The organism is Massilia sp. DD77, assembly GCF_036961685.1.
In the GTDB taxonomy this organism is placed as follows: Bacteria; Pseudomonadota; Gammaproteobacteria; order Burkholderiales; family Burkholderiaceae_D; genus Telluria.
The window spans coordinates 1-56789 of record NZ_JBAMDH010000037.1 but is presented as its reverse complement, the minus strand read 5'-3'; the positions used below and the strand labels follow the sequence as shown (position 1 = coordinate 56789).

Below are 56789 nucleotides of genomic sequence, written 5' to 3'. Positions count from 1 at the left end.
CCGTGCGATGTACGGCTTCCTGCCGGCGCCGCAGCTGTGGGATGTGAAGTCGGCGTACAACACGCTGGGGGCGGTCTGCCTGTGCGCGGCGGTGCTGTCGGGATTGGGGCGTGGACTGCTGGAGTCGGCAGCGGTCCAATTCCTGGGACGGGTCTCGTTCTCGCTCTACCTGCTGCACTTCATGATCCTGTGCGCCTTCTCGGCCGCGATCTACGTGCGCTTCCCGCGCGAGCCGCTCTACGTCGGCGCGGGCTTCGTGGCCTACCTGGCGGTCTGCCTGGGCGCCGCGGCGCTGTTCGAGCGTTGGGTCGACCGGCCGGCGATCAGGCTGTCGCGCCGCTTCGGCGCCCTGGTGTGCCCGGGCGCCGCGGCGCGCGCCGAGACGCTTACACGGCGACAGGCGCCTTGATGCCGGGGTGGGGATCGTAGCCGCTCACCTCGAAGTCCTCGAAGCGGTAGTCGAACAGCGAGTCCGGCTTGCGCTTGATCTCCAGGCGCGGCAGGGCGCGGGTGTCGCGCGAGAGCTGCAGGTCGACCTGTTCCAGGTGGTTGGCGTACAGGTGGCAGTCGCCGCCGGTCCAGACGAAGTCGCCCACTTCCAGGCCGGCCTGCTGGGCCATCATGTGGGTCAGGATCGCGTACGAGGCGATGTTGAAGGGCACGCCCAGGAAGATGTCGGCGCTGCGCTGGTAGAGCTGGCATGACAGCTTGCCGTCGGCCACGTAGAACTGGAACAGGGCGTGGCAAGGCGGCAGCTTCATGTGCGGCACGTCGGCCACGTTCCAGGCCGAGACGATCATGCGGCGCGAATCGGGATTGTTGCGGATCTGGTCCATCACCTGCGCGATCTGGTCGATGTGCTCGCCGTTCGGCGCGGGCCAGCTGCGCCACTGGTAGCCGTAGACCGGGCCCAGGTTGCCCTCGGCGTCGGCCCACTCGTCCCAGATCGACACGCCGTTTTCCTTCAGGTAGGCGATGTTGGTCGAGCCCTGCAGGAACCACAGCAGCTCGTGGATGATCGACTTGAGGTGGACCTTCTTGGTGGTCAGGAGGGGGAAGCCTTCCTGCAGGTTGAAACGCATCTGGTAGCCGAACACCGACAGGGTGCCGGTGCCGGTGCGGTCGGTCTTGACCGCGCCATGCTCTTTCACATGGCGCATGAATTCGAGGTATTGGCGCATTGGCGTCGTGCTGTTCCGTTGTCCTGGTGAGCCGGCTATTGTAACTCAGGTAACTCAGGCAGCATGCGGGAGCTTGGCCGCGAAGCGGTCCAGGGCGGCGACCAGGGTGGCGTCGTCCATGGACACCAGGTTGTCGCCCACGTAGATTTCGACCAGGCTCGTGTCCGGCAGCGCGTTGTGGGCGACCCGGTTGTACATCCAGACGCCGTGCTCGGCCGCCAATTCGTTGCGGATGGCCGTTGCGCGCTCGCGGCTCACCGGCAGATGTAGATGCAGCATGTTGGCCTGCGGCGCGGCCGGGTTCAGCCTGATGGCCGGATGCGCCTTCAGCGCGTCGTAGAGGAAGACGGTGCGCCGGAAATAGTCCGGCATGGCGGCCAGGCGTTCATCGAACTGCATCGCGGCGGCCACCACGTAGGGCGAGCGGTGGACCACATTCCCGCCTTCGCGCCGGAACCATTCGGCCGCACGCGCGACGAAGTCGCGGCTGCCGGCCAGCATGGCGCCGCCCAGGCCCCCGATCCCCTTGTACAGCGACACATACACCGAGTCGAAGCCGGCTGCGATCTCCGCTGCGCTGCGGCCGTAGCCGGCCTGGGCTTCCCACAGGCGCGCGCCGTCCATGTGCAGGTGGACGCCGCGCGTGCGGCAATGGGCCTTGATCGCTTCGAGCTCGTCCCAGCTGGCGAGCTGGCCGCCGATTTCGCGCATTGGAATCTCCAGGCCGACGGCGCCCAGGCGGTCCGGGATCGGCTCCAGGTCGGCCACGCCCCAGGGCCGGTGGCGCTCGCCCGCCTGCAGGGCGTCGAAATGCCCGAGCAGCTGGTAGTTCGAGCGCTCGTGCACGACGATGTGGGAGGTGGGATGCAGGGCGACCAGGCGGCTGCCGCGGTCCACCGCGCCCAGGCGCAGGGCGGTGACCTGGGCCATGGTGCCGGTCACGCAGAACACCGCCGCCTCGCAGCCCAGCAGGCGCGCGACCTTGTCCTCGAAGGCCTGGATCAGGGCGCCGCTGCCGTAGACGTCATGGTCCACGTCGTGCTCCTCGCACCAGGCCGCCATCGCCGCGTACATCTCGGCGGGACGGCGCGGGCGATGACCCGGGAAGATCGTATGGCAGCTGCGCAGCAGTTCGGCTTCGGTCACGGCAGGCTCCTGAATGTGAGCCCGCTACTCTACACGTAAGCGTCCTATGCGGCCAGGGCAGGGCGGCGCGCCTGTGCCGGCGCCGTGGCGGGCGCTTCCGCACGGTCCTCGGCCAGGCGGAACTGGCGCACCGAGCGGGCCAGGGCGTCGGCCTGCTGGTGCATCGCCTGGGCGGCGGCGCTGGCCTGCTCGACCAGGGCGGCGTTCTGCTGGGTGGCGGCGTCCATCTCGCCGACCGAGCGGTTGACGTCCTCGATGCCGCGGGTCTGTTCCTGGCCGGCGGCGCTGATGTCGGCCATGATGTCGGTCACGCGGGCGACGCTGGCCAGCACGTCCTGCATGGTCACGCCGGCTTCCGCCACCAGGCGGCTGCCCGCATCGACCTCGCCGTTGGAGGCGTCGATCAAGCCCTTGATTTCCTTGGCCGCGGCCGCGCAGCGCTGGGCCAGGTTGCGCACCTCGTTGGCGACGACCGCGAAGCCGCGCCCCTGTTCGCCGGCGCGCGCCGCTTCGACCGCGGCGTTCAAGGCCAGGATATTGGTCTGGAAGGCGATGCCGTCGATGACGCCGGTGATGTCCGAGATCTTGCGCGAAGCGTGGGTGATCGATTCCATGCGCTCGACCACCTGGGCCACGGTGGCGCCGCCCTTCTGGGCGATGCTTGATGCCTTGCGCGCCAGTTCGTTGGCCTGGTGGGCGTGCTCGGCGTTCTGGCGCACGGTGCCGGTCAGGTCGTCCATCGACGAGGCGGTGGTGGCCAGGCTGGCGGCCTGCTGCTCGGTGCGGCTGCACAGGTCGAGGTTGCCAGCCGAGATCTCCTGCGAGGCGTTGGCGATCTGCTCCGCGCCTTCGCGTACCCCGCCGACCACGCTCGACAGGCGGCCGCCAATGGCGTTGATGGCGCCTGTCAGGCTGCCGATCTCGTCGCGCCGGGTGACCACGGCCTGGGCGGTCAGGTCGCCCTCGGCGATGCGCCTGGCCACGTCCTGCACCTGGGTCAAGGGGCGCGAGACGGTGCGGCGAATCACGTAGTGCAGCACGCCGCTCAGGATCGCCAGGGACACCAGGCCGAGGACGATGAAGCGGTTGCGCAGGTCGCCGGCGGCGGCCGTGATCTCGTCGCGGTAGGTGCCGCCCCCGATCACCCAGTTCCAGTCGGGGACATGGGCGTAGGCGACGAATTTCTGGCGCGCGCTGGTCTCGCCGGGGTTCTGCCAGTCGTACACGATGTTGCCGTTCTTCTTTTCCAGCATCTCCTTGATGAAGGCGCGGCCGTCGGCGGCGCGGCTCTCGAGGATGTTCTGGCCTTCCTTGGCGGGGTGGACGACCAGTTCGCCGTAATGCTTGCCCGGCGCGGCATTCAGGACGTAGAAATAGCCGGTGTCGCCGACCTTGATCGAGCGGATGCGGGCCTTCAGCATGTCGAGGTCCCTGGAGATGTCGATGCCCACGTACAGGGCGCCGACCACCTTGCCGGAGGCGTCGCGGGCGGGGGCGTATTCGGTGATGGTGGGCTTGCCGAACAGCGTCACCAGGCCCACGTAGTTGCGTCCCGCGCGCAGGGCGGCATAGGCGGGGCTGGCGCGGTCGAGATTGGTGCCGACCGCGCGCGCACCGTTTTCCTTCTTGACCGAGGTGCTGACGCGGACGAAATCCTCTCCGTTCAGCGCGAAGATGGTGGCGTTGCCGCCGGTCTGCTCGGTAAAGGCGTCGGGCGCGCTGAAATCGAGGTTGAGTGGATTGCCGTCCAGCTTCAGGCGGGGCACGGTCTGCTCGCCGATGTTCATGGTGCTCTCGGTGTCCAGTTCCAGTGTCCCGGGCAGCGAGGCGCGGAAGATCTGGCCCAGGGCGACGGCCTGGCCGCTGAGGGTCTTGTTGAAGAGCTCGACCGTGCTGGTGACGCCTTTCAGTTCGTTGGCAACGCTTTGCGAAGCGCGCTGCTCCAGCATGGTCGAGGTCGAGATCGTGATCGACGCGACCAGGACGGCGATGATCACGCTCGCCAGCGCGAAGTTGATGGCGCTGATGCGCGTACCGACGCTCCAGTTTGCAGGATGGAATTTATTCGTGGCCATGGGACGCCCGCTAGGTAAGTTGGACTGCCCATCTTACCTGCGGGTGTTTTCTTGAGGCAACGCAAAACGCCCAGAAAATGGGCGTTTTGGGTTTCGGCGCAACACAAGTGCCGAAGCGATAACATATTGATTCGACAAGAAAAAAGGCATGTCGGGGCCGTGCCGCGGCGAAAACGGCTCAGGCCGCCACCGGCGCGTGGTGCTGGAACTGCAGCGCCGCCAGGTTGGCGTAGACGCCGCCCATGGCCACCAGTTCGCCATGGCTGCCCGCTTCCACGATGCGGCCCTCGTCCAGCACCACGATGCGGTCGGCGCGCTGCACGGTGGCCAGGCGGTGGGCGATGATGATGGTGGTACGGCCGACCATGGCCGCTTCCAGCGCGCGCTGCACCAGGCGTTCCGATTCCGCGTCGAGCGCGCTGGTGGCTTCGTCGAGCAGCAGCAGCGGAGGATTCTTGAGCAGGGCGCGCGCGATGGCGATGCGCTGGCGCTGGCCGCCCGACAGGCGCACGCCGCGCTCGCCCAGGAAGGACTGGTAGCCTTCCGGGAGGCGCTCGATGAACTCGTGGGCCGCGGCCATCTTCGCCGCGGCGACCACCTCGGCGTCGCTCGCGTCCGGCCGGCCGTAGCGGATGTTCTCGAGCGCGTCGGCCGAGAAGATCACCGTATCCTGGGGCACGATGCCGATCGCGCCGCGCAGGGTGTGCAGGGCCAGGTCGCGGATGTCGACGCCGTCGAGGCGGATGCTGCCGGCCTGCGGGTCGTAGAAGCGCAGCAGCAGCTGGAACAGGGTGGTCTTGCCGGCGCCCGAAGGGCCGACCACGGCCACCGTCTCGCCCGGGCGGATGTCCAGCGCCAGGTGCGACAGCGCGGCGCTCTCGGGACGCGAAGGATAGGAGAAGCTGACATCCGATAGGGTCAGGCGCGCGCCGTTGGCGGTACGCGCGGGCAGGGCCGCAGGATGCACCGGATTCTGGATGTCGGACCGGGCCGCCAGCAGTTCCAGCAGGCGCTCGGTGGCGCCGGCCGCGCGCTGGGCGTCGCCCATCACTTCCGAAAGGGCGCCGACCGAACCGGCGACCATCGCCGCGTACAGGATGAACTGGCCCAGGTCGCCGCTCGTCATGCTGCCCTGCAGGACCGCGTGCGCGCCCAGCCAGAGCACGAACACGATGGCGCCGAACACCAGCAGGATCGCCAGCATGGTGAGCGTGGCGCGGGCGCGGATGCGGCGGATCGCGGTGACGAAGGCCTCCTCGACCGAGGCGCCGAAGCGCTGCGCTTCCTGGGCCTCGTGGGTGAAGGCCTGCACGGTCGGCATGGCGTTGAGGATCTCCCCGGCCAGGGCCGAGGCGTCGGCGATGCGGTCCTGCGAATCGCGCGAGAGCTTGCGCACGCGGCGCCCGAACATCACGATCGGCAGCACCACCAGCACCATCAGGCCCAGGATGATGCTGGTCAGCTTGGGACTGGTCACGAACAGCATCACCAGGCCGCCCGTGAACAGCAGGGTATTGCGCAGGGCGAGCGAGATGCTGGTGCCGACCACGGTCTGGATCAAGGTGGTGTCGGTGGTCAGGCGCGACAGCACTTCACCGGTGCGCGTGGTCTCGAAAAATTCCGGGCTTTGCTGCACCACGTGGCGGTAGACCGCGCTGCGGATGTCGGCGGTGACGCGCTCGCCCAGCCAGGACACGGTGAAGAAGCGCGCGGCGGTGGCCACGGCGAGCACGGCGGCCAGGCCGAACAGGGCCAGGAAGGTGGCGTCCACATGCTCGATGTTGCGCGCGGCCGCGCTGCCGGCAATGGCGGGCGCGAAGCCGAGGTCGATCATCTGCTTGAAGGCGGCGGGAATCGCGAGGGTGGCGCCGGCCGCGAACAGCAGGGCCACGCCGGCCAGCACGAACTGGCGCCGGTAGGGACGCAGGAAGGGCAGCAGGCCCTTGAGCGTGGCCAGGCTGCCTTTGCGGGAGACATCGGAATCGGAACTGCTGGTGGAACGTTTGCTCATCGTGTCGCTTGTTCTTGTCGTCGGTTACATCTTCATCGGCTGCACATAGCCGGTCATCTCCAGGTAGCCGCGGCCCAGGCGCTTGCCGTCGCGCTGGATCGTGACCGCGCCTTCCCAGTAGACCGCGCCGGTGGACCGGCGCGAGTCGAGTTCCTGGTCGGGCTGCAGGGGAACGATCTGCCAGCGGTGCGGCCCGGTGGTCACCAGGGTGCCGACCGGGTATTCCGCCTGGGTGCGCGGCGACTTCCAGCGGGTCTGCGGGGTAAAGCTGACCTGCTCCGGCGCGAAGCGGGTCACCTTGCCCGATGCGTCGCGCAGGCTTGCGTGCGCCCATAGTTTACCACCTCCCTTGGCACGGATCTGGAAAGCCATCAGGGCGCCGCCGCCGTCGAGGTTGGCGCCGATCCAGTCCCAGCCCAGAGCGTCCGGCATCAGGGCTTCGCTCGACCATTCGTGGTCGAGCCAGGCGCTGCCTTTCACCGCGACCGGCGCCATGCCGGCGCGGCCCGCGCTGCCCGTCACGGCCAGCTGCGGTTCGCTGTAGTAGTAGCTCGCATGCCGGGGGCTCGGCCCCTTGCGCGAATAACCGCCTTCGCCCTGCACCAGCACCGGCTGCGTGGGACGCAGGCGCAGTTCCAGGTTCAGTTCCCCCGAGCGGATGGTGACCCGGTAGACGCCGTCGGGGCCGCGCACCATGCGCCAGTCGTCGAGCTTGAGGTCGGTGTTGCCGGTGCGCGCCCAGGCCAGGCCGAAGCCTTCGCGCGCGCTGCGCTGGTCGTGCACCAGGCGGCCGACCGAAGGATCGGACAGGGCCGCGTGGCCGATCACCAACTGGCGCGGCGCGAAGGCGCTGGGATTGTCCGGATTGTGCTCGGTGCGGCTGCGAAAGAAGGTGACCTGGAAGCCGAGCGGCTTGCCCTCGGGCGTCTCGACCCAGCCGGTGGCGTACCACCATTCGGTGCGGAACTCCGGGTGGGCGCCGTAGTCGCGCGGGAAGGACAGTGTGGTCCCCGGCGTGACGGCGGCGAAGTCCGGCGGCGCGGCGCGCGCACTCATCCCGGCCAACAGCACGAGGATCAACATGATGAAGCGCATTTACCAGTCCTCCCTGACTGCGCGCACCGGACCGCCCGACAACGCGTAACGGCCCGAGACCAGGGCCGTGGCGACCGAGGCCGCGACCAGGACCGCGGCCACGCTGCCCAGCAGGGGCCAGGGCAGGTGCAGCTGCATGGTCCAATGGAATGATTGCGGATTGACGACATACACGAGAATCAGGCTGATCACCAGCCCGAGGGCGAAGCCGCCGGCCACGCCCAGGCTGGCCAGCAGCCCCCCTTCGAAGGCGAGCAGCCGGTAGACCTGGCCGCGCGTGACGCCGACGTGGCGCAGCATGCCGAACTCGCGCGCCCGCGCCAGGGTCTGGGCCGAGAAGCTGGCGGCCACGCCCGACAAGCCGATGGCGATCGCGATCGCCTCCAGCAGGTAGGTGACGGCGAAGCTGCGGTCGAAGATCTTCAGGCTCATCGCGCGGATGTCGCCGGGACGCATGGTGCGCAGGCCGGCGCCGAAGGGCAAGGCGCGCAGGCCTTGTTCCAGCGCGTCCAGCGAGGCGCCGCGCGCGGCCCACAGCGCCGCGTCGCTCACCTCGCCTTCGCCGGTGAGGGCGCGGTAGTCGGCGAGCCGCATGACGACGGACCCGGACTGGTTGGCGTAGTCGCGCCAGACCCCGGCGACGAAGAAGTCGGCCGGGGCGCCGCCCAGCGGCAGGCGCAGCACCTCGCCCACCCGCGCCCCGTACAAGTCGAGCATGGCCTCCGACACCCAGGCAGGACGGGCGCCGGCGGGGACGGCGGCCGTGTCGCCGACCAGGTAGAGCAGGCGGCCCGGGTCGCGCAGGTCGATGTCGCGCGCAATCACCACCACCGGCGGACGACCGGCGTCGAGCGAGACGCGCCGGGTGCGCAGGAACTGGGCCTGGGCGACGCCGGGCGCGGCGGCCAGGGCGGCTTGCTGCTGCGGGCTGAGGAAACCGGTGTTGCCGCCGTCGGCCGTGCGCACGTAGAGGTCGGCGGGCAGGATGTGGCCCATCCAGTCGTCGACCGAGACGCGGAAGCTGGCCACCATGATGCCCATCGCGACCATCAGGCTGAAGCTGGCCAGCACGCCGCCGAGGGCGATCGACGCCTGGCCGGGCGCATTCGCCAGGCGCGCCAGCGACAGGGTAAGGACAGGCGGCGCGCGGCGCAGCCGCAGTACGCCCGCTTCCAGCGCGCGGAAAGCGAGCGCGGCGAAGCGCGGCATCAGGCCGATGCCGCCGACCAGGAGCAGGGCGATGGCGAAGTAGCCGAACAGGGGCAGCTCGAACACCGGCGGCGCGAAGGCGAAGGCCGCGGCCAGCAGCAGGCAGAGCAGCGAAGGCCAGACCCGCGCCAGGCGCGCCAGCGCGCCCTCGTCGGCGCCGGACTTGATCGCCACCGCGGGACGGGCACGCGCCGCTTCCCAGGCCGGCGCCGCGCAACCGAGCAGGGCGACACCCAGGCCCAGCGCGAAGAAGACCGCTGCCGCGACAGGCGTGAACTGGACCTGGGGCCGGATGCCGGGGAAGTAGCCGGCCCCCAGGTCGCCGCCGAAATAATGCAGCGCCAGGGCGGCGAAGGCATAGCCGCCCGCCACGCCCAGCAGCGCGCCGGCCACGCCCAGGCTGCCGCCTTCGAGGAGCACCTGGCGCAGCAGCTGGCCGCGTTCCAGGCCCAGCACGCGCAGCAGGGCGAACTGGCTGCGGCGCCGCATGACCGACAAGGCCTGGGTCGAGAACACCAGGAAGGCGCCGGTGAACAGGGCCACCAGGGCCAGCACGGTCAGGTTGACGCGGTAGGCGCGGCTCATGTTGTCGGTGCGGCTGGCCTGGTCGGCGTCGTTCGGTTGGCCGACCGTGAAGCGGCCCGGATAGTCGCGCTCCAGTTCGGCCGCGAGCCGCTTCCGGAAGGCCGCGCGGTCGACGCCGTCGCGCAGCTTCAGGTCGACGCGCGTGAGCTGGCCCAGGCGCTGGAAGCGCCACTGGAGGGCGCCGATGTCCATCACGGCCAGGCGCTGGCCGGACCTGGCGCGCTGGATCGGGCCCGCCACGCGCAGCGCCACTTCGCCGGTGCCGGCGCGCAGGCGCAAGGTGGCGCCGGTCCGCACGCCGAGCCAGGCCTGGGCGGCGGGGGACAGGAAGAGCGCGTCGTCGGCCAGCACATCGGTGATGCGGCCTTCCTCGGCCACCCCGACCAGGTCGGGGGCGATGAAGCCGGCCCGGAAGGCGTCGATGCCGATGATGCGCAGGGCCCCTTCCTGGCTCGCCAGGCCGGCCGCCACCTCGAGCACCGGCGAGGCCACTGCCACCGAGGGATGGGTCGCCAGGCGGGGATAGACCGCTTCGTCGAACAGGGGTTCGCGGCCGGCCACCTGGATGTCGGCCTGGCCGGACAGGCTCTTGACGGCGGCGGAGAATTCGTTGAAGGCGGCGGCGTTGATGAGGTGGATGGCGAAGCCCATCGCCACGCCGACGGCGATCGCCGCGATCGCCACCAGCGCGCGCACCGGGTGGGCGCGCCATTCGCCGAGCAGCAGCCAGCGCGACAGGATCCTCAGGCCGGGCATTCCACCGCCAGGGCCTCGGCCTGGCGCCGCGCCTTGATCCGCGCGGCCTCCAAGGCCGCGCCGCCGTTGCCGCCGCTGCGCCTCAGGTCTTCCTCGGCCCACTTGCCCTGCAGGCGCAGCTTGTCGCAGCGGCGGCGCGCACTCAGCGCCTCACGGCGGGCGCGCGCGGCCTCGCGTTCCTCGATCCGTTCGCGGGCGCTGCGTTCCTTGTCGATCTGCTGCAAGGTGGCGCGGCCGCGCTCCAGGCGCGCGGCGGCCTCGGGGTCGGGCGGGGGCGCCTCCGGCACCGCGAGCTCGGTCGTGGCGCCGCGGCAGGGCTGGTCGCCGTAGCTGGTCCGGCCGCCCTCGTTGCACTTGTAGAGTTTGCCCGCCGTCGCCGGCTGGCACAGGGCGCAGGTGCAGGCGATCAGGATGGGTAGGTGTCGCAACATGTCGCTCTCCTGGTCAAAGAATTTTGCCAGGGTTCATAATGCCGAGCGGGTCCAGGGCGGCTTTGACGGCACGCATCATGTCCAGTTCGACCGGCGGCTTGGTGCGCGCCAGCTCCTCGCGCTTGAGTGCCCCGATGCCGTGCTCGGCGGAGATCGAGCCGCCGAAGCTGGCGACGCTGTCGTGCACGATGCGGTTGACCAGTTCCTGGTGCGCCAGGAAGGCGTCGTGGCCGCTGCCGCCGGGCGGCGCGACGTTGTAGTGCAGGTTGCCGTCGCCCAGGTGGCCGAAAGTCACCAGCTGGCAGCCGGGGAAAGCTTGCAGCAGGGCGGCGTCGGTGCGCGCGATGAATTCCGGAATGCTGGACACGGGCAGCGAGATGTCGTGCTTGATGTTCTTGCCGGCCGCCGCCTGGGCCAGCGGAATGTGTTCGCGCAGCTGCCACAGGCCGACGGTCTGGGCGTTCGAGGTGGCCAGCACGGCGTCGCGCGCCACGCCGCTGTCGAGGGCGGCGCCGACGCCCGCTTCCAGCAGCGCCGCGGCGTGGTCTTCCGATTCGTTGCTCGACAGCTCCACCAGCGCGTACTGCGGGTAGCGCGCGGAGAAGGGATGCGGCAGTTTCGGGAAATGGTTCTCCACCAGCTGCAGGCAGAAGTCCGACATCAGCTCGAAGCCCGTCAGCGCGGCGCCGCAGCCATCCTGGAGCAGGCCCAGCAGCGATAGCGCCTGGCGCGGCGAATCGAGGGCCACCAGGGCCGTCAGGGCGGCCTTGGGCTGCGGGTACAGCTTGAGCACGGCGGCCGTGATGACACCGAGGGTGCCCTCGGCGCCGATGAACAGGTCACGCAAGTCGTAGCCGGTGTTGTCCTTGCGTAGCCCGCGCAGCCCGTTCCAGATCTCGCCCCCGGCCGTGACGACTTCCAGGCCCAGGCAGAGTTCGCGGGCATTGCCGTAGCGAAGGACGGCGGTGCCGCCCGCGTTGGTCGCCAGGTTGCCGCCGATGGTGCAGCTGCCTTCGGCCGCCAGCGACAGCGGGAACAGCATGCCGGCTTCCGACGCGGCTTGCTGGACGTCGTACAGGATGCAGCCGGCGTCCACAGTCATGGTGCGGTTGGCGGCGTCGACGGCGCGCACCCGGTTCATCCGCCGCGTTGATAAGACGATGGCGGCGCCGCTGGCGTCCGGCACGCTGCCCAGCACCAGGCCGGTGCGCCCGCCCTGGGGCACGACCGGCACGCGGGCGGCGGCGCAGGCGCGCACGATGGCGGCGACTTCCTCCGTACTGCCGGGCAGCACCACGCCGCGCGCGCGCCCCGTGAAGCGGCCGCGCCAGTCGGTGAGGAAGGGCGCCATGTCGGCCTGCTCGCCGAGGACGTGGGTGTCGCCGGCGATGGCGCGGCACTGCGCCAGCAAGGCGTCAGTCATGCGGTACTTTGACCTTGTCGAGCAATTCCTTGGCCAGGCGCCGGGCTTCCTTCTTGAACGGGCGCAGGTAGAGCAGGGCGCAGGCGAAATACACCAGCACCAGCACCACTTCGCCCAGGGCCATCATGCGCGAGACCTCGAGCTGGTCGGCCCAGGCGCGCACAACGCCTTCGGCGAAGTACAGCAGGATCATCATGGACGACCATTGCAGGGTGTACAGGTCGCGCTTGATGACCCCGCGCAGGGGCAGCAGCAGGGGCAGCGCCTTGAGCGCCAGCAGCCAGCTGCCGGGCTGCAGGGGCGCGACGACGACTTCCCAGGCGACCAGCCAGCCGATCAGCCAGATCAGGCTCGCGATCGCCCCGGTGTGGAAGAGTTTGGCGGTATTCATTCAGCGCATTCCATGCAGTTTGACGGCGGCCTCGGCGAGGCGGCGCCCGAGCGCCACCGACAGGGTGCGCTCGTCCTCGGTCAGGGGGCGCTTGCCGTCGACGCCGGCCCAGTGGGTCGCGCCGTAGGGGCTGCCGCCGCTGGCGGTGTTCATCAGTTCCGGATGGGTGTAGGGAAGGCCCATCACCATCATACCGTGGTGCAGCAAGGGAATCATCATCGACAGCAGGGTCGCCTCCTGGCCGCCGTGCAGGCTGCCGGTGGAGGTGAACACGACCGCCGGCTTGCCGGACAAGGTGCCGTTGACCCAGTCGGTGGCGGTGCCGTCGAGGAAGTATTTCATGGCCGAGGCCATGTTGCCGAAACGGGTGGGCGAGCCCAGGGCCAGCCCGGCGCACTCGGCCAGGTCCTCGAGTTCCACATAGGGCGCGCCGTCGAGCGGGATGTCGGGCTCGGTGGCCTCGGTCACGGTCGAGATCGCGGGCACCGTGCGCAGGCGCGCCTCGGCCCCCGGCACGCTGTCGATGCCTTGGGCGATCAGCTCGGCCAACTTGCGCGTGGCCCCATGGCGGGAGTAGTACAACACGAGTAGTGTCAAGTGCGGGTTCAGGTTCGTCTGCTTCATCCTTGGTATTATAGAATGCTTTGCCGAAATAACACCCCGCACGCGGACCTCCACCACGGGCCACCATCAACGCCATGCTTTCCCGAACCGTCCACCATCTCTCGCGCACCACCAGCGGGATGTTCAACGTCAGCGTCGACCGCGTGCGCGGCCTGACCCTGGGCGAAGCGCGCGACCTGGTGCGCTTCGCGCGGCGCCGCCTGACCGAGGAGAAACTGCCCCAGGTGGCAGGCAGCCTCACCTTCACCACGACCCTGGCCCTGGTGCCGCTGCTGACGATCGTCCTGGCCATTTTTACCACGTTTCCCGTCTTCGGTCAGTTGCGCACGGCCCTCGATACCTGGTTCGTGCAGAACCTGATGCCCAAGGCCATCGCCAACACGGTCAGCGCCAACCTGACCCAGTTCGCCAGCAAGGCCAAGGGCCTGTCGGCGGTCGGCGCGGTGGCCCTGCTGTTCACCACGGCGGCCATGATGGGCATGATCGAGCGCGCCTTCAACCAGATCTGGGGCGTGCGCCGGCCGCGCCGCCTGTCGCAGCGCATCCTGATCTACTGGGCCTTGGTGTCGCTGGGGCCGATCCTGTTCGGCCTGTCGCTGACCGCCAGCGCGCAGCTGTTCACGGTGACCAAGGCCGTGCCTTTCGTGGGCGCGCTGTTCTACACGGTGATTTCGGTGGCCCTGACCACCGGCGCCTATACCTTGCTCTACATAACCGTGCCGAACCGCTCGGTGGCCTGGCGCGACGCCGTCTGGGGCGGGCTGGCGGCCGCGATCGCCTTCGAGATCGCCAAGCGCGTGTTCGCCCTGTTCATCCGCCAGTTCCCGGCCTACGCCATCATCTACGGCGCGCTGGCGGCCCTGCCGCTGTTCCTGATCTGGATGTACGTGTCCTGGCTGATCACCCTGGTCGGCGCCGTGCTGACGGCGGCGCTGCCGGTGGTCAAGTACGAGCGCTGGTGGCACCAGCCGGCCCCGGGCAGCGCTTTCGTCGACGCGATGGCCGTGCTGAAGGTGCTGCACGGCAGCGCGCAGCTGACCGGCACCGCCCTGGTGTCGAGCGCGACGGTGCGCGCCCATACCCGCATCGGCTACGACGAAATGGGCATGCTGCTCGAGAAGATGGTGGCGGCCGGCTGGGTCGGGCGGGTGCAGGACGAGGTCGGCACGCGCTCGCGCTGGGGCCGCGGGGTGCGCGAGACGGCCGACAACTGGGTGCTGCTGGTGGATCCCGGCAAGCTCAGGCTGGCCGACGTCTACCGCCTGTTCGTGTTCGATCACAGCGAGGCGGACGTGCTCCAGCGCGACGAGCCGGCGCCGCAGACGCCGCTGGCACTCGATACCGGCGCGCTGGCGCGCCAGGTCGAAGGCGCGGTCGAAGAAGGGCTGGAACAGACGCTGGCGGAGCATTTCCGGCCGAACGCGGCCGATTAGAAGGCCACTAGAAGGCGACGCGGCGCGCTTCGCTGGGTTTCTTGCGCGCGCGGCGGAAGTGGAAGCCCCACAGGGGCTCGCCGCGGTAGACCATGCGATGGGGGCCAACCGCGTCGGCCGGCGCAGCCATGCCGCCGGCCGCGACCGCCTGGCTGGCGCGCGCGTCGACCGTGACATACCGGATGAAGTCGCCGATTTCCGTGGCCGTAGGACGGGCGGCGCCGATTTCCGGCTGCGCGTCGTTCCGGAGTTGGCCGGCGAGATCGGGATAGACCGTGCAGACAGCATCGAGGCCGACGCCATCGGCGAGGGCGGCGCGAGCGTCCGCCAGGCGCAGATCGGCATCCCACGCGGGATCGCGCTGCTCGAGAAGGGCCTCGTCACGGGCCCAGGGATCCTGGGGCGCGAGCAGGCGTTGTAATTTTGAATAGAAATTGTGGAACATAAGCGTCGACTGGAACAGCCGGTTGTAGGGCAACGATACACCGAACGACAGGCGGCTGCAATCCGGCGCACGAACGGGCTTGTGTTTTCAGAAACAAATCTAGTGCTCAGCCGTGATGTAGCGTTCCAGCCTCTGCCGGCTGGAAGTGTCCAGCAGATCAAGGCTGCCGTGCCAGCGCGAGCCGGACAGCAGCCGTATGCCGAGCTGCAAGGGCTTGCGCGGCTTCATGGGCAGGCCGAACCAGCGTTTCACCGGCGTCGGCGCCACCGCGGCCGCCGGTAGCCGGAGCTCGCGAAGTTGCCGGATATTCAGTGGCCGCTCGGGATCGCACAGCTGCTCCACCAGGTCGTGCAGCGCATTCGCCTTGCCGTGCTGCCGGTCGAAGGCTTCGATCTCGTCCGGCGCCAGGGCGGCGTAGTTGCGCTTGACGGTGGCGATGACCGCCGGCCAGTCGGCCGCGTCCGGCACGAAGCCGAGCTTGGGCCAGAACGATCCGCCGACGGACAGACCGGCGGTCAGTTCGATGGTGTGTAGCCCCACCTGGTCGTAGAGCGACAGCGAGGCCGACAGGATGGTTTTGAGATCGTCGCCGCCCCGGTAGCGCGGGTGGATCACGAGATAGTCGTGCCTGGCGACCTTGCGGTCCAGGTCCAGGGTCCGATGGCAGTAGTAGAGATGGCGCCGCCCGCGCTTGGCGACGACCTTGCAGCTCAGCCGGCCATCGGCGGCCACATGGATGCGCGCCGCGCAGGGGGCGGCCGCCGGCGCGAAGGCGGCCGCGAGTTCGTCCGGAGACATGGCAGCCGGTAAATGGCCGGACTGAATTAGCCCGGCGAAACGCGCCTGCTGCCGGGTTCGGTATCCGGAAAACAAGCCATGCGGCGCGTGCATCCGGCCGTAATCCACCCGGCGAAGCGAGATCCAGGGCAGCAGGAACAACAGGGCCAGGCTCCAGCGCGTCGCCGGGGAGCGGAACAGCCAGAACTCCCGCCAGTAGAACAGCAGCAGGTGCCAGCTGGTGAACAGTCTTTCCGTCATGCTGACCCCTTGTGCTAGCGATGGGTGCGTGTCACCAGCTGAGTTTACCGGTCAGCATCTGCCAGTACATGATCCAGTCGGCGCGGAACGAATACCAGGGGTAGTCGAAGGTGGCCGGCTTGTTCTTTTCGTAGAAAAAGTGGCCGATCCAGGCTCCTCCGTAGCCGCTCACGAAGGCGAACAGCAGCCACCACCAGTTCATGCTGTCGATGAACTGGGCGACGGCGGCGATCGCCGACGAGGTGCCGAAGAAATGCGCCCGGCGGCAGCGCCTGTCCTCGTGCTGGCTCAGGTAGTAGGGATAGAACTCCGCAAAACTGGCGAAGCGTGCACGGGCAGGGGTGCTCATCGGGCGTCTCCTGATCAGGTGGCGGTCGTGGAAACTGCGGACCTGGCAAATGCGGACAAGGCGTCGAGCACGGCATCGGGGGCCTCGGTCATCAGCGAGTGGCCCGCTTCCACGGTGACGATTTTGCCATGCTTGATCGCGCCGGTCAGCAGTTTCGCGGAACGGGGCGGGGTCATCATGTCCTTGTTGCCCAGGATGAACAGGGTCGGGCAGGCGATGCCGCTTGCCGCCGCTTCGCCGTTCGCATAGCTGTTGCAGGCGGCGAAGTCGGTGTGGAAGAGCTGGTCCGGATTGCGCGCCGACATGCGCTGCATCAGGCGCCGTGCCCCACCCATGACCGAGAATCCCGGTCCCGGGGACGAGGGCTTGTGCGCGATCGAGGAGTGCGAAAAGATGTTCACCATGTCGATCGCCGCCTCTTCGTCGCTGCGCGAGGTCTCGAGCAGGGCGTCCGAAACCTTCATCGGATAGGTGGTGCCCAGCAGGGCGAGCCCCAGTGCGCGCTGTGGCGCCCGGTGCGCCGCTTCCAGGGCGATCAGCGAGCCCATGCTGTGCCCGCCCAAGACGGCCCGGTCCACGCCGGCGGCGTCGAGCAGGGCCAGCAGCCAGTCCGCCAGTTCCTCGACGCTGCCCAGCGCCGGCCCCGCGCTGCGGCCGTGGCCGGGCAGGTCGGGAATCAGGACCGCGTGGCCGTGGTGGGCCAGGTAGCGGCTTTGCAGGCCCCACACCGAGTGGTCGTTCTGGGCGCCGTGCACCAGCACGATGACCGGGAGTGCGGGGTCGAAGGCCTTGCCGCCCGTATAGCAGTAGGCCTGCTTGCCTTGTACGTTCAGCAGCATCTCAGGCTCCTTTCTGGGCCAGCTTCAGGCCGCGCTTGAGGTCTTCGATCAGGTCGGCCGGGTCTTCCAGGCCCACCGACAGGCGCATCGTGCCCTCGCTGATGCCGCTCGCGGCCAGCTGGTCGGCGGGCACGCGGAAGTGGGTGGTCGAGGCCGGGTGGATGACGAGCGACTTGGCGTCCCCGACATTCGCCAGGTGCGAGAACACCTGCAGGGCGTCGGCGAAGCGGCGCCCGCTGGCGCGGTCGCCCTTGAGATTGAAGGTGAACACGGCGCCGCAGCCCTTCGGCAGCAGGCGCTGGGCCAGGGCGTGGTCCGGGTGGCTTTCCAGCTCCGGGTAGGAGACCGACTCCACCGCCGGATGCGACAGCAGGAACTCGACCACCTTGCGCGTATTGGCGACGTGGCGCTCCATGCGCAGGCCCAGGGTCTCGATACCCTGCAGGATGGCGAAGGCGTTGTGCGGGCTCATGGCCGCGCCGAAGTCGCGCAGGCCTTCGCGGCGCGCGCGCAGGGCGAAGGCGCCGACGGTCGATTCCTCGGCGAACACCATGCCGTGGAAGCCCTCATAGGGTTCGCACAACTCAGGGAAGCGCCCGCTGCGTTCGTGTGCGGCCTGCCAGTCGAAGGTGCCGCCGTCCACCAGCAGTCCGCCAATGGCGGTGCCGTGCCCGCACAGGAACTTGGTGGCCGAGTGGAACAGCAGGTCGGCGCCCAGGTCGAAGGGACGCTGCAGCCAGGGCGTGGTGAAGGTGGCGTCGACCATCAGCGGCAGGTCGTGTTCGTGGGCGATGGCGGCGATCGACGGGATGTCCAGCACGTCCAGGCCCGGGTTGCCCAGGGTTTCGCCGAACAGGATCTTCGTGTTGGGACGGATCGCGGCGCGCCAGGCGTCGAGGTCGCGCGGATCGACAAAAGTGGTCTCGATGCCGAAGCGGCGCAGGGTGTACGAGAGCAGGTTGTGCGAGCCGCCGTACAGGGCGCGCGAGGCCACGATGTGGGCGCCCGCGCCGGCGATGGTGGCCAGGCCCAGGTGCATCGCGGCCTGGCCGCTGGCGGTCGCGATGCCGGCCACGCCGCCTTCGAGGGCCGCGATGCGCTCCTCCAGCACCGCGTTGGTCGGGTTCGAGATGCGCGAGTAGACATGGCCGGCGCGCTCCATGTTGAACAGCGCCGCGGCGTGGTCCGAATCGCGGAAGGCGAACGAGGACGTGAAATGGATCGGGGTCGCGCGCGCGCCGGTGGCCGGATCGGCCGTGGCGCCAGCGTGCAGGGAGAGGGTGTCGAAACCGGGATAACGGGGACCGCTCATCGTCTGGGACTCATCGGGAGTGAAGATGGCGGGCATCCTAGCATCTATTTAACTTTGCGCAACTACTTGTCTATACCTGATGGATACGCTAGATGTCAGCCTCGAGCGCGGTGCTGGATTTTTTGACGGGCATCAGCTACAGTCGGTGTTATGGCTTATACAAAAGTATCTTCTTCTAGCGCTCTTCTCAACGAAACCGGGGTGGCCAACATGAAAGTTTCCGAGATCCTGCAGGTCAAGGGTGAAGTCCTGTACACCGTAGCTCCCGACACGCCGCTGGTCGATGCGGCGACGACGATGTCCGAGAAGGACATCGGTTCGCTGGTGGTGATGGAGTACGGCGACCTGGTCGGCATGCTGACCTTCCGCGAAGTGATCAAGGCGCTGCGCGAGAACGGCGGCTCCCTGGGCGCCGGCACGGTGCGCAAGCACATGGACGACAGCCCGATCACCGTCACCCCGGACACCGAGGTGAACGAGGTGCGCCGCATCATGCTCGAAAAGCACGCGCGCTACCTGCCGGTGATGAATGCCCGCACCCTGCTGGGCGTGATCTCGTTCTATGACGTGGCCAAGGCCGTGCTGGAAGCGCAGAGCTTCGAGAACCGCATGCTCAAGGCATACATCCGCGACTGGCCGGCCGAAGAGACCGCGACGGATTGATTCACCACGTGTAGGGTTGGCGGCTCGGCCGCCGACGCGTCCACGCGGCGTTTGCGGTGCGAATCACGAAGCGGCAACGCGGCCGCTTGTTGAGCGCGTCGGCGGCATGGCGGCCGCCCCTACCGCAGTGCGTCCTTTCACGCGGCGCGGTTCAGCGCCTGTTTCCCCAGCCACTCCACCAGGTCTTCCGGCGTCAAGGGCCGCGCGAACAGGTAGCCCTGGGCCAGCGGGCAGCCCAGCTGGCGCAGGATCTGCGCCTGGCGCTCGTCCTCCACGCCTTCCGCGATCACCGACAATCCCAGGTTGCGTCCCAGCTGCACCACCATTTCGGCGATGCTGCTGCCGCGCGCCGAACCGGTGATTTCGGTGACGAAGGCGCGGTCGATCTTGAGGCGGTCCACCTGCAGCCGCTGCAGGTGCGACAATGAAGAGAAGCCGGTGCCGAAGTCGTCGATCGCGATCGACACGCCGGTGCGCTTGACCTGGGCCAGCTTTTCCACCAGCAGGGCCGGTTCCTCCATCGCCATCGATTCCGTGATCTCGAGCTCGATGTACTCGGGCGGCGCGCCCGTGTCCTCGAGCGCGCGGCGCAGCATGTCGAGGAAGTGCGGATGGCGGAACTGCACCTGCGAGACGTTCACCGACATCGTGAATTCGCGGTGCCCGGCCTGGCGCAGGCGCATCAGCTCCGCGCAGGCCTGGCGCAGCACCCATTCGCCGATCTCGACGATCAGGCCCGAATACTCGGCGATCGGAATGAAGCGGTCCGGCGGCACCAGGCGGCCGTCCTCGGTGCGCCAGCGCAGCAGCGCCTCGGCGCCGAAGGGGCGGTTGGACAGCAGGTCGACCTGGGGCTGGTAGGCCAGGAACAGTTCGCCGCGCTGGAAGCCGCTGCGCAGCGCGTGCATCATGCGCACCCGTTCGCGGATCTCGACGCCCATGCTGCGCGAGAAGTAGAAGTGGCCGGCGCGCTGCTGCGACTTGGCGCGCTTCAAGGCGATGTCGGCGTCCTTGAGTGCATCGGCGCCACTGCCGTCGTGCTCGCCCAGGCGCACCAGGCCGAGCGTGGCCGAAACCTGCACGTCCTGGCCGTCGATCTGGAACGGCTCGCGGAACAAGGCCTGGATCGGCGCCGGCTGCACCGCGCTGGCGTCGCCCAGCACGCAGAAGATGTCGCCGCCGATGCGCGCCACCTGCAGGCCCGGATCGAGGCGCGACTTGAGGCGCCGTCCGACCGCCACCAGCAGCAGGTCGCCGAAGTGGTGGCCCAGCGCGTCGTTGGTCTCGGCGAAGTGGTCCAGGTCGACCAGGGCCAGGATGGCTTGCGCGCGCTGCGGCGCAGCCAGGGCGGCGTCGACCAGTTCCACCAGGCGGGTGCGGTTGGGCAGTCCGGTCAGGGGATCGTGGAAGGCGGCCTGGTTCAGGTGGGTGACCAGTTCGACATTGTCCAGGCCCACCGCGACCATGCCGGCGAAGACCTGCAGCAGGCGCTGCTCGGTGTCGTTGACGGGGCGGTCGAGCGGCACGCAGGCCGCGAAGTCGCGGCCGGCCTTGCCGGGGAAATACAGGGTCAGCAGGCCGTCGTCGACGCCGCCGCGGCGGGTCAGCAGGGCGCGTTCGATGGCGATCGCGAGTTCGCCGCCGCGCTGGCCGCCCAGTTCGCGCCCGTCCAGGTGGCGGCAGGCGCCGTTCGCGGCGACCGCGCGCAGGATGTCGGGATGGGCATGGCCGGTTTCGCGCACGCACAGGACGCCTTCGGCGGGTTGGCCAAGGAGCTGGCCCAGCTGGCTCAGGATGCCGAGGGCGACGTCGCGCACGCCATGCAGGGCCATCAGCTCGGCGCCGGCGGCGACGATGCGCTCCAGTCCCAGGCGGTTCTCGTCGAGTGCGCGGATCTGCTGGTAGGAGCGGATCGCGGCGGCGACGGTGGTGTACAGCTTGGTGCGGGTCAGCTCGGACTTGGTGCGGTAATCGTTGATGTCGTAGCCGCGGATGGCGTCCATCTCGGGCGCGTAGCCGGGCTGGCCGGTGCGCAGGATGATGCGCACCTCGTGCTGGCCGAGTTCCTCGCGGATCCGGCGCACCAGGTTGAGGCCGGCGTCGGCGCTTTCCATCACCACGTCCAGCAGGACCACGGCGATGCCGGTGTCGCGGCGCAGCAGTTCGAAGGCTTCGGCGGCCGAATACGCGTGCAGGAAGCTCAGCGGGCGGCCCTGCATCTCCACGCTGCCCAGTGCGAAGGTGGTGGTCGAGTGCACGTCGGCATCGTCGTCCACCACCAGGATGCGCCAGGCGGCGCGGGCAGGGGATGCCGAACTGTCGTCCCCTTCGTCGGCAAAGACGAGATCGTCATGGCTCATGGGCACATCCTTCAGGGCGCCGGAGGGCGTCATCGATGCGGGCATGTGTTACTTCTCCAAGATAGCTCGGCATGTGATCGGCTCAGTATATATGCAATTAACAAGGAGAAAGTCACCAATTCCCCCAAGTGCATAAAATATATCCATGCGGCAACGTTTTTTGACGCTTGCGCAACGCCGGAGGGGCCCCGGCGCCGCACCTGGGCTGCTGGTAGAATGGTAATTCGACCAATTCCCGCGAGAAGAAGTAGACCATGTCCGGCAACTCATTTGGCAAGCTGTTTTCCGTAACCACTTTCGGCGAGTCGCATGGCCCGGCCATCGGCTGCGTCATCGACGGCTGCCCGCCCGGGATGCTTCTGAGCGAAGCCGACATCCAGCCCGAGCTGGACCGGCGCAAGCCCGGCACCTCGCGCCACGTGACCCAGCGCCAGGAAGCCGACCGCGTGCAGATCCTGTCCGGCGTGTACGAGGGCGTGACCACCGGCACGCCGATCGCGCTGCTGATCCAGAACGAGGACCAGCGCAGCAAGGACTACGGCAACATCGCGGAGAGCTTCCGTCCCGGACATGCCGACTATACTTATTGGCACAAATACGGGGTGCGCGACCCGCGCGGCGGCGGCCGCTCGTCGGCGCGCCTGACCGCGCCGGTGGTGGGCGCCGGCGCCGTGGCCAAGAAATGGCTGCGCGAACAGTTCGGCACCGAGTTCTTCGGCTGCATGCGCACGCTGGGCGACATCGAGGTCCCCTTCGAATCCTGGGAACATGTGCACGCGAATCCCTTCTTCGCGGCGACCTCCGACTCCGCCCTGCTGGCGCGCATGGAGGCGGCAATGGACGAGCTGCGCCGGGCCGGCGATTCGATCGGCGCGCGGATCGACGTGGTGGCGCGCAAGGTGCCGGTGGGACTGGGCCAGCCGATCTACGACAAGCTCGACGCCGACATCGCCTATGCGATGATGGGAATTAACGCGGTCAAGGGCGTGGAAATCGGGGCCGGTTTCGGCTCGGTGGCGCAGAAAGGCTCCGAGCACGGCGACGAGCTGACGCCGGAAGGATTCGTGGGCAACAACGCGGGCGGTCTGCTGGGCGGGATCTCGACCGGGCAGGACATCACGGTGTCGATCGCGATCAAGCCGACTTCGTCCATCCGCACGCCGCGGCGCTCGATCGACAAGGCGGGCAATCCGGTGATGGTGGAGACTTTCGGGCGCCACGATCCCTGCGTGGGCATCCGGGCGACGCCGATCGCGGAAGCGATGCTGGCGCTGGTGCTGATCGATCATGCGCTGATGCACCGGGCGCAGTGTGGGGATGTGCGGGTGTCGACGCCGGATATCGCAGGCTGAAAGCGACTTGGGTCCCCGCCTTCGCGGGGATGACGTTTTACGGTGGCGGGCCGCAAAGTCACTTTCGGCTATGCACTCAAGAACGTCATCCCCGCGCAGGCGGGGACCCAAGTTGATGTTCGTTAATCAGAAGTCGATACGTGCCTACACCCGCGTCGCAATCGCCTCCAGCTGGTGCCGCCGCTCCACCGTGCGCACCACCAGCCCGCGCAAATCGTTCAGCAGCGCAAACTCCGTCTGGCTCAGGATCACCGACGGGAAGCTGTCATCCCAATCCCCGTAGATGAAGCCCGCCGGCTGCCCGTGGGCGCACAGCGGAATCACCACGAAGCAGCGCGCCTCGGACAGGGTGCCTTTCCACCAGCCCGGCAGCTTGGCCGCGAACTTGGCGTCGCGCGCGTTCTCGATGAAGATCACGCGGTCGCTGCCCAGCGCCGCGTGGAACACGTTCGGCTCGTAGATATCGTCGAACTGCAGGTGCGGCAGCAGGTTCTTGGCGCCGTCGCCGAAGCCCAGGCGCGCCGAATACTTGCCTTCGCGGCGGTTGCGCAGGAAGGCGAAGGAGCGGCTGAAGGACAGGCCCTTGTGCATGGTCTCGAGGGCCATTGAAATCATCTGGCCCGCGGTGGCGCTCGGGCCGGCGTCGCGCATGTCGGCCACGCCGCTCATCAGGATCTTGTTGCCGGCCACGCGCTTGCGCGTCGCCATGGCTTCCTGCGCGCGCTTTTCCAGCGGCTTGGCCAGCGGTGCAATGGAGAGGTCGGACGCCGCCTCGACCTTGGCCTTGCCGATCGCGGTCAGGAGGCCGGTCGGTTCCACACCCAGCATCGGCGAGAAGCTTTCGGCCAGGGTGGCGACGCGCGCGGCGCCGGCCTCGTCGTCGCTCCACAGCGCGTCGGCGGCCAGGGTCGACATGGTGCCCAGCGCGGCCAGCCAGTCGTCGTGGCCGAAGCCTTCGCCGCGCTCGCTCGGCTCGACGCGGCGCATGCCGGCGATCAGGTTGCGCGGCAGGCCCCAGTGCCCGGCGGTGGCGCGGCCGATTTCCTGCAGCGACATGCCCAGCACGGGTTCGGCGGCCAGTTCTTCCATGCCGGCGCCGGCGTGTTCGGCCATCTGCACCCAGCGTTCCGGCATGTAGAAGGTGATCATCATCCGGCCCAGCGAGTGCAGGATCGAGCAGACCACCGCTTCCTCCGGGTCGCGCGTGGCGGCGCTGGCGGCCACCTGCTGCGCCACCATCCCGGCCAGCACCGCTTTTTCCATCTCGATGTGGGCGGCCTCGGTGTCCGGTGTGCTGCGGCTCAGTTCCTCGATCAGCTTCAGGCCCAGGGCCAGGTGGCCGATGGCCTCGGTGCCGAGCACCAGCACCGCCTTGGAAATGGTATTGACGCGCTGGCCGAAGGCCGAGTACATGCTGCTGTTCGCCAGGCGCAGCACCTTCTGGGTGAGCACGGGGTCGGACAGCACGGTCTGGGTCATCGAGAATTCGCGCTCGTCCTCGCCGCGCATGGAGGCGAGGATGGCGTTGATGGCCTTGGTGAATCCAGGCATGTCGCCCTGGCGGCGGATGCGTTCCCACAGCAGGGCGAGGGTGGCTTCCCCTTTCGGCGAGCGCGCGTTGTCGGCTTGTGTCGTCATGGTTTGACCGTCCGGGTTTCGGCCGGCAGGAGAGCGGTATAAAGGTTTTCCTTGAGGGCGGCCAGGGCCACGTTGGCCGGCATCGGTTTGCCGGTCAGGTAGCCCTGCACGTAATGCACGCCCTGGGTATCGAGCCAGGACAGCTGTTCTTCGGTCTCGACGCCTTCCGCGACCACCGACAGGTCGAGGTGCTTGGCCAGGTCGAGCACGGCGTTGCAGATGGCGGCGTCCTTCGTGGCCTCGGGCAGGTCCTTCACGAACGCACGGTCGACCTTCAGGACCGAGATCGGGAAGCGCTTCAGGTAGGCGAGCGAGGAATAGCCGGTGCCGAAATCGTCGATCGCGATACGCGCCTCGCGTTCGGCCATCTTGGTCAGGATCGATTCGGCGTGCTGCGGGTCGATCATCAAGGTGCCCTCGGTGATCTCGAGCACCAGCTGGCGCCCCGGGGTGCCGGACATCGCCAGCGCGTCGTCGAGCACCTGCAGGAAGCGGTCGCTGCGGAACTGGCGCGGGCTGATGTTGACCGAGATATAGAGCTCGCGGCCCGCCACCTCCTGGAACTGGCGGATCTGCATGCAGGCCGCCTTCAGCGCCCAGGCGCCCAGCAGGTTGATCAGGCCGTTGGTCTCGGCGATCGGAATGAAGCGGCCCGGCGGCACCATGCCCAGGGTCGGGTGCTTCCAGCGCATCAGGGTCTCGAAACCCTCGATGGTACGGGTGCGGGCGTCGACGATGGGCTGGTAGAACAGCAGGAACTCGCCTTCGCGCACCGCGTTGAACATCGCCGCCTCGAGCGAGATATCGTGCTCCGGCGGGCCCTGGTCGCGCGGGCTGTAGAGCACCGTGCGCGCCTTGCCGGTTTCCTTGGCGCGCGACATCGCGGTATCGGCCAGGGTGATCAGGCGCACTTCGTCTTCGGCATGGTCCGGATAGACCGCGACGCCGATCGAGGCGCCCAGGTAGATCGTGTGGCCCGCCACTTCGAAAGGCGACTGCAGGGTCGCCATCAGGCGGCCGGTGACCAGCTTGATCTGGCCATCGGAGAAAGTACCGGGCAGGACCGCAACGAATTCGTCGCCGCCCACGCGCGCCAGGGTGTCGCTGTCGCGCAGGGTGCGGCGCAGGCGGCCGGCGGCCATCTGCAGCACGGCGTCGCCCACCGGGTGGCCGAGGCCGTCGTTGACCTTCTTGAAACCGTCCAGGCCGATGGTGGCGACCGAGAAGCCCTGGCCGGAACGGCGCGCGTTGGCGATCACCATGCGGATGCGGTCCGACAGCAGCACGCGGTTCGGCAGTTCGGTCAGTGCGTCGTGGGTCGCCATGTGGCGCAGGCGCTCTTCGGTCGCCTGCTGGGCCGACATGTCGCGTCCGATCACGAGGATCGGGGCGTCGTCGCCGCTGTCGAGCATGGCGATGCGCAGTTCGTAGCAGACCTCGCGTTCGCCCAGGCGGAAGCGGGCTTCGACGATGGCGGGTTCGGTGCTGCCCACCGAGCTCACCAGTGCGTTGCGCAGGGCGGCCTGGTCGGCTTCGTGGACCAGGGACACCAGTGCGCGCCCGGGCTCGACACCGCTCAGGCGCTGCGCGCGCGTGCTCGCCGCGCGGATCTGGCCGCCGGAGGTGACGCGGAAGACGGCGTCGCCGGCCGTTTCCATCAGGCCGTCAAGCAGTCCCGCCGGCAGCGGAGCGCTCGCCTGAGCTTGGGGCACGGCGGAAAAACTGGTGTGCATTATTAAATGATTGCCTTTTGAACGCTGGCACGTGCACGACATGCCGTCCCGGGAGCGCGCAACGCTCCAAACCGTGCAAGTCTACCAAACCTCATGCGACTCTATCATTGAAAGATTCCAAAAGGCATTAAAAAACACAAGCCCCGGGGCCATTTCGCGCACATTTGCGCTGGAACAGGCGGCTTGCCACGCATGAACGTTTGCGCTAGCCTGCTTGTCGGATCGCCAAGACCCAACCGTACGTACGTCACCATTGTCGCCGATTCTTGCTGGATAGCAAATCGCAAGCGACCATTCTGATGCTTCTATGCAACATGGGCAAATAAAAACAGTGCGAATCGCACGAGGAGACGCCGGATGAACCTGTTCGAGACCCATGAAGTGTTCAACCAGGCTCCGCCTTTTGCGGGAGCCAACCTCTACGCTTGCGACTCAGCGCTGCGGGAAGGCCTGGAGCGCGAGGGTGGCGGCTGGGCCGCGCCCATGCTCGATGCGCTCGGGGCACGGCTGGGCAGCGCCGAGGCCCAGGAACTGGCGCGCCTGGCGAACGTCCACGGCCCGCGCCTGACGACCTACGACCGCAGCGGCAACCGGGTCGATGAAGTGGAATTCCATCCGGCCTGGCACCAGCTCATGGCCATGATGATCGGCGCCGGCGCCCACGCTGCGCCCTGGGTCGACAGCCGCTCCGGCGCCCAGGTGGCGCGCGCCGCCCAGTACCTCCTGTTCGGCCAGCTCGAGAACGGCGCCCAGTGCCCGGTGACGATGACCTATGCCTCCGTGCCGGCGCTGCGCCGCCATCCGCGCATCGCCGGCAAGTGGCTGCCGAAGATCCTGTCGCGCGACTACGATCCGCGTTCGCTGCCGGTGGAACAGAAGCGCGGCGCCCTGGTGGGCATGGGCATGACCGAGAAGCAGGGCGGCACCGACGTGCGCGCCAACACCACGCGCGCCGAGCCGATCGCGCCGTCCGAGGCGCAGGCCCGCTTCGGCGCGGAAGGCGAGGGCGCCTACCGCATCGTCGGCCACAAGTGGTTCTTCTCGGTGCCGCAATCGGACGCCCACCTGATCCTGGCCCAGCTCGACGAGCAGGGCAGCGCGGGGCTCAGCTGCTTCTTCGTGCCGCGTTTCCTGCCCGACGGCAGCCGCAATGCGATCCGGGTGCAGCGCCTGAAGGACAAGCTGGGCAACCGTTCCAACGCTTCCTCCGAAGTCGAGTTCCATGGCGCGATCGGCTGGATGATCGGCCAGCCCGGACGCGGCATCCCGACCATCCTCGAGATGGGCAGCCACACGCGCCTGGACTGCGTGCTGGGAAGCGCCGCCATCATGCGCGCCGCCCTGTGCCATGCGCTGCACCACGCGCGCGGCCGCGCCGCCTTCGGCCGCAAGCTGGCCGAGCAGCCCCTGATGCAGAACGTGCTGGCCGACCTGGCGCTGGAATCGGAAGCGGCAACCGCCTTCGCGCTGCGCCTCGCGCGCTGCTACGACCAGCCCGGCGACCCGCGGCAGGCCCTGCTGGGGCGAATCCTGACCCCGGCCGGCAAGTACTGGATCTGCAAGCGCGGCCCGGGCTTCGGCGCCGAGGCCATGGAAGTCATGGGCGGCAACGGCTATGTCGAGGACGGCCCGCTGGCCAGGCTCTACCGCGAATTCCCGGTGAACTCGATCTGGGAAGGCTCGGGCAACGTGATGTGCCTGGACGTGCTGCGCGCGATCGGCAAGTCGCCGGAAGAGGCGCGCGCGGCCCTGGCGGCCGAGCTGATGCCGGCGGCCGGCCTGGACGCGCGCTTCGGCGCCTATGCCGGCCGGCTGCTGGACGAGTTGCCGGCCTACCTGGAGGACGAATCCGGCGCGCGCAGGCTGGCCGAGCGCCTGGTGCTGGCGGTGCAGGGGGCGCTGCTGCTGCGCCATGCGCCTGCCTGTGTCGCGGACGCTTTCCTTGCCTCGCGCATTGCGCAGGACCCGGGCGGGGCTTTCGGGCGCCTGCCCGCGGAAAGCGACTGCGCGGCGATCCTGGCGCGGGCGCTGCCGGCCTGATCGCGGCGATGCCGCGCATTATTTCTTCGACAAAGGGCCGCGCGGCTGGGATAATGCTGGCCTACCGAGCATCCAGCTCCCGCTTCACACCCGAATACCTTCCTGGCCGACCATGAAACAAGACCCGCGTTTTCCGAACCTGTTCATCCTGAACCACCCGCTGATCCAGCACAAGCTGTCGCACATGCGCGAGCACGACACCTCGACCCGCACCTTCCGTGAGCTGCTGCGCGAGATCACGCTCCTGATGGGCTACGAGATCACGCGCGACCTGCCGCTGACCACGCGCCAGATCACCACCCCGCTGGTCACCATCGATGCGCCCGTCATCGCCGGCAAGAAGCTGGCGGTGGTGCCGATCCTGCGCGCCGGCATCGGCATGAGCGACGGCCTGCTGGAACTGGTGCCCTCGGCGCGGGTCGGCCACATCGGCGTGTTCCGCGACCCGGACACCCACGAGCCGGTCGAGTACCTGGTGCGCCTGCCGGACGTCACCGACCGCACCTTCATCCTGTGCGATCCGATGGTCGCCACCGGCAACTCGGCGGTGCACGCGGTCGACGTGCTCAAGAAGCGCGGCGTGCCGGACGAACAGATTTTGTTCCTGGCCCTGGTGGCCGCGCCGGAAGGCATCGCCGTGTTCCAGAAGGCGCACCCGAACGTCAAGGTCTACGTCGCCTCGCTCGACTCGCACCTGAACGACGACGCCTACATCGTGCCGGGCCTGGGCGACGCGGGCGACCGCATCTTCGGCACCAAGTAAGGCACGAGGACGGCGATGACGCATCCGGCCGACCAGCAGTTCTTCGCGCGCCTGGCCGCGCTGAACGACAAGTTCGCCAACAGCCTGCCCGGCACGCTGGACCGGCTGGCCGGCCTGGCGCGCCGGCTCGACCCGGCCGCGCCGGCGCCGGCGGCCGACGATCTGCAGGCCATGCTGCACACGGTGGCCGGTTCGGCCGCCACCTTCGGCTACCGCGGCCTGGGCCACCATGCGCGCGCGCTCGAGCAGCGCCTGCGCGTGCTGCAGACCTTCGAGTCGGTGGCGGCGGCGGACTGGCAGGACTGGCTGGGCGAGCTGGACCGCTTTATCGCCGACGCGCGCCGCGATCCGAAATCCCTGTCCTGAAACGCGCTGCGGTGCAAGGCCGCGGCGCAAGAGTCTTCTGCGGGCGCATTTGATTCAGCGCAAACATTTGAGCTGCCCATTCCCCTATATTCTTCCTACTGCCGAATATTAAGAACCGGCGCCCGAATTCGTTGATTCAAGGAATGTTGCGGGTCCCTTGATTTTTTATTTCACGAATAAGGCGTGCGCTCCTTTTATTCGGTATAATACGGGATCGTTGGGTTCGAGCTAGTAGTGCAGTCTGTCTGTCATTCCTTTCTTGCTTCTTCAAACGATCTAAAACGGGCGCAAGCCCAACTTAACCGAAATAGGAAATTGTAATGGCAACTGGCATCGTGAAATGGTTCAATGATTCGAAGGGTTTTGGCTTCATCACCCCTGACGAAGGCGGCGAAGATCTGTTTGCACACTTCTCGGCAATCCAGAGCGCCGGCTTCAAGTCGCTGCAGGAAAACCAGCGCGTCTCGTTCGACGTGACCACCGGCCCGAAGGGCAAGCAGGCAGCGAACATCCAGCCGCTGTAATCGCGCGCTGAATCGCTCTTCTGCGATCGCAAAAATCCCCGGAATTGCCGGGGATTTTTTTTGCCTGTAGGTATCGCACGGATAGCGGCGACGTCCGGTTGGCGGCTCCGCCGCCGATGCATTCATGCGCATCGTGAACGGCCGTGCTAGCGCATGTTGAACGGGTCGGCGGCATGGCCGCCAACCCGACGGTTCATGGTAGCGCTCAGCTTCGCAGGGTGGGCCGGCCTGCTCCGGCACGCATCAAGGCGTTAATGCCATGTATCCCGCATAAGGCCTCAGCGGTGCCGCCAGTAATCGGGCTGCGCATACGTCCGCCGTAGAAAGTCCACGAAAGTCCTGATCCGCAAAGGCAGGTGGCGCCGCTGCGCGAACACCGCATAGATGTCATTGCCGGGCGCCGAATACTCATCCAGCACCGTGAACAGTTCGCCGCTGGCGATCTGTCCGCCCACTTCCCACATCGAGCGCCAGGCCAGGCCCTTGCCGGCCAGGGACCAGGCATGCAGCACCGCGCCATCGTTGCACACCATGTTGCCGCTGACCTTGAGCGTGACCGGCTTGCCCTTGTCGAGGAAAGTCCAGCCGCGCTGGCTTCCTTCGCTGCTGATCGCCAGGCAGTTGTGCTTCGCCAGGTCCGCCAATCCCTGCGGCCGGCCGTACCGCTTGAGATAGGCGGGCGTCGCCACCACCACCCGGTGGTTGTCGGCCAGCTTGACCCCCACCAGGCTGGAATCGTTCAGGCTGGCGATGCGGATCGCCACGTCCACGCCTTCGCCGACCACGTCGACCACGCGGTCGTTCAGGTTCAGGTTGACCGTCACCTCGCGGTGCTCGGCCAGGAAGGAGGGCAGCAGCGGCGCCACGTGCTGGCGGCCGAAGCCCGCCGGCGCCGACACCAGCAGGTGGCCGGTGGCGCGCGCGCTGCGCTCCGACGCCGCGTTCTCGGCCTCGTCGAGTTCGTCCAGGATGCGCTGGCAGTCCTCGAGGAAGGCCGCGCCTTCATCGGTCAATACCAGCTTGCGCGTGGTCCGCTGCAGCAGCTTGACGCCCAGGCGGGCCTCCAGCGCATCGAGGCGCCGCCCGATCATGGCCGGCGCGATGCCCTCCGCGCGCGCCGCCGCCGACAGGCTGCCGCGCGCCGCGACCTCGACAAAGGTCTCGATCTGCCGGAATTTATCCATCTACTCCCTCGATTACGTCACAAAAACGCACAGATGTAGTGCGTATTTGTATCGTTTAGCTATGTTCCAGTGAATATACTTGAAGCCAAGACAAACGCCAAGCCGGTGTAAACTGGCTTGAGCAGGCAGTACGCGTCGCCATTTTTTCTTTCCTCCAGGAGTAGCAGCATGACCATCAGCACCCCCGCCGGCATGGAAATCCGCGCCGAGATCAAGCCCGGTTACGAACAGATCCTCACGCCGCAAGCCCTCGAACTCGTCGCCAAGCTGTCGCGCGCCTTCGAGCCGCGCCGCCAGGAACTGCTGGCGGCCCGCGCCGAGCGCGCGCGCCGCCTGGACGCCGGCGAGCGTCCGGACTTCCGTCTTGACACCGCCCATATCCGCACAGGCGACTGGAAGATCGCCCCGATCCCGAAGGCGCTGGAATGCCGCCGCGTGGAGATCACCGGCCCGGTCGAACGCAAGATGGTCATCAACGCCCTGAACTCGGGCGCCGACAGCTACATGACCGACTTCGAGGATTCGAACACCCCGAACTGGGACAACCAGCTCACCGGCCAGATCAACATGATGGACGCGGTGCGCAAGACCATTTCGCTCGAGCAGAACGGCAAGACCTACAAGCTGAACGACAAGGTCGCGACCCTGGTCGTGCGTCCGCGCGGCTGGCACCTGGACGAGAAGCACGTGCTGGTCGACGGCAAGCGCGTCTCGGGCGGCATCTTCGACTTCGCCCTGTTCATGTTCCACAACGCGAAGGAACAACTGGCGCGCGGCGCCGGTCCCTACTTCTACCTGCCGAAGATGGAATCCCATCTGGAGGCGCGCCTGTGGAACGACATCTTCGTGATGACCCAGAACGAGCTCGGACTGCCACAGGGCACGATCAAGGCGACCGTCCTGATCGAGACCATCCTGGCCGCCTTCGAGATGGACGAGATCCTGTACGAGCTGCGCGAGCACAGCGCCGGCCTGAACGCGGGCCGTTGGGACTACATCTTCTCGTGCATCAAGAAGTTCAAGCTGGACAAGGACTTCTGCCTGGCCGACCGCGCCAAGGTGACGATGACCTCGCCCTTCATGCGCGCCTATGCGCTGCTGCTGCTCAAGACCTGCCACAAGCGCGGCGCGCCGGCCATCGGCGGCATGGCGGCCCTGATCCCGATCAAGAACGATCCGGCCAGGAACGAGGTGGCGATGGGCGGCGTGCGCAACGACAAGGCGCGCGATGCGACCGACGGCTACGACGGCGGCTGGGTGGCGCACCCGGGCCTGGTCGAGCTGGCGATGGCCGAGTTCACCAAGGTGCTGGGCGACCGCCCGAACCAGATCGACAAGCAGCGTCCGGACGTCGAAGTCACGGCCAAGGAGCTGCTCGACTTCAAGCCTGAAACCCCGATCACGGAAGACGGCCTGCGCTACAACATCAACGTCGGCATCCACTACCTGGGCGCCTGGCTGGCGGGGAATGGCTGCGTGCCGATCCACAACGTGATGGAAGACGCCGCGACCGCCGAGATCAGCCGCTCGCAGGTGTGGCAGTGGATCCGTTCGGACAAAGGCGTGCTGGAGGACGGCCGCAAGGTGACTGCCGAGATGGTGCGCGCCATGATTCCGGAGGAGCTGGCCAAGGTGAAGGCGGTGGCGCCGAACGGCGACAACCCGAGCTATGTGCGCGCGGCCGAGATCTTCGAGGAGATGTCGACCTCGGACCGCTTCGCGGAGTTCCTGACCTTGCCGCTGTACGAAGAGATCTGACACGCCTAGGGTCGGCGGCTCGGCCGCCGGCCCTGCGGTGCCCCGTGATCAACTAGAACACGTTCTTCCACTCCCTCAGCGCCGCGAAGGCCTGCACAGGCGGCGCCCCTTCCGCCAGCCGTCCCGCCCGCACGAGGCTGTCCACGATCCCCGGTTCGGTATAGCGCAGGAAGGGATTCGTCCCGCGCTCCAGTCCGATCGTCGACGGCACCGTCGGCAGCCGCGTGCCGCGCCGCTCGGACGCGTCGCGCATCCGCAGTTGCACCGCCTGGTTGTCCGGCTCCACCGCCTGGGCAAAGCGCAGATTTGAAATCGTATACTCGTGCGCACAGTAGACCAGCGTATCGTCCGGCAGCGCCGCCAGCTTGGCCAGCGACGCCGTCATCTGCTCCGGCGTGCCTTCGAACAGCCGTCCGCAACCGCCCGCGAACAGGGTGTCGCCGCAAAACAGCCAGTTGGCCCCGTGCTTGTCGTCCAGCCTGCGGCGGACATAGGCGATGTGCCCGCGCGTGTGTCCCGGCACGTCCAGCACCTCCAGCTCCAGGTCCAGGCCCGGCACGGTGATCCGCTCGCCTTCGCCGAGCGGATGGGTGAGGGCCTTGACGCCGTCGTGGCGCGGGCCGAAGACGGGCACCGGGCCATCGGCCAGCAGGCCCGGCACGCCGCCGATATGGTCAGCATGATGGTGGGTGAGTAGAATGGCGGTCAGGGTCAGCTTGTGCGCGGCCAGGGCCTCGCGGATGGGCTCGTCGTCGCCAGGGTCGACCACCGCTGCGTGGACGCCGTCGTGGATCAGCCAGAGATAATTGTCGTTGAAGGCGGGTATAGTAAGAACAGTCAAGTCCTGGGCTTTGCTCGGCGAATTCGTCATGGTGGGAATTGTTTCAAAAGGGATGGCATGGACAGCGCGAAGGACCTGAACGGCGCCGAAAAATCCATTATAGCGCTCGATATCTGGCTGCAATCGCAGGCGGGCGCATACGTGCGCGCCTTCGAGCAGGCCTGCCTGGACGAGCTGACGGCGGATATTTTCGGCTTCAATGCGCTGCAGATCGGCGTGCCCCAGCTCGACGCGCTGGCCGCCAACCGCATGCCCAACAAATGGCAGGCGGCCACCCGCACCTCGACCGACAACGAGCTCGCCTTCGCCGCGGGCGGCAAGCAGATCGCCGTGGCGCTCGACTTCGCCGAGCTGCCTTTCGCCTCGCAGAGCATCGACCTGGTGGTCTTGCCCCACGTACTGGAATTCGCCGCCGAGCCGCACCAGGTGCTGCGCGAAGTCGAGCGCGTATTGATTCCGGAGGGCCAGGTCATCATCTGCGGCTTCAACCCGGCCAGCCTGTGGGGCGTGCGCCAGGGTGTCGGCCGCTTCACCAGCAACGACTATTTACCGGCCTCCGGCGAATTCATTTCTATGCCGCGGCTGAAGGACTGGTTAAAATTGCTGAACCTCGGCGTGACGCGCAGCCATTTCGGCTGCTACGCGCCGCCGTGCCGGACGGCGCACTGGCTGAGCCGGTTTTCCATGATGGAGTCCGCCGGACGCCGCTGGTGGCCCTACCTCGGCGCGGTCTACGTCGTGCATGCGATCAAGCGGGTCAAGGGCATGCACATCATCGGACCGGCATGGAACAAGAAAACGAGCAAACGGCCGCAGGCAGTGCCGGCAGCGAACAGAGAATGAGCGAAGAACAAAACACAGCAGCAAACCTGACCAAGGTCGAGATTTTCACCGACGGCGCCTGCAAGGGCAATCCGGGCACCGGGGGGTGGGGCGCGCTGCTCGTCTCCAACGGCCACGAGAAGGAAATCTTCGGCGGCGAGCCGAACACCACCAACAACCGCATGGAGCTGCGCGCCGTGATCGAGGCATTGGGCGTGCTGAACCGCCCGTGCAACGTGGTGCTGCACACCGACAGCCAGTACGTCCAGAAGGGGATCTCGGAATGGATCCACGGCTGGAAGGCGCGCGGCTGGAAGACCTCGACCAAGGAACCGGTCAAGAACGACGACCTGTGGAAGGCGCTCGACCTGGCGCAGCAGCAGCATGCGGTGGAATGGCGCTGGGTGCGCGGCCACAACGGCCATCCCGGCAACGAACGGGCCGACGTGCTGGCGAACCGGGGCGCGGCCTCGGCGCGTCGCTGACCTGACCAGGCACCGACCGCGCGCAGTCTGTGCAGTTTGTTATACTGCGCTCCGCATCAACTCATCAGTAAAGCACCATGCGCCAGATTGTCCTCGATACCGAAACCACCGGCCTGAATCCACGTACCGGCGACCGCGTCATCGAGGTCGGCTGTGTTGAAATCTTCAACCGCAAGCTGACCGGGAATAACTTTCACCGCTATATCAACCCGGAACGCGATTCCGACGAGGCGGCGCTGGCTGTCCACGGCCTGACCACCGAATTCCTGAGCGACAAGCCGAAATTCCACGAGATCGCCGAGGAATTGCGCGCCTACATCGACGGCGCCGAAGTCATCATCCACAATGCACCTTTCGACCTGGGCTTCCTGAACCACGAGTTCGTCCGGCTCGGCCTGCCGCCTTTCGTCGAGCACTGCAGCAACGTGATCGACACCCTGGTATTCGCCAAGGAACTGCATCCGGGCAAGCGGAATTCGCTGGACGCGCTCTGCGACCGCTACGAAATCTCGAACGCGCACCGCAAGCTGCACGGCGCGCTGCTGGACTCGGAACTGCTGGCCGATGTCTACCTGGCCATGACGCGCGGCCAGAACACGCTGACCATGGACGTCGAGGAAGAATCGGCTTCGGGCGGCGAAATGCTCGAGGCCGTGCCGCTGGGCGAGATCATCGTGGTCTCGGCCAGTGCGGACGAGCTGGCGATCCATGAGGAAGTGCTGGCCGGTCTCGACAAGAATATCAAAGGCAGCTGTGTGTGGAGAAATTATTCTCCGCAGGGGTGACGAAAGGCCCGATCTGTGCCATAATACGCCTCGCTTTGGGAGGTTAGCTCAGGGGTAGAGCACTGCATTCACACTGCAGGGGTCGCAAGTTCGAAACTTGCACTTCCCACCAGATTTCGACAGGCCAGCTTCGCGCTGGCCTGTGTCATTTCGAGGCCTCTGCGCAAGCGGCCTGGCGGATGAAAAAGCGAAATTGCTATTTGGAATAAATTGGCGTTTGTGTCATAATAGCGCCTCTCGGGAGGTTAGCTCAGGGGTAGAGCACTGCATTCACACTGCAGGGGTCGCAAGTTCGAAACTTGCACTTCCCACCAGGATTCTCCAGCACCCAGCTGGAACCAGAAGGGCCACGCGATGCGTGGCCTTTTTGCATTCCGCCCGCGGTATTGCGCTGCCACAGCGCCACAGACCCTCCCTCTGACAGGATTGCTTCTTCCGTGTACGGCCGGATGGAGACGCCCGCATGCCCGACACACTCGCGAAGCTCGGCAATGCCTTCGTCTTGGCAGATCATTGCCCGGCGCGCGTGGATCGGCCGTGGCCTGCCCGGTGAGCCGGTGCGCGACATGATGATCGAGGCGGTGGAGGCGCGCTGTGGCAGCACGGACGAGCGGGCAATCGCCGTCGACTGCTCGCGTGATCACGGCGGCGCTGTCCGGGCCAACGAGACGCACGCCCTGGCGGGTTGGTAGCTCCCCATCCGCGTGAGCTCGTGTACACTCGAATCGTATACGGATCACAGGCGGCGCCCGCCGGGATAGACAACCATCACTCGAGACTTTATGTTGAGCGGCCACTACGAACCCTTCCTGGTATTGGTGTCGATCCTGGTAGCGATCCTCGCTTCGTACACGGCCCTCAGCCTGGCCATGCGCGTCAAGGAAACGCATGGCCGTGCACCGTATTTCTGGATCGCCGGCGGCGCGCTGGCCATGGGCAGCGGCATCTGGTCCATGCACTTCATCGGCATGCTGGCCTTCCGCCTGCCGATCCCGATCGGCTACGACAGCCGCATCACCTTCGTGTCCTGGCTGCTGCCCGTGGTCGTGTCCGGCCTGGCGCTATGGCAGCTGCGCCACCGCGAGATCGGCGGGCGCCACCTGGCCTGGGGCGCGCTGCTGATGGGCCTCGGGATCAACGCCATGCATTACACCGGCATGGCCGGCATGCGCATGGATCCGGGCATCACCTACGATCCCTGGCTGTTCGCGGCCTCGGTCGCGATCGCCATCGGGGCCTCGGCCATGGCCTTGTGGATCGCCTTCCGCCTGCACGAGAACCTGCGTCATCCGCGCCTCGCCCAGGGCGGCGCGGCCACCGTGATGGGCTTCGCGATCGCCGGCATGCACTATACCGGCATGGCCGCCGCCCATTTCGACGCGGCCAGCGTGTGCCGCGCCGCGGTCGATGGCGTCAACCAGGACCACCTGGCGCTGCTGGTCACGGTGGCGACGGTGGCGCTGCTGACCATCGCCTTGCTGGCGGCGATCTTCGACGCGCGCCTCGAGTCGCGCAACCGCACCCTGGCCGCCTCGCTCGAAACCGCGGCCGAGCGCCAGCAGCTGTTCCTGCGCGAACAGAAGGCGAGGGTGGAGGCGGAGCAGATCAGCCAGTTGAAGGACGACTTCCTGGCTACGCTCTCGCACGAGCTGCGCACGCCGCTGAACGCGATGCTGGGCTGGTCGCAGCTGCTGCTGAACGGTGCGCGCGACGAGGCCATGCTGCGCCGCGGCCTGGAAACCATCGAACGCAATGCGCGCGGCCAGTCCCAGCTGATCGAAGACATGCTCGACATGAGCCGCCTAATCGCCGGCAAGGTGCGGCTCGACGCCAAGCCGATCGCGCCCGGCGAGTTCGTGCTGGCCGCGGTCGAGACCGCGCGCCCGGCGGCGATGGGCAAGCGTATCCAGCTGACCACCGTGCTCGATCCCGACGCCGGGCCGGTTTCGGGCGACATCGCGCGCATGCAGCAGGTGATGTCGAACCTGATCTCGAACGCCATCAAGTTTACGGAACCGGGCGGCAAGATCACGATCGCGCTGCGGCGCGAGGAGGACGGGGTCGCGGTCGACATCACCGACACCGGCATCGGCATCGCCCCCGATTTCCTGCCCTTTGTGTTCGACCGCTTCCGCCAGGCCGACGCCTCCTCGGCGCGCCGCCACGGCGGGCTGGGCCTGGGCCTGGCGATCGCACGCCAGCTGGTGGAGCTGCAGGGTGGGGCCATTACCGTGTCGAGCCCGGGCCAGGACCAGGGCGCGACCTTCACCCTGCATCTGCCGCCGGCGCCCGCGGAGGCCTTGCCGGCGGCCGTGCCCGAGCCGCGCGGGCTGTACGGCGCGGCGAACGCCTCGGCCGATTTGTCGGGCCTGAGCGTGCTGGTGGTGGACGACGAACGCGATTCGCTGGAACTGGTCCAGCAGGTCCTGGCCGAGACCCAGGCCACGATCCTGCCGGCGATGAGCGCCCAGGAAGCCCTGCTCAGCATCGAGCGCCATCGTCCCGATCTGATCATCAGCGACATCGGCATGCCCCTCATGGATGGCTTCGAGCTGATCAGCAAGGTGCGGGCCTTGCGCGACCGCCAGGCCGCGGCGGTGCCTGCCATCGCCCTGACGGCGTTCTCGCGCAAGGAAGACCAGCAGCGGGCGCTGGAGGCGGGCTTCGACGAGTTCCTGGCCAAGCCCCTGCGCCCGGCGGTGCTGGTGCAGGCGGTGGTGGCGCTCGTGGAGCGCAAGGCGCTGTTGCGTGCCTCGTAAGTGAGTGCTTTAGCGCGCCTAACAAAAGCTTCAGGGCAAGGGATGCTGCCAAGCGACGCGGAGTCGAAGCCAGCACGGCTGTACGGCAAGACGACGCGACGCAGCCGTGACGATTTTGTTGGGCGCTCTTAGGCCGGCTGGCCCGGCAGCACCAGGTGCAGGTCGAGCGTCTCGGCCGCATCCGTGTTCGTGTGCATGCCCTCGACGATGAAGCCGCGGTTGCGGCCGCTTTCCTTGCCCTTGTAGAGGGCGCGGTCGGCCAGGGCGATGGCCTGTTCCCAGCCGACGCTGTCGCCGTCGGCGCCGCCGACGCGCAAGGGCAGGGCGACGGCGCCCGCGGTGGCGCTGATCTCGAGCACCAGTCCGTTCTCGAGGATGACGGGTGTGGAAGCAATCGTGTGCAGGATGCGCTGCACCAGAAGCGCGCGCTGGCCCGGCGTCACGCCCTGCGAGAACACCAGGAATTCCTCGCCGCCCCAGCGCAGCACCATGTCCGATTCGCGTACCGCGAGGCGCAGGCGCCGGCCCACTTCGACCAGCACCGCGTCGCCGGCCGCGTGGCCGTGCAGGTCGTTGATGCGCTTGAAATGGTCGATGTCGAGCAGGGTGAAGCAATCGGCGGCGTCCGTGCGGGCCGCTTCCTCACCCTCGCGGTGGCGCATACGCTCCTGGAAGGAGCGGCGGTTGTGCAGCCCCGTGAGCGGATCGTGCGCCGAGCGGTAAGCCAGTTCCTCGTTGAGCTCGGCCAGGCGGCGGCTGGTGCGCACCGACTTCTTGTACAAATAGAAGACAAAGCCGGACAGCACCAGGCCGAGGGCGGCCGCCAGCCAGGCCACCATCTGCCGCAGGCTGCGGTTACGGATCTCGGCGTCCTTCACGGCGTTTTCCTGGCGCAGGCGGTCGATCTGGACCGCGCGTTCCTTGGCCTTGAACTGTTCCTGCAGGGCCGAAATCGCCTTGTTGCGGTCGTTGAGGGCAAGGTCGGCCTGGATGTCCTCGCGCCGGCGGGTGGTGGCCAGGGCCTCGCGGTACAAGCCGGCTTTTTCCAGCGCCTGCGATTTTTCGCCGAGGAGGTTGGCCACGGCCGCCATCGCGCCCTTCGCGCGCAGGGCTTCGCCGACCTCGTCGATGTAGACCAGGCCCTCGTGCACGCGGCCCTGGCCGAACAGGGCGAAACCCAGGTTCGCCTTGGCCATTTGGAGGCTGGTGGTTTCTTCGATCTGCTGGGACAGCGCCAGCGCCTGGCGCGAAGCGCGTTCGGCCGCGTCATACCGGTGCAGCTTGAGATAGGCGTCGGCGATGTTCCCGAGGATGTTGGCTTCCAGGGTACGCAGCTCGTTGTCGCGCGCCGGACGCAGCGCCTGTTCGAAAGAGAGCAGGGCTTCCTCGACGCGGTTGCCGGCCACCAGCGCGCGCCCTTCGAAGAAGTGCAGCGAGGCGGCCACGCGGGCCGGCAGGGAAGCGTGGGCCGCGCGAAATTCGCGCGTCGTCTCGAGCGCCTTGTCGGGGTCGCCCGAATTCACGTACAGGCGCGCCAGCGCCAGGCGGATGTCGGCTTCACGCGGGCTCCACAGGCCGGGATTGCGCTGCACGATCTCGAGACCGCGCAGGTAATGGTGCAGGGCCCGGTCGAACTGGCCCATGGCGTTGTAGGCCATGCCGGTGATGATCTCGAAGCTGGCCGCGAATTCCAGGTTGCCGAGGTCGCGGTAGCGCGCATCCAGGGTTTCCAGCAGGGCCAGGGCGGCGACCGGGTCGTTGCTGTCGAGCTGGCGGTTGATGCGCACCAGGCTGGCCAGCGCGATGTTGACCGGGTCGTGCTGGGCCTCGGCCAGCTGCATGATGCGCTCGTTGACCTCGTAGGCGTCGCGCAGGCGGCCGGCGTCGTTCTGGACGCGGCGCAGCAGGCGCAGATACTGGATGCGCACCGCATAAGGTGCGCTGTCGTTCAAGGCCTGTGCTTCGCCCAGCAGGGCGGCGCGGGCCCTGGTGTTGCTGCGTTCGGACAGGGCGGCCAGTTCGCGCAGCCGCTCGGCGGGATCCGCGCCGGCGGCGAAGGCCGGCAGGGGCAGGGCCAGGCTGGCCGCCAGCAAGCCGCACGGGGCGGCCCGGCGCAGGACATGCAACGCATGCAAGGCACGCGGAGCCCTGTGCCTAGGCTGTCGAATCTTCATCTGCTTCCGGGCGCCTGCCGAGGTGAATGGGTGGGAATCCGCGGCGCCGGCGTGCCGGAACAGGCGAATTTGTATCCTTCCATTATCTGATGTTGATATATGGAAAGCAAGCGCGGAACGCGCCGCAAGCGGGCCGGAGATGTTTACGCAACGACTTCTCCGGTGTCTTGACGAAGGAATTTGCGTCTATTCATCACTTTGCTTTGATTCCTTACAACATTCTGGTGATAATGGCGCGTCTGCAAAAAAACCGGCATCGGAGCGGGCTCAGCAAATGCGGTTTCGAGTCAGGCATGCGGCCGTATTCGACGCATGTCGCATAGCCTTGGCGTACGACCTACGGCATGGCAATAAGGACAAGACGCGGGACCAAACTATTTTTTGATTGGAGAACATGTAGTGAGTCTTTTCAGAACCAAGAATCTTGACACCATGGTGGCGGCCAGCCGCACCCCTGGCGGACTGAAGAAAGTCCTGGGTCCCTTCGACCTCGTCCTGATGGGCATCGGCGCCATTGTCGGCACCGGTATCTTCGTGCTCACCGGCACGGGCGCCGTTACCGCCGGACCCGCGCTGACCCTCTCCTTCGTCATCGCCGCCCTGGCTTGCGCCTTCGCCGCGCTGTGCTACGCCGAGTTCGCTTCCACCGTGCCGGTCGCCGGTTCGATCTACACCTACAGCTACGCCACCCTGGGCGAACTGGTGGCCTGGATGATCGGCTGGGACCTGCTGCTCGAATACGGCCTGGCCACCTCGACCGTGGCGGTCGGCTGGTCGGGCTATTTCCAGTCGCTGCTCAAGGGCATCGGCGTGGTCCTGCCGGAAGCGCTGCGCGCCGCGCCGGGCGCGATCCCGGGCGTGAACTCCATGTTCAACCTCCCGGCCTTCGTGATCATGATCGTCCTGACCTTCCTGCTCTCGCTGGGCGTGCGCGAGTCGGCCCGCCTGAACAACGTCATGGTGCTGATCAAGACCGGCGTCGTGCTGCTGTTCATCTTCGTCGGCGTCAACTACGTCAAGCCGGATAACTGGCAGCCCTTCATGCCTTTCGGCATGGGTGGCGTGATGAGCGCCGCCGCACTGGTGTTCTTCGCCTTCATCGGCTTCGACGCCGTCACCTCGGCCGCCGAGGAAGTGAAGAACCCGTCCAAGGATCTCCCGATCGGCATCATCGGTTCGCTGGCCGTCTGCACCGTGCTGTACGTGGCGGTGGCGGCGATCATGACCGGCATCGTCCCGTTCATGGACTTCAAGGGCATCGACCACCCGGTCTCGCTGGCCCTTCAGGTGGCCGGCCAGAACTGGGTCGCCGGCTTCGTGGACCTGGCCGCGATCCTGGGCATGAGCACCGTGATCCTGGTGATGGCCTACGGCCAGACCCGCATCCTGTTCGCCATGTCGCGCGACGGCCTGCTGCCGAAGAAGCTGTCGAAGGTGCATCCGAAGTACGGCACCCCGTTCTTCGCCACCTGGATGGTCGGCATCATCTTCGGCCTGATCGCCGCGGTCGTGCCGCTGGGCGTGCTTGCCGAGCTGGTCAACATCGGCACCCTGGCCGCCTTCTCGCTGGTCTCGGTCGCCGTCATCATCCTGCGCAAGAACCGCCCGGACCTGCACCGCGCCTTCCGCTGCCCGGGCGTGCCGGTGATCCCGGCCCTGGCCGTGGTGTTCTGCCTGACCCTGATGTCCTTCCTGAGCTGGCACACCTGGGTCGCCTTCATCGTCTGGCTGCTGATCGGCCTGGCGGTGTACTTCGGCTACGCGCGCAAGCGTTCGCTGCTGCACCCGGCGGTCCAGGCCTGATCGCCTGGCCCCACGGCGCCTGCTCCCCGGCAGGCGCCGCCGCCCCAGCGCCGTGTTAAGCTGGAGCCCGTGGGCGCGCCATCCCGGCGCGCCCCGGTCACACGGAGACCTTCCATGAGCGCCATCGTGCTCGGCCCGGCCGACGCCCTCCTGATCGTCGATCTGCAGCGCGATTTCCTGCCGGGCGGCAGTCTCGCGGTGCCCCATGGAGACCGCGTCATCGCGCCGATCAACGCGCTCATCGACCTGTACCGCGTACGCCGCCTGCCGGTGTATGCCTCGCGCGACTGGCATCCTCACGACCATTGTTCCTTCGCCGCCCAGGGCGGACCCTGGCCGCCGCATTGCGTCGCCGGTTCCGACGGTGCGCGCTTCTCCGAGGCGCTGCGCGTGCCCGAGGACGCCACCGTGGTCTCGAAAGCGGACAGCGCCGATACCGACGCCTACTCCGCCTTCAGCGGCACCGGCCTGGGCGATGCGCTGCGCCGGCGCGGGGTCTCGCGGCTGGCCGTGTGCGGCCTGGCCACCGATTACTGCGTCCTGAATACCGTCCTCGACGGCATCGAGGAGGGCTTCGAAGTCCTGCTGGTGCCCGAGGCCATCAGCGCGGTGGACGTGCGCGCCGGCGACGGCGACCATGCGGTGGCGCGCATGCTGCGGCGCGGCGCGGTGCCGGTGCGCTTGTCGGGCGGCCAGCTGGTCGCAGACGTGTCGCTCGGCGCGCAGCTGTAATCCCGGCGCTTGTGCGCGCTGGCGCACAGTGCGGCCTCCTGTTTGGTTCTAGCGTTCCGCTTCCCTGCATGACTGATGGATGGAGGCCGGAATGGCGACGGTCGGCGATTTTCTGCCGGAACGGCTGGCCCAATGGGGCGGTCGCGCTTTCCCTATGCCGGATTCCTGCCGCCGGAAGGGCAGGCGCGCGGCGTCCAGATCGACATCGATGGCCGCATGCTGGGGCTGGGCTATCCGATGGAACTCGAGCTGGTCGGCGCCGCCCGCGCCAGCCTGTGGGCCTTGATCCCGCTCCTGCGGCGCAAGACCGAGCGCGCATGGCGCGAACGCATCGAGCGAGATGTGCGCGAGAGCCGCGCCGAGCTGGCGGAACGCCGCATGGGGCAGGGCGCTGGGCGCCGGCCGGTCCTTCCTGCTGGACGTGCTGGCCGATCCGACCATCCCGCCGCTGCCGCCGCAGACGGTCGACAAATACGCTCGGCAGTTAGAGGAAGCGGCCGCCAAGGGCGATCCCGAGGGCGGCGAGGCGCGGCGCGGCGTGGACCAGCAGGGCGGCTGAGCGCCGGGCCTCCGGGCAGGGACATGCCGGGAATAACAGTTTGTTATTTTTTTGTAATCCCTTTCTTACATCCTCGCAGCGCGCCTACCGATTCTCGTGCAACAGAGCAGTCCGGATAATGTCCGTATCGTCCTCCAGACCAACCAGAATCCGACATGAACCAGATGCTGTTAGCCGAGGCTCCATCCAGCGCCGTCCCACAAGGCACGGTCGCGGAAGAGCGCGCGAAGAACGTGTATTTCTCGCTGTATGCCGAACCGGCATCGATGCCCGACGAAGCCCAGGACTTCCTGCGTGAACAGATCGCGGCCGCATCCGGCCTGCCGGCCGACCTGCCGTCCACCGTGGCCGAGCTGCCGGGCTGGGTCGAGCAGCACACGGACGCCGTCGGCGCCCAGTACCGCGAATATCTGGCGGCGCGCAAGGCCGGCGCCCCGCGCCGCTACTTCAGCTGCCGGGCCCATGCGCTCTACTTCATCAAGGGTGTCGCCCCGACCAAGCTGGTCGACGGCGCCTGGCTCTACGGCCTGCTGCGCCAGTGGGACAAGCAGGCCTTCCATCCCCTGATCAAGACCTACCTGGAAGAGCTGGGCGAGGGCGTGCCGGACAAGAACCACGTTACCATCTACCGCAAGCTGCTGGCCACCCACGGCTGCGAAGGCTGGGAAGGCCTGGACGACCAGCATTTCCTGCAGGGCGCGATCCAGCTCGTGCTGGGCCACCATGCCGAGCGCTTCCTGCCCGAAGTCATCGGCTACAACCTCGGCTACGAGCAGCTGCCGCTGCACCTGCTCATCACGTCCTACGAGCTGAACGAGCTGGGCATCGATCCCTATTACTTCACCCTGCATGTCACGGTCGATAACGCGGCCACTGGCCACGCCCGCAAGGCGGTGCAGGCCCTGGCCGACCTGATGCCGCGCGTGGGCGACCGCGACGCCTTCTACCGCCGCGTGCTGGACGGCTACCGCCTGAACGAACTGGGCGCGAGCACCACCTCGGTGATCGCGGAATTCGACCTGCAAGCCGAACTAGTGAACATCCTGGCGGCGAAGAGCAGCGTCGGCAAGAACATGCACTCGGATTACTGCCGCGTCGCCGGCCGCTCCGTCAACGACTGGCTGGCCGAGCCGGCGCGCATTCCGGATTTCCTGGCCGCCCTCGAGAAGGCCGGCTGGATCAAGCGCGGCGAAGATCCCGAGCACAGCCGCTTCTGGCGCCTGGTGCACGGCGAGCGTGCCGAGATGTTCGGCGTCTTCAGCGCCTACGAACAACAGGTGCTGCGCGACTGGATCATGAGCGCGCCGGGAGGCGAGGGCTCGGCGGCGGCTGGGCGTGTGCTGACCCATCGCGCGCGCCAGCGTACCCTGGACACCCTGGGCCAGCATGCCGAGCGCGGCATCGCCTTCCCGGAGCGCGGCCTGATCCGGCGCCACCCGCGCCTGGAAGAGCCGGACAACGAATTGCGCCTGCTGGAGCAGCAGGTGGCAGCCGCCAGCGGCAAGCAGGATGCGATGGACCTGCTGGCCAAGCTGCTGTCGCCCGAGGTACACCATACCGCGGCTGGCCTGATGGCCACCCGCATGTACACGCAGCTGTTCGACGCCTGAGCCGTTTCCGCTGCATGGGAAGGGCGTCCTGTGGGCGCCCTTTCTGCGGTTGAACGATTGATATGGTTTGATACGACAAGGACTTACCGGTGCAAATCCTCGAACAACGTTTCCTGCGTGGCCCCAACGTGCACGCCGATTCCCCCTGCCTGCTCTCCGTGCTCGACCTGGAAGACCTGTACGGCCGCTCGACCCGCGATCTGCCCGGCTTTAACGAGGCGCTGCTGGAAGCGCTCCCTTCGCTGCACGGCCAGCTGCTGCCGACCGGCCAGCCGGGCGGCTTCGCCCAGCGCCTGCGCGAAGGCACCTACCTCGGCCGGGTGGTCGAACACGTGACCCTCGACCTCCAGACCCAGGCCGGCGCGCCCGCCAGCTATGGCCGCACCCGTCCCGTGGCCGGGCATCCCGGCCAGTTCCGCATCGTCTGCGCCTACGCCTGCGAAAAGCTGGCCCAGCCGGCCTTCCAGCTGGCGGTCGACCTGGTCGGGGCGCTGGCCCGCGGCGACGCCTTCGAGGTCGAGCCGCGCATGGACGAGCTGCGCGAGATCGCCGCCCACTACGCCATCGGCACCAGCACCGCCTCGGTGCTGGCGGCGGCCCATGAGCGCGGCATCCCGGTCCAGCGCATCACCGAGGACGCCAACCTGTTCCTGCTCGGCTGGGGCGTCAAGCAGAAGCGCCTGCGCGCCACCACCACCGGCGACACCAGCTTCATCGCGGCCAAGATCGCCAGCGACAAGCAGCTGACCAAGGTCTTGCTCAAGGAAGCGGGCGTGCCCGTGCCCGAGGGCGACACCGTGACCACCCTGGCGGCGGCCCAGCGGGTGGCCGCGCGCCTGAAGGCGCCGGTCACCGTCAAGCCGCTCGACGCCAACCAGGGCAAGGGCGTCAGCGTCGACTGCCGCACCCCGGACGACGTGGCGCGCGCCTTCGAGTTCGCGCGCGAGTACGGCCGCAAGATCATCGTCGAGCGCCACGTCGAGGGCCGCGACTACCGCGTGCTGGTGGCGGGCGGGAAAGTCGCCGCCGCCTCCTGCCGCCGCCCGGCACACGTGGTGGGCGACGGCAAGCTGACGGTGCGCGAGCTGGTCGAGATCGAGAACCGCAACCCGGCGCGCGGCGCCGGCCACAGCAACATCCTGACCCGGATCGCGCTCGACGAACACGCGGCCGACATGCTGGCGCGCCAGGGCTACACGGTCGACTCGGTGCTGCCGGCCGGGGTGACGGCCGTTTTGCGCGGCAATGCCAACCTGTCCACCGGAGGCACCGCCGAGGACGTGACCGACCTGCTGCCCGAATCGACACGCGCCCTGTGCGTGCGTGCGGCGGCCAAGATCGGGCTGGACGTGGCCGGGATCGACATCGTTTGCCTCGACATCGCCGAGCCGCTCGCGGCCCAGCGCGGCGCGGTCATCGAGGTCAACGCGGCGCCAGGCATCCGCATGCACGAGTACCCCTCCAGCGGCACGCCGCGCAACGCGGGCGACGCCATCGTCCAGGGCCTGATGGGCGACTCGAATGGGCGCATCCCGCTGGTGGCGGTGACCGGCACCAACGGCAAGACCACCACCACCTTGCTGATCGCCCACACTGCGCGCATGGCCGGCCTGGTGACGGGCGTGACCACCACCGAAGGCGTGTTCATCGACGGCAGGCAGATCGTCAAGGGCGACTGCACCGGCTACTGGTCGGCGCGCACGGTGCTGTCGGCGCCCGACGTCGAGTTCGCGGTGCTGGAAACGGCCCGCGGCGGCCTGCTCAAGCGCGGCCTGGCCTTCGACCGCTGCGATGTCGGCGTGGTGCTGAACGTGGCGCCGGACCACCTCGGCCTGGACGGCGTCGACACCATCGAAGACCTGGCCCAGGTCAAGGCGGTGGTGGCGCTGTCGGCCTCGAAGGCGGCGGTGCTCAACGCCGAGGACGCCCTGTGCGTGGCGATGGCGCGCCGCGTCAAGCCGGGCACCGAGATCGTGTTCTTCTCGATGGATGCCGAGAACCCGGTGCTGCTCAAGCACCTGGAGGACGGCGGTCGCGGCGTCTACCTGCAGGACGGCGCCCTGGTGGTCGCCGACGGCACCCGCCACCAGGCCCTGGTGAAGGTGGAGAGCATGCCGGTCGCTTTCGGCGGCCAGGCGCGCTTCAACATCGCGAACAGCCTGGCTGCGGCCGGGGCCCTGATGGCCTCGGGACTGAGCAACATGCAGATCGCCACCGGCCTGTCGACCTTCGAATCCAACGGCCGCACCAATCCGCTGCGCACCAATATGTTCGACGTGCGCGGCGTGACCGTGATCGTCGATTACGCGCACAATGCGGCGGCCTATGCCGGCATTGCCGAGATGGCGCGCGCCATGCTGCCGGGCCAGCTGGTGGGCATCGTCACCGCGCCGGGCGACCGCCGCGACACCGACCTGCACGAGATCGGCGAGGTGTGCGGCGAGCGTTTCGACGAACTGGTGGTGTACGAATCGCAGAGCCGCGGCCGCCCGGTGGGCGAGGCGGTGGACCTGATCCTGGAAGGGGCGCAGGACGTGGTCGGCATGAGCGACACCTTGCACCGCGAGATCGAGGTGGGGAATGCCATCCGCCTGGGCTTGTCGCTGTGCCGGCCGGGGGATGTGCTGGTGTTCGCCTGCGGTTCCTCGCTGCAGGTCTTCATCGACGCGATCCGCGTGAACGATCCGGAAAGCGCCGATCTCATTGCCGCGCAAGTGTAATCCGTAGCGTCGGCGGCAAAGCCGCCCACCCTACAAAAAAGGGCTCCATATGGAGCCCTCGTTCTTTCTAGATCGCCGCGGCTTCGATCCGCTGCGCCAGGTCCGGCCTGGTCGGCCTGAGCGCCTCCGTCAACTCCGAGATCGACGACCCGCAACCGAACACCAGCACGTCGCCGGGCTGGCACAGCGACAGGCCGAGGCGGATCGCGCGGTGCACGTCCAGTTCGATGCGCATGCTTTCCTGGTCGACCCGTCCCAGCCTTGCCCCGCGCGCCAGCAGCGCGGCGGTCTCGCCGTCCGCACGGCCGCGGTTCTCGGTCTCGTAGATCACCAGCTCGTCGAAGCCCGCCGCGCAGGTGCGCCCCACGTCGACCAGGTCGGCGTCGCGCCGGTCGCCGGGCGCTGCCACCACGCCGACCAGGCGCCCCGGCGTCATGGCGCGCGCCGTCTCGGCCAGGGCCGCGTAGGCCGCCGGATTGTGGGCGTAGTCGACGATCACGGTCACGCCGTCGACGTCGAACAGGTTGGCGCGCAGCGGATTATGCTTGCTGTCCGAGACGAAGCTGCGCAGGCCGTCCGCGATCTCTTCGATGCCGAAGCCGGTGGCCGTGAGGGCGGCGGCGGCGGCCATCGCATTGGCGATGTTGTAGCGCGCCCGGCCCTCGAGCGACACCGGCATGTCGCGCACGTCCAGCAGGGCCTCGTGGCGCGCGCCGTTGGCCAGCACCATGGTCGAATCCTGGAGGTAGACTGCGCGTCCGCCGTGCTCGACGTGGCGCAGCAGCACCGGGTCTTCGGCGTCGAGGGCGAAGTAGATCACCTCGACCGCGGCGTCCAATTCGTCCGCCATCTTCACGCACCAGTTGTCCTCGGCATTCAGCACCACCGCGCGCTTGGCCTGCTTCGCGATCACGGCCTTCACCCTGGCCAGGTCTTCGATGGTGTCGATGCCGTCCAGGCCCAGGTGGTCGGCCGAGACGTTCAGCACCACGGCGACGTCGCAGCGGTCGAAGGCCAGGCCGCGCTTGAGGATGCCGCCACGCGCGGTCTCCAGCACCGCGAAGTCGACGTCCGGTGCCGACAGCACGCTGCGCGCCGAATGGTAGCCGGTGCAGTCGCCTTCGCGCAGCAGTTCGCCGCGCACGTAGACGCCGTTGGTGGTGGTCACGCCGTCGCGCAGGCCGGCGCCGCGCACGGTGTGGCCGATCAGGAGGCTGGTGGTGGTCTTGCCGTTGGTGCCGGTGACCGCCACCACGGGAATACGGCCGTCGTCCTGGCCGAACAGCGCCTCGACGATGGCGTCGCCGGCGTCGCGCGGCGTGCCGCGGCTCGGGTACTGGTGCATGCGGATGCCGGGCGCCGCGTTGACTTCGATGATGCCGCCTTGCTGCTCGCGCAGCGGTTGCGCGATGTCGCGGCAGATGATGTCGATGCCGGCCACGTCCAGCCCGATGGTGCGCGCTGCCCTGATGCAGATCTCGCGGGTCTCCTCGGGCAGCAGGTCGGTGACGTCTTCGGCGGTGCCGCCGGTCGACAGGTTGGCGTTGCCGCGCAGGTCGGCGTGGGCGCCCTCGGGCAGCACCGTGTCGGTGTCGTAGCCCTGCTTGGCCAGGGTCTCCAGCGCCAGGGCGTCAAGCGGGATCCTGGTCAGGATGTTGGTGTGGCCGTCCCCGCGCGCGGGATTGCGGTTCTCCAGTTCCACCAGTTCGCGGATGCTGGAGCGGCCGTCGCCGGTGACGCAGGGCGGGCGGCGCCAGGAAGCGGCGGCGATCTTGCCGCCGGTGACCAGGACACGGTAGTCGCGCCCTTCGAGATAATCCTCGACGATCACGTGGCGGCTGTAGCGGCGCGCGTGCTCATAGGCGCGCGCCACGTCTTCAGGCGTGCGGCAGTCGACGGTGACGCCCTTGCCCTGGTTGGCGTCGAGCGGCTTGACCGTGACGGGGCCGTGCAGGCGGCGCGCCACGCGCTGGGCCTGTTCCAGGCTGGTGACCGTGTCGCCGCCCGGCACCGGCACCCCGGCCTGCTCGAGCAGGGTCTTGGTCAGCTGCTTGTCGCTGGCGATGCCGACCGCGATCGAGTTGGTCGCGCCGGTGATCGTGGCCTGCAGCCGCTGCTGGCGGCTGCCCCAGCCGAGCTGGAACAGGTTGGCCTCGTCCGTCAGGCGCAGGGCAGGGATGCCGCGGCGTTGGGCGGCCGCCAGCACCGCGCCGGTACTGGTGCCGATCGCATGGCGCTCGGCCAGGTCGCGCAGCTCGGCCAGCGCGTCGTCCAGGCCGTAGGGGCGGCCTTCGGCGACCGCGTCCAGCAGGTCCGCGCCGGCTTGCAGGGCGGCCAAAGCCACCTGTTCGATGGCATAGCCGCATACCACGCGGCGGCAGGCGGCCGCGCCGCGCGTAGGCAGGGTGAGGCTGGAGGGGCCGGGCGCGCCGGCGAGGCGCTGCAGCTCCATGACGACCGGCTCGAGGGCGTCGATGCACAAGGCATCGTCGGTCAGGCGCACGGCGGCTTCGGCGGGGAAGGCAGGGAGCAGTTCGAGCAGGCGCGCGGCGAAGCCTTGTTTGGGTCCGTCGCCTTCCTCGACCACTGCCATCAGGCAGGGGTGGGCGGCATACAGGTTGGGGCCGCGCAGCACGCGTTTTTCCTTGATTCTCATGAAATCGGGGTCCGTTTAGTGACGTTTTCCAGGAAGTCCAGCAGCGACGGCGGCAGGCTCTTGGCCTCGGCCGCGCCGCTGTCCGGCAAGCGGTAGCTGCTGCCGGCCGGCAGCAGGTGCAGGCGGACATCGATCAGTTCGGGGATGTCGCGGTCGGCGATGTCGGCCACGTTGGTGGTCATGGTGCGGCCGTCGACGATGGTGACGGCGCCTTCGCCGAGCACCTCGATGCCGACCCCGCGTTCGATCACCAGCGCGGTGTCCTCGTCGATGCCGATCCCCTGCAGGTAGGGGTTCTGCGCCACGACGCTGAGCAGACGCGAAAGGCGCTGGCGTTCCGAGAAGTGCTGGTCGATGACGACCCGGTGCAGGAAGCCCAGGCCGGCGCCCAGGCTGACCGAGCCCTTCTCGGGCAGCAGGTCGGCCCGGCCCTGGGCCAGCATGTGGCCGGACATGGCCGAAGCGCCGGCGCTGGTGCCGCCGATGACGGCGCCGCGCATCTTGAGCGCCACGTGCATCTCGGCGTCGAGCGCGGTGCCGCCGATCAGGGCCAGCAGGCGGCGCTGATCCCCGCCGGTCATGAAGATGCCGTCGGCCTCGGCCGCCTGGCGCACGAACTCGGGGCTGTTGGCGTCCTGGCGGCTGTTCAGTTCCAGGTGGCTGTGGCGGGTCACGCCCAGGTCGCCGAAGGCCTCGTCGTACATGTCCCACATCTTGTCGGCGATCCGGCTGGCAGCGGTGATGACCACGATGTTGGCCCCTGGGCCGCCGGACAGTTCCACAAAGCGCGACAGGATTTCCTTGTCGTGCTTGCGGTCCTCGTGGCCGCCGATGATGACGAGGTGGCCGTTGGAACGCGGTGCTGGCGTATCCGTCATCGCTGGGTCATCCTTGCCTGGGGCATGGCGCGGTTGCTGCAGGCGCCGGCATCATTGCGGCTGACCGCGATCAGCCCCACCGCCACGTCCTTGTCGAACAGGTCGATTCCGCGCTGGAGGGCCTGGGCCAGCGGCATGCCGGCGGCGATCCAGTCGTAGACGGTGCGCGCCAGCAGGTGGCGCACGATGTGCTCGCCGATGCCGGTGGCGCAGATCGCGCCATGCGGCCCGGCGTAGAAGCCGCTGCCGATGATCGGGCTGTCGCCGACGCGGCCCAGCAGTGCCGGCGCCGAGCCGCCGGTCGAGGTGGCGACGGCGAAATGGCCGTCAGCCCCGCGCACCACGGCGCCCACGGTATCGCAGGCGGTGGCTTCGGGCAGGTCCAGGGGTTTGTTGTAGTTCCAGATGCGCGCGAACACCGCGTTGTCGACGCCCGGCATGGCCGGCACCGAGCCGGCCATCTGGGCCATCAGCTTGCGGTGCTCGGCGCGCTGGCGTTCGGTCACCGGGCGGCTTGCCGGCAGCCCGATGGCGCGCGCGAAGCGCTGGGCGCCTTCGCCGGCCAGCATCCAGTGCGGGGTGTCGGCGATGGCGCGGGCCAGCAGGACGGGATTCCTGACGTCCTGGACACAGGCCACGGCGCCCAGGCGTCCCCGGGTGTCCATGATCGAAGCGTCCATTTCGATGGTGGCGCCGTCCAGGCCCAGCACCGAGCCGCTGCCGGCATTCAGGCGGCCGTCGTCTTCCATCGCGGCGACCGCGGTAATGGCGGCGTCGAGCGCGTCGCCGTTGACTTCGAGTTGCGCCAGGGCGCGCCGCGCCGCCAGCACGCAGGCATCCTCGTGGTCGCAGGATGCGCCGGCGCCGCCGTGCACCACGACGGCGCCGGCTTGTTTGGTCTGACTCATGTTGTCTTTCTTCCTCTGCATTCTTGTTATGAGGGCGGCCAGATCGTGGCCACGCCTGTTGATGCAAATTATGCAAGGCGCGCCCGGCGCACCATATCGGTTGCCCCGCCGTGTGCATGTAAGAGGGTGCTTACAGGGAATTGATCTTGCCGACGACTCGCGGGCTCAGGCGAGCAGCGAGCCGGGCCGCAGCGCCTGGCGCAGCTCGGTCGCCAGCTGGTGGCGGGCGGCCGGAACCAGGAAGCGGCCGACTTCCGCGCGCTGGTCGCGCGCCTCGAGCACGACCAGGGTACGCATGCCGAGGTCGGCCAGGGTGACGCGGGTGTGGTGGGGATCGAGGCGCAGCTCGCTGCTGCGCACGCCGTCGCGGCGCTGTACCAGCAGACAGCCGTCGTCGAGGCGCAGGCGTTCCTGGTCGAGAGCGTGGCGGGCGTAATAGGTCAGGGCGGCGCCGACCGCGGCGCTTTCGAGCAGGGCGAAGGCCAGCACCATCCAGGCGCCGCGCAGCGTAAAGACGAGTGCGATGCCGAGCGTGGCTGCGCTCAGCAGGGCGTAGACCAGCAGCGCCTGGCGCGGGGTCAGGGAACAGTTACGCTTCATGAGCCATTCGCGGCCTCCGGCCGCGGGCGCGCCTGCGCCGGCGGACACGGGCAAACCGGCGCCTGGTGCATCCATCTCCCCCTCCGTGGTCGAATCGACACGCTTCATCATAACGCCATTGCCGCTGTCGGGCGCGAGCGACAGGCGCGGCGCGGGCGGATACAAGGGGCCGGTAATCTGGTACGATATCGCCCCCTCCCATGCAAAGGTTTGTATGACGCACGCTTGCGGCGTTGACTTCGGCACGTCCAATTCCACCGTCGGCTGGCTACGGCCGGATGCCGGCCTCGGCGCCCGGCATTCCGCGGCCGCTTCCCTGCTCACGCTCGAGGACGGCAAGCCGACCTTGCCGTCCGTAGTGTTCTTCAATGCCGACGACGAGCGGGTCAGCTATGGACGCGCGGCCCTGGCCGAATACCTGGAAGGCTATGAAGGCCGCCTGATGCGTTCGCTCAAGAGCCTGCTCGGCACCAGCTTGATCGACGGCCAGACCGAGGTCGCGGGCCGCGCGCTGCCTTTCCGTTCCCTGCTGGCCCAGTTCATCGGCGAGGTCAAGCGCCGCGCCGAGCAGCAGGCCGGCCGTCCATTCGAGCAGGCCGTGTTCGGCCGTCCGGTGTTCTTCATCGACGGCGATCCGGACGCCGACCGCCTGGCCGAGGGCACGCTGGCCGAGGTCGCCCGTTCGGTGGGCTTCCGCGAGGTCAGCTTCCAGTATGAGCCGATCGCCGCCGCCTTCGACTACGAGGCCGGCATCGAGCGCGAGGAGCTGGTCCTGATCGCCGACATCGGCGGCGGCACCTCGGACTTTTCCCTGGTGCGCCTGGGGCCGCAACGCGCCGGCCGCCTCGACCGCCGCGAAGACATCCTGGCCAACGGCGGCGTGCACATCGGCGGCACCGATTTCGACAAGTACCTGAGCCTCGCCGCCGTGATGCCGCTGCTGGGCTATGGCAGCAGTCTGCTCTCGGGCGCGGCCATCCCCTCGAGCTATTACTTCAACCTGGCCACCTGGCACACGATCAACCAGGCCTACACCCGCAAGAGCCAGGCCCAGCTGGCCGACCTGGCGCGCGACGCGGCCGAGCCCAAGAAGATTGCGCGCCTGCAGAACCTGATCGAGGACCGCGCCGGCCACTGGCTGGCGATCCAGGTCGAGGCCGCCAAGATCGGGCTGTCGAGCGCCGAGCAGGTGCGCCTGGAGCTCGGGCGCCTGTCGCCGCCGGAGGACTTGCTGGTCTTGCGCAGCCAGTTCGAAGGCGCCATCGGCCAGCTGGTCGACAGCGTGGGCGCCACCGTGAACGCGCTGTTCGCCGAGGCCGGGATCGGTCCGGAGGATGTCGACACGGTATTCTTTACCGGTGGTTCGAGCGGCGTCGGCCTGCTGCGCGAACGCATCGGCGCCCTGGTGCCGGACGCGCGCCGGGTCGAGGGCGACCTGTTCGGCAGCATCGGGGCCGGCCTGGCCCTGGACGCCAGGCGCAAGTTCGCATAGCAGAGATTGAGGGAACCAACATGAGTATGTATGAGCGTCCGATCGTGATGCTGGACTTCGAGACCACCGGCCTGTCTCCCGACATGGGCGACCGCATCACCGAGGTGGCGGCGCTGCGCATCGTCGGCGGCGAGATCACCGAGCGCTATGTCTCGCTGGTGAACTGCGGGGTGCGCATCCCGTCCTTCATCACCGCCCTGACCGGGATCACCCAGGAGATGGTCGACAGTGCGCCGCCCGCGCGCCAGGTGGTGCCCGAACTGCTGGATTTCATCGGCGGCGACGTGCTGTCCGCCCACAATGCCAGCTTCGACGAGAAATTCCTGAAAGCCGAAGGCGCGCGCCTGGGCCGCGCCACCTCGCACGCCGCGCTGGTGTGCTCGCTCAAGCTCTCGCGCCGCCTGTATCCAGGCCTGATGAGCTACAAGCTGGGCCAGCTCTCGCGCCAGCTCGGCATCGTTTTCCGCGGCACCGCCCACCGGGCCGAGGCCGACGCCGAGGTGGCCGCCGAAGTGCTGCTGCACGCTGCGCGCCACCTGGGCCGCACCTGCGGCCTGGAGCAGGTTGCCCCGGACCTGCTGGTCTCGATCAACAAGGTCGCGGCCGCCAAGATCCCCGTCTTCCTCGACAAATACGCCGCCACCGTGCGCGAGCGCGCCGCGCTCTAGGGCAGCACGGATTTATTCCGGCGCGCAGGAACCGGTCACGAACAATGCGCCCGGCAAGGCCTCGCCGCCCGCGCACCAACCGGAGCGATACCCCGTGGTGTCGCGAGGATTTGCAACGCCGCCGGGTGCATTTTCTCGTGGCCGAAGCCGCCGCCACGAATGAATCAGTGCTTCCCAAGGTCCGTCGTCGTCCCCTCGGATCGTGCGGGCCGTACCCTGCACGATTGTGCCCACGCAAACCCCGGCCACCCCAGTCTACTTACAATTTTAGCAAGTGGATGGCCTTGCTTGCGCGGGCCGGCGCTACCGCCGCGGCCCCGGATCCTGGCCGCCCTGCCGATACCGACGACACCGCAAAGGGGACCTGGATGAGCCGCGAGAATGCCGCCCGCGAGGGCGATGACACCTACCTCTGGTTCCACCGCGCCGCGCTGAACGGCAACCCCTACGCCCAGTTCAACCTGGCGCTGCTGACCCTGCGCGGCAAGTCCGTCGAGCGCGACGACGAGCGTGGCGCGCTCCTGATGATGCGCGCCGCCCAGCAAGGCCTGGCCTACGCCCAGAGCCAGCTCGGCGCGCTGTACTACAACGGCCGCGGGCTGCCGCGCAGCGACGAGCTGGCCGCGGTGTGGTTCCGCCGCGCCGCCGAGCAGGGCGACCGCTCGGCCCAGTACAACCTGGGCCTGCTGTACCGGCGTGGGCGCGGGGTGCGCCAGTCGCACGAGTGCGCGCTCGGCTGGTTCTGGCGCGCGGCCGAGCAAGGCATGGCGCGCGCCCAGAGCTACCTGGGCGAATGCTACCTGCATGGGCTGGGCGCCGCGGTCAGCTATCCGCTGGCCATGGCGTGGTTCCGCAAGGCGGCGCTGCAGGGCTTTCCTCATGCCCAGCTCCACCTGGCCCTGATGTACGAGCGCGGGCACGGCATCGCCCCCAGCCCCTCGCAAGCCCTGTACTGGTTCCGCCACGCGGCGGCGGCCGGCAATCCGGTGGCCCAGCGCCACCTGGGCCTGGCCTATGCCGACGGGGAGGGCGTGCGCGCCGACCCGGTCTGCGCCCGCCACTGGCTCGAACGCGCCGCTCACCAGGGCGACCGCGACGCCCAGTTTGCGCTGGGCGCGCTGTTGTCGGCCGGCGGCGCGTCGGCGCGCGACCGCGAGCGCGCCCTGTCCTGGTTCGAACGGGCGGCCGACCTCGGCCATGCCCAGGCCCAGTACCGGGCCGGGCGCATCCTGTCGGCCGGCGGCCGCGACGGCCGAGGTTCGGCGGCCGCGGTGCGCGACCAGCCGCGCGCGCTGGCCTACTACCTGCGCGCGGCGGAGCAGGGCGCGGCCAATGCCCAGTTCGCGCTGGGCCTGCTGTATGCGGGCGGCCAGGGCGTGCGCCAGGACCTGGTGCGCGCCGCCGAGTGGTACCGGCGCGCGGCCCAGCAGGGCGATGCCGGCGCCCAGAACAACCTGGGGGCGCTGTACGCGCGCGGCGAAGGCGTGGCGCGCGACGACATGCTGGCCGCCTACTGGTACGGCCAGGCGGCCGACCAGGGCCATGCGCTGGCCCAGTACAACCTGGCGGGCAT

At 68.2% G+C, this 56789-nt stretch carries 47 protein-coding genes and 2 tRNA genes (1 of these 49 running past the window's edge); 24 read left to right on the top strand and 25 right to left on the bottom strand.

Features of this window, described 5'->3' with window-relative positions:
• Nucleotides 1-409, top strand: the final stretch of a protein-coding gene (locus tag V7778_RS20495) for an acyltransferase family protein (protein ID WP_335558642.1). 764 nt of this gene lie to the left of the window's left edge; the window shows 409 of its 1173 coding nt (coding positions 765-1173); its start codon lies beyond the left edge, outside the window; its stop codon occupies nucleotides 407-409.
• Here V7778_RS20495 and thyA read toward each other — a convergent pair.
• The 10 genes from thyA to wrbA form a co-directional block, all read right to left on the bottom strand.
• Nucleotides 387-1181, bottom strand: coding sequence for a thymidylate synthase (gene thyA, locus V7778_RS20490; protein WP_335558640.1), 795 nt, complete (start codon nucleotides 1179-1181; stop codon nucleotides 387-389). The two genes, V7778_RS20495 and thyA, sit on opposite strands and share 23 nt — an antisense overlap.
• Nucleotides 1182-1235: 54 nt before the next feature.
• Nucleotides 1236-2327 (bottom strand): threonine aldolase family protein, encoded by a 1092-nt coding sequence (locus V7778_RS20485; RefSeq protein WP_335558638.1) that lies wholly within the window; start codon nucleotides 2325-2327, stop codon nucleotides 1236-1238.
• 44 nt (nucleotides 2328-2371) lie between these two features.
• Nucleotides 2372-4402, bottom strand: coding sequence for a methyl-accepting chemotaxis protein (locus tag V7778_RS20480; protein WP_335558636.1), 2031 nt, complete (start codon nucleotides 4400-4402; stop codon nucleotides 2372-2374).
• Between the two features lie 178 nt (nucleotides 4403-4580).
• Complete coding sequence (locus tag V7778_RS20475; protein ID WP_335558634.1) at nucleotides 4581-6413, bottom strand: ABC transporter transmembrane domain-containing protein; 1833 nt, start codon at nucleotides 6411-6413, stop codon at nucleotides 4581-4583.
• 24 nt (nucleotides 6414-6437) lie between these two features.
• Entirely contained in the window at nucleotides 6438-7508 is a 1071-nt protein-coding gene (locus tag V7778_RS20470) for a lipocalin-like domain-containing protein (RefSeq protein ID WP_335558633.1), read from the bottom strand.
• Nucleotides 7509-10058, bottom strand: coding sequence for an FtsX-like permease family protein (locus V7778_RS20465; protein ID WP_335558631.1), 2550 nt, complete (start codon nucleotides 10056-10058; stop codon nucleotides 7509-7511). It lies immediately after the preceding gene.
• A complete protein-coding gene (locus V7778_RS20460; RefSeq protein WP_335558629.1) occupies nucleotides 10046-10489 on the bottom strand; it encodes a DUF4124 domain-containing protein in 444 nt (147 codons plus the stop codon). The genes V7778_RS20465 and V7778_RS20460 overlap by 13 nt, the downstream gene beginning before the upstream one ends.
• A 13-nt stretch (nucleotides 10490-10502) precedes the next feature.
• Nucleotides 10503-11912, bottom strand: coding sequence for an FAD-binding oxidoreductase (locus V7778_RS20455; protein WP_335558627.1), 1410 nt, complete (start codon nucleotides 11910-11912; stop codon nucleotides 10503-10505).
• Entirely contained in the window at nucleotides 11905-12303 is a 399-nt protein-coding gene (locus V7778_RS20450) for a DUF2069 domain-containing protein (RefSeq protein ID WP_335558626.1), read from the bottom strand. Before V7778_RS20450 ends, V7778_RS20455 begins: the two co-directional genes overlap by 8 nt.
• Complete coding sequence (gene wrbA, locus V7778_RS20445; RefSeq protein ID WP_335558624.1) at nucleotides 12304-12927, bottom strand: NAD(P)H:quinone oxidoreductase; 624 nt, start codon at nucleotides 12925-12927, stop codon at nucleotides 12304-12306.
• A gap of 119 nt (nucleotides 12928-13046) precedes the next feature.
• Here wrbA and V7778_RS20440 point away from each other — a divergent pair, with 119 nt between their 5' ends.
• Nucleotides 13047-14360, top strand: a complete 1314-nt coding sequence (locus V7778_RS20440) for a YihY family inner membrane protein (protein WP_335558654.1) — start codon at nucleotides 13047-13049, stop codon at nucleotides 14358-14360.
• 7 nt (nucleotides 14361-14367) lie between these two features.
• Here V7778_RS20440 and V7778_RS20435 read toward each other — a convergent pair whose 3' ends face one another.
• The 5 genes from V7778_RS20435 to V7778_RS20415 form a co-directional block, all read right to left on the bottom strand.
• A complete protein-coding gene (locus V7778_RS20435) occupies nucleotides 14368-14805 on the bottom strand; it encodes a hypothetical protein (protein WP_335558623.1) in 438 nt (145 codons plus the stop codon).
• 99 nt (nucleotides 14806-14904) lie between these two features.
• Entirely contained in the window at nucleotides 14905-15843 is a 939-nt protein-coding gene (locus V7778_RS20430) for a hypothetical protein (RefSeq protein ID WP_335558620.1), read from the bottom strand.
• A 31-nt stretch (nucleotides 15844-15874) separates the two neighbouring features.
• The gene (locus tag V7778_RS20425; protein ID WP_335558618.1) at nucleotides 15875-16192 is read right to left on the bottom strand and encodes a DUF962 domain-containing protein; all 318 of its coding nucleotides are present in this window, start codon (nucleotides 16190-16192) and stop codon (nucleotides 15875-15877) included.
• Nucleotides 16193-16206: 14 nt separating this feature from the next.
• Nucleotides 16207-17031 carry an alpha/beta fold hydrolase gene (locus V7778_RS20420; protein ID WP_335558616.1) on the bottom strand — a complete coding sequence of 275 codons (825 nt, stop codon included), beginning with the start codon at nucleotides 17029-17031 and terminating at the stop codon, nucleotides 16207-16209.
• A gap of 1 nt (nucleotide 17032) precedes the next feature.
• Nucleotides 17033-18343 carry an O-acetylhomoserine aminocarboxypropyltransferase gene (locus tag V7778_RS20415; protein WP_335558615.1) on the bottom strand — a complete coding sequence of 437 codons (1311 nt, stop codon included), beginning with the start codon at nucleotides 18341-18343 and terminating at the stop codon, nucleotides 17033-17035.
• 210 nt (nucleotides 18344-18553) lie between these two features.
• Between V7778_RS20415 and V7778_RS20410 the strand changes: the two genes are divergently transcribed.
• Nucleotides 18554-19006 carry a CBS domain-containing protein gene (locus tag V7778_RS20410; protein WP_211519930.1) on the top strand — a complete coding sequence of 151 codons (453 nt, stop codon included), beginning with the start codon at nucleotides 18554-18556 and terminating at the stop codon, nucleotides 19004-19006.
• Between the two features lie 137 nt (nucleotides 19007-19143).
• Here V7778_RS20410 and V7778_RS20405 read toward each other — a convergent pair whose 3' ends face one another.
• The gene (locus tag V7778_RS20405; protein ID WP_335558613.1) at nucleotides 19144-21411 is read right to left on the bottom strand and encodes a GGDEF/EAL domain-containing response regulator; all 2268 of its coding nucleotides are present in this window, start codon (nucleotides 21409-21411) and stop codon (nucleotides 19144-19146) included.
• A 209-nt stretch (nucleotides 21412-21620) separates the two neighbouring features.
• Here V7778_RS20405 and aroC point away from each other — a divergent pair, with 209 nt between their 5' ends.
• Complete coding sequence (aroC, locus tag V7778_RS20400; protein WP_335558611.1) at nucleotides 21621-22718, top strand: chorismate synthase; 1098 nt, start codon at nucleotides 21621-21623, stop codon at nucleotides 22716-22718.
• A 144-nt stretch (nucleotides 22719-22862) separates the two neighbouring features.
• On the opposite strand, the gene V7778_RS20395 is transcribed toward aroC, so the two are convergent.
• Together V7778_RS20395 and V7778_RS20390 are read right to left on the bottom strand one after the other, a co-directional pair.
• Complete coding sequence (locus V7778_RS20395; RefSeq protein WP_335558610.1) at nucleotides 22863-24356, bottom strand: HDOD domain-containing protein; 1494 nt, start codon at nucleotides 24354-24356, stop codon at nucleotides 22863-22865.
• Nucleotides 24353-26089, bottom strand: coding sequence for a putative bifunctional diguanylate cyclase/phosphodiesterase (locus tag V7778_RS20390; RefSeq protein WP_442920741.1), 1737 nt, complete (start codon nucleotides 26087-26089; stop codon nucleotides 24353-24355). Before V7778_RS20390 ends, V7778_RS20395 begins: the two co-directional genes overlap by 4 nt.
• A 357-nt stretch (nucleotides 26090-26446) precedes the next feature.
• Here V7778_RS20390 and V7778_RS20385 point away from each other — a divergent pair, with 357 nt between their 5' ends.
• The 4 genes from V7778_RS20385 (at nucleotide 26447) to V7778_RS20370 (ending at nucleotide 29782) form a co-directional block, all read left to right on the top strand.
• A complete protein-coding gene (locus V7778_RS20385) occupies nucleotides 26447-28129 on the top strand; it encodes an isovaleryl-CoA dehydrogenase (protein WP_335558608.1) in 1683 nt (560 codons plus the stop codon).
• A gap of 112 nt (nucleotides 28130-28241) precedes the next feature.
• Complete coding sequence (upp, locus tag V7778_RS20380) at nucleotides 28242-28892, top strand: uracil phosphoribosyltransferase (protein WP_211522699.1); 651 nt, start codon at nucleotides 28242-28244, stop codon at nucleotides 28890-28892.
• A 15-nt stretch (nucleotides 28893-28907) separates the two neighbouring features.
• Complete coding sequence (locus V7778_RS20375) at nucleotides 28908-29258, top strand: Hpt domain-containing protein (protein WP_335558605.1); 351 nt, start codon at nucleotides 28908-28910, stop codon at nucleotides 29256-29258.
• A gap of 320 nt (nucleotides 29259-29578) precedes the next feature.
• Nucleotides 29579-29782 carry a cold-shock protein gene (locus V7778_RS20370; protein WP_211521980.1) on the top strand — a complete coding sequence of 68 codons (204 nt, stop codon included), beginning with the start codon at nucleotides 29579-29581 and terminating at the stop codon, nucleotides 29780-29782.
• A gap of 278 nt (nucleotides 29783-30060) precedes the next feature.
• Here the strand turns inward: V7778_RS20370 and V7778_RS20365 are convergent, their stop codons facing one another.
• Nucleotides 30061-30966: a LysR family transcriptional regulator gene (locus tag V7778_RS20365; protein WP_335558602.1), complete on the bottom strand. Its 906-nt coding sequence runs from the start codon at nucleotides 30964-30966 to the stop codon at nucleotides 30061-30063.
• Between the two features lie 168 nt (nucleotides 30967-31134).
• Between V7778_RS20365 and aceB the strand changes: the two genes are divergently transcribed.
• Nucleotides 31135-32724 carry a malate synthase A gene (aceB, locus tag V7778_RS20360; RefSeq protein WP_335558600.1) on the top strand — a complete coding sequence of 530 codons (1590 nt, stop codon included), beginning with the start codon at nucleotides 31135-31137 and terminating at the stop codon, nucleotides 32722-32724.
• 52 nt (nucleotides 32725-32776) lie between these two features.
• On the opposite strand, the gene gloB is transcribed toward aceB, so the two are convergent.
• Nucleotides 32777-33595, bottom strand: a complete 819-nt coding sequence (gloB, locus tag V7778_RS20355; RefSeq protein WP_335558598.1) for a hydroxyacylglutathione hydrolase — start codon at nucleotides 33593-33595, stop codon at nucleotides 32777-32779.
• A gap of 27 nt (nucleotides 33596-33622) precedes the next feature.
• Here gloB and V7778_RS20350 point away from each other — a divergent pair, with 27 nt between their 5' ends.
• The 7 genes from V7778_RS20350 to V7778_RS20320 all read left to right on the top strand — a co-directional run bounded on the left by V7778_RS20350 (nucleotide 33623) and on the right by V7778_RS20320 (nucleotide 38416).
• Nucleotides 33623-34408 (top strand): class I SAM-dependent methyltransferase, encoded by a 786-nt coding sequence (locus tag V7778_RS20350; RefSeq protein WP_335558597.1) that lies wholly within the window; start codon nucleotides 33623-33625, stop codon nucleotides 34406-34408.
• A 26-nt stretch (nucleotides 34409-34434) separates the two neighbouring features.
• Nucleotides 34435-34872: a ribonuclease HI gene (gene rnhA / locus V7778_RS20345; protein ID WP_442920742.1), complete on the top strand. Its 438-nt coding sequence runs from the start codon at nucleotides 34435-34437 to the stop codon at nucleotides 34870-34872.
• Between the two features lie 77 nt (nucleotides 34873-34949).
• Nucleotides 34950-35657: a DNA polymerase III subunit epsilon gene (dnaQ, locus tag V7778_RS20340; protein WP_335558593.1), complete on the top strand. Its 708-nt coding sequence runs from the start codon at nucleotides 34950-34952 to the stop codon at nucleotides 35655-35657.
• Nucleotides 35658-35694: 37 nt separating this feature from the next.
• Nucleotides 35695-35769: transfer RNA gene (locus V7778_RS20335), tRNA-Val, on the top strand.
• A gap of 127 nt (nucleotides 35770-35896) precedes the next feature.
• Nucleotides 35897-35971: transfer RNA gene (locus tag V7778_RS20330), tRNA-Val, on the top strand.
• A 177-nt stretch (nucleotides 35972-36148) separates the two neighbouring features.
• Nucleotides 36149-36349, top strand: a complete 201-nt coding sequence (locus tag V7778_RS20325) for a hypothetical protein (protein WP_335558591.1) — start codon at nucleotides 36149-36151, stop codon at nucleotides 36347-36349.
• Nucleotides 36350-36439: 90 nt separating this feature from the next.
• Nucleotides 36440-38416 carry an MHYT domain-containing protein gene (locus V7778_RS20320; RefSeq protein ID WP_335558589.1) on the top strand — a complete coding sequence of 659 codons (1977 nt, stop codon included), beginning with the start codon at nucleotides 36440-36442 and terminating at the stop codon, nucleotides 38414-38416.
• A 128-nt stretch (nucleotides 38417-38544) separates the two neighbouring features.
• Here V7778_RS20320 and V7778_RS20315 read toward each other — a convergent pair whose 3' ends face one another.
• On the bottom strand, nucleotides 38545-40551 hold the full coding sequence (locus V7778_RS20315) for a diguanylate cyclase (RefSeq protein WP_335558587.1): 2007 nt from the start codon (nucleotides 40549-40551) through the stop codon (nucleotides 38545-38547).
• Nucleotides 40552-40989: 438 nt separating this feature from the next.
• Between V7778_RS20315 and V7778_RS20310 the strand changes: the two genes are divergently transcribed.
• The 5 genes from V7778_RS20310 (at nucleotide 40990) to cphA (V7778_RS20285) (ending at nucleotide 48014) form a co-directional block, all read left to right on the top strand.
• Nucleotides 40990-42393 carry an amino acid permease gene (locus V7778_RS20310; protein WP_335558585.1) on the top strand — a complete coding sequence of 468 codons (1404 nt, stop codon included), beginning with the start codon at nucleotides 40990-40992 and terminating at the stop codon, nucleotides 42391-42393.
• 114 nt (nucleotides 42394-42507) lie between these two features.
• Nucleotides 42508-43125: an isochorismatase family protein gene (locus tag V7778_RS20305; RefSeq protein ID WP_335558583.1), complete on the top strand. Its 618-nt coding sequence runs from the start codon at nucleotides 42508-42510 to the stop codon at nucleotides 43123-43125.
• Nucleotides 43126-43465: 340 nt separating this feature from the next.
• A complete protein-coding gene (locus tag V7778_RS20295) occupies nucleotides 43466-43684 on the top strand; it encodes a hypothetical protein (RefSeq protein ID WP_335558655.1) in 219 nt (72 codons plus the stop codon).
• 155 nt (nucleotides 43685-43839) lie between these two features.
• Nucleotides 43840-45294, top strand: a complete 1455-nt coding sequence (locus V7778_RS20290; protein ID WP_335558581.1) for an iron-containing redox enzyme family protein — start codon at nucleotides 43840-43842, stop codon at nucleotides 45292-45294.
• 89 nt (nucleotides 45295-45383) lie between these two features.
• Nucleotides 45384-48014, top strand: coding sequence for a cyanophycin synthetase (gene cphA / locus V7778_RS20285; protein WP_335558579.1), 2631 nt, complete (start codon nucleotides 45384-45386; stop codon nucleotides 48012-48014).
• A 67-nt stretch (nucleotides 48015-48081) separates the two neighbouring features.
• Here the strand turns inward: cphA (V7778_RS20285) and cphA (V7778_RS20280) are convergent, their stop codons facing one another.
• The 4 genes from cphA (V7778_RS20280) to V7778_RS20265 all read right to left on the bottom strand — a co-directional run bounded on the left by cphA (V7778_RS20280) (nucleotide 48082) and on the right by V7778_RS20265 (nucleotide 53131).
• Nucleotides 48082-50670 carry a cyanophycin synthetase gene (gene cphA, locus V7778_RS20280; RefSeq protein WP_335558577.1) on the bottom strand — a complete coding sequence of 863 codons (2589 nt, stop codon included), beginning with the start codon at nucleotides 50668-50670 and terminating at the stop codon, nucleotides 48082-48084.
• Nucleotides 50667-51548, bottom strand: coding sequence for a cyanophycinase (locus tag V7778_RS20275; RefSeq protein ID WP_335558576.1), 882 nt, complete (start codon nucleotides 51546-51548; stop codon nucleotides 50667-50669). The genes cphA (V7778_RS20280) and V7778_RS20275 overlap by 4 nt, the downstream gene beginning before the upstream one ends.
• Complete coding sequence (locus tag V7778_RS20270) at nucleotides 51545-52456, bottom strand: isoaspartyl peptidase/L-asparaginase (RefSeq protein ID WP_335558574.1); 912 nt, start codon at nucleotides 52454-52456, stop codon at nucleotides 51545-51547. The genes V7778_RS20275 and V7778_RS20270 overlap by 4 nt, the downstream gene beginning before the upstream one ends.
• 165 nt (nucleotides 52457-52621) lie before the next feature.
• Nucleotides 52622-53131 (bottom strand): DUF2244 domain-containing protein, encoded by a 510-nt coding sequence (locus V7778_RS20265; protein WP_335558573.1) that lies wholly within the window; start codon nucleotides 53129-53131, stop codon nucleotides 52622-52624.
• 139 nt (nucleotides 53132-53270) lie between these two features.
• On the opposite strand from V7778_RS20265, the gene V7778_RS20260 reads away from it, so the two are divergent.
• The 3 genes from V7778_RS20260 to V7778_RS20250 form a co-directional block, all read left to right on the top strand.
• Nucleotides 53271-54548 (top strand): Hsp70 family protein, encoded by a 1278-nt coding sequence (locus V7778_RS20260; protein ID WP_335558571.1) that lies wholly within the window; start codon nucleotides 53271-53273, stop codon nucleotides 54546-54548.
• Nucleotides 54549-54568: 20 nt separating this feature from the next.
• Nucleotides 54569-55216: a 3'-5' exonuclease gene (locus V7778_RS20255; RefSeq protein ID WP_335558569.1), complete on the top strand. Its 648-nt coding sequence runs from the start codon at nucleotides 54569-54571 to the stop codon at nucleotides 55214-55216.
• A 368-nt stretch (nucleotides 55217-55584) separates the two neighbouring features.
• Nucleotides 55585-56789, top strand: a 1205-nt coding sequence (locus V7778_RS20250) for a tetratricopeptide repeat protein (protein ID WP_335558567.1), incomplete at its 3' end; no start/stop codon positions are given.

What these genes read in the sequence shown, in the direction of transcription:
- thyA (WP_335558640.1), bottom strand. Translation starts at nt 1,181, where the DNA reads ATGCGCCAATACCTCGAATTCATGCGCCATGTGAAAGAGCATGGCGCG.
- V7778_RS20480 (WP_335558636.1), bottom strand. Translation starts at nt 4,402, where the DNA reads ATGGCCACGAATAAATTCCATCCTGCAAACTGGAGCGTCGGTACGCGC.
- V7778_RS20475 (WP_335558634.1), bottom strand. Translation starts at nt 6,413, where the DNA reads ATGAGCAAACGTTCCACCAGCAGTTCCGATTCCGATGTCTCCCGCAAA.
- V7778_RS20470 (WP_335558633.1), bottom strand. Translation starts at nt 7,508, where the DNA reads ATGCGCTTCATCATGTTGATCCTCGTGCTGTTGGCCGGGATGAGTGCG.
- V7778_RS20465 (WP_335558631.1), bottom strand. Translation starts at nt 10,058, where the DNA reads ATGCCCGGCCTGAGGATCCTGTCGCGCTGGCTGCTGCTCGGCGAATGG.
- V7778_RS20460 (WP_335558629.1), bottom strand. Translation starts at nt 10,489, where the DNA reads ATGTTGCGACACCTACCCATCCTGATCGCCTGCACCTGCGCCCTGTGC.
- V7778_RS20455 (WP_335558627.1), bottom strand. Translation starts at nt 11,912, where the DNA reads ATGACTGACGCCTTGCTGGCGCAGTGCCGCGCCATCGCCGGCGACACC.
- V7778_RS20450 (WP_335558626.1), bottom strand. Translation starts at nt 12,303, where the DNA reads ATGAATACCGCCAAACTCTTCCACACCGGGGCGATCGCGAGCCTGATC.
- wrbA (WP_335558624.1), bottom strand. Translation starts at nt 12,927, where the DNA reads ATGAAGCAGACGAACCTGAACCCGCACTTGACACTACTCGTGTTGTAC.
- V7778_RS20440 (WP_335558654.1), top strand. Translation starts at nt 13,047, where the DNA reads ATGTTCAACGTCAGCGTCGACCGCGTGCGCGGCCTGACCCTGGGCGAA.
- V7778_RS20435 (WP_335558623.1), bottom strand. Translation starts at nt 14,805, where the DNA reads ATGTTCCACAATTTCTATTCAAAATTACAACGCCTGCTCGCGCCCCAG.
- V7778_RS20430 (WP_335558620.1), bottom strand. Translation starts at nt 15,843, where the DNA reads ATGACGGAAAGACTGTTCACCAGCTGGCACCTGCTGCTGTTCTACTGG.
- V7778_RS20425 (WP_335558618.1), bottom strand. Translation starts at nt 16,192, where the DNA reads ATGAGCACCCCTGCCCGTGCACGCTTCGCCAGTTTTGCGGAGTTCTAT.
- V7778_RS20420 (WP_335558616.1), bottom strand. Translation starts at nt 17,031, where the DNA reads ATGCTGCTGAACGTACAAGGCAAGCAGGCCTACTGCTATACGGGCGGC.
- V7778_RS20415 (WP_335558615.1), bottom strand. Translation starts at nt 18,343, where the DNA reads ATGAGCGGTCCCCGTTATCCCGGTTTCGACACCCTCTCCCTGCACGCT.
- V7778_RS20410 (WP_211519930.1), top strand. Translation starts at nt 18,554, where the DNA reads ATGAAAGTTTCCGAGATCCTGCAGGTCAAGGGTGAAGTCCTGTACACC.
- V7778_RS20405 (WP_335558613.1), bottom strand. Translation starts at nt 21,411, where the DNA reads ATGCCCGCATCGATGACGCCCTCCGGCGCCCTGAAGGATGTGCCCATG.
- aroC (WP_335558611.1), top strand. Translation starts at nt 21,621, where the DNA reads ATGTCCGGCAACTCATTTGGCAAGCTGTTTTCCGTAACCACTTTCGGC.
- V7778_RS20395 (WP_335558610.1), bottom strand. Translation starts at nt 24,356, where the DNA reads ATGACGACACAAGCCGACAACGCGCGCTCGCCGAAAGGGGAAGCCACC.
- V7778_RS20390 (WP_442920741.1), bottom strand. Translation starts at nt 26,089, where the DNA reads ATGCACACCAGTTTTTCCGCCGTGCCCCAAGCTCAGGCGAGCGCTCCG.
- V7778_RS20385 (WP_335558608.1), top strand. Translation starts at nt 26,447, where the DNA reads ATGAACCTGTTCGAGACCCATGAAGTGTTCAACCAGGCTCCGCCTTTT.
- upp (WP_211522699.1), top strand. Translation starts at nt 28,242, where the DNA reads ATGAAACAAGACCCGCGTTTTCCGAACCTGTTCATCCTGAACCACCCG.
- V7778_RS20375 (WP_335558605.1), top strand. Translation starts at nt 28,908, where the DNA reads ATGACGCATCCGGCCGACCAGCAGTTCTTCGCGCGCCTGGCCGCGCTG.
- V7778_RS20370 (WP_211521980.1), top strand. Translation starts at nt 29,579, where the DNA reads ATGGCAACTGGCATCGTGAAATGGTTCAATGATTCGAAGGGTTTTGGC.
- V7778_RS20365 (WP_335558602.1), bottom strand. Translation starts at nt 30,966, where the DNA reads ATGGATAAATTCCGGCAGATCGAGACCTTTGTCGAGGTCGCGGCGCGC.
- aceB (WP_335558600.1), top strand. Translation starts at nt 31,135, where the DNA reads ATGACCATCAGCACCCCCGCCGGCATGGAAATCCGCGCCGAGATCAAG.
- gloB (WP_335558598.1), bottom strand. Translation starts at nt 33,595, where the DNA reads ATGACGAATTCGCCGAGCAAAGCCCAGGACTTGACTGTTCTTACTATA.
- V7778_RS20350 (WP_335558597.1), top strand. Translation starts at nt 33,623, where the DNA reads ATGGACAGCGCGAAGGACCTGAACGGCGCCGAAAAATCCATTATAGCG.
- dnaQ (WP_335558593.1), top strand. Translation starts at nt 34,950, where the DNA reads ATGCGCCAGATTGTCCTCGATACCGAAACCACCGGCCTGAATCCACGT.
- V7778_RS20325 (WP_335558591.1), top strand. Translation starts at nt 36,149, where the DNA reads ATGCCTTCGTCTTGGCAGATCATTGCCCGGCGCGCGTGGATCGGCCGT.
- V7778_RS20320 (WP_335558589.1), top strand. Translation starts at nt 36,440, where the DNA reads ATGTTGAGCGGCCACTACGAACCCTTCCTGGTATTGGTGTCGATCCTG.
- V7778_RS20305 (WP_335558583.1), top strand. Translation starts at nt 42,508, where the DNA reads ATGAGCGCCATCGTGCTCGGCCCGGCCGACGCCCTCCTGATCGTCGAT.
- V7778_RS20295 (WP_335558655.1), top strand. Translation starts at nt 43,466, where the DNA reads ATGTGCGCGAGAGCCGCGCCGAGCTGGCGGAACGCCGCATGGGGCAGG.
- V7778_RS20290 (WP_335558581.1), top strand. Translation starts at nt 43,840, where the DNA reads ATGAACCAGATGCTGTTAGCCGAGGCTCCATCCAGCGCCGTCCCACAA.
- cphA (WP_335558577.1), bottom strand. Translation starts at nt 50,670, where the DNA reads ATGAGAATCAAGGAAAAACGCGTGCTGCGCGGCCCCAACCTGTATGCC.
- V7778_RS20275 (WP_335558576.1), bottom strand. Translation starts at nt 51,548, where the DNA reads ATGACGGATACGCCAGCACCGCGTTCCAACGGCCACCTCGTCATCATC.
- V7778_RS20270 (WP_335558574.1), bottom strand. Translation starts at nt 52,456, where the DNA reads ATGAGTCAGACCAAACAAGCCGGCGCCGTCGTGGTGCACGGCGGCGCC.
- V7778_RS20265 (WP_335558573.1), bottom strand. Translation starts at nt 53,131, where the DNA reads ATGGATGCACCAGGCGCCGGTTTGCCCGTGTCCGCCGGCGCAGGCGCG.
- V7778_RS20260 (WP_335558571.1), top strand. Translation starts at nt 53,271, where the DNA reads ATGACGCACGCTTGCGGCGTTGACTTCGGCACGTCCAATTCCACCGTC.
- V7778_RS20255 (WP_335558569.1), top strand. Translation starts at nt 54,569, where the DNA reads ATGAGTATGTATGAGCGTCCGATCGTGATGCTGGACTTCGAGACCACC.